At 69.9% G+C, this 57,302-nt stretch carries 53 protein-coding genes and 2 pseudogenes (1 of these 55 running past the window's edge); 31 read left to right on the top strand and 24 right to left on the bottom strand.

The genetic code is table 11. From position 1 onward, the window contains the following. Positions 1–868, bottom strand: partial view of a glycosyltransferase family 2 protein gene (locus tag EFK10_RS28170; protein WP_127358476.1) — the 5' portion only. The gene continues 458 nt to the left of window position 1, outside the view; 868 of the gene's 1,326 nt are visible here — the first part of the coding sequence; its start codon is at positions 866–868; its stop codon lies off the left edge, out of view. Between the two features lie 337 nt (positions 869–1,205). Between EFK10_RS28170 and EFK10_RS52290 the strand changes: the two genes are divergently transcribed. Together EFK10_RS52290 and EFK10_RS28160 are read left to right on the top strand one after the other, a co-directional pair. Next, entirely contained in the window at positions 1,206–2,717 is a 1,512-nt protein-coding gene (locus EFK10_RS52290; RefSeq protein ID WP_265737565.1) for an ArnT family glycosyltransferase, read from the top strand. Position 2,718: 1 nt separating this feature from the next. Next, positions 2,719–5,142 (top strand): galactose oxidase early set domain-containing protein, encoded by a 2,424-nt coding sequence (locus tag EFK10_RS28160; RefSeq protein WP_127358474.1) that lies wholly within the window; start codon positions 2,719–2,721, stop codon positions 5,140–5,142. Here EFK10_RS28160 and EFK10_RS28155 read toward each other — a convergent pair. Next, positions 5,139–5,411, bottom strand: a complete 273-nt coding sequence (locus EFK10_RS28155) for an acyl-CoA-like ligand-binding transcription factor (protein ID WP_127358473.1) — start codon at positions 5,409–5,411, stop codon at positions 5,139–5,141. The two genes, EFK10_RS28160 and EFK10_RS28155, sit on opposite strands and share 4 nt — an antisense overlap. Before the next feature lie 68 nt (positions 5,412–5,479). Then, positions 5,480–6,178 carry a PAQR family membrane homeostasis protein TrhA gene (gene trhA / locus EFK10_RS28150; protein WP_127358472.1) on the bottom strand — a complete coding sequence of 233 codons (699 nt, stop codon included), beginning with the start codon at positions 6,176–6,178 and terminating at the stop codon, positions 5,480–5,482. A gap of 253 nt (positions 6,179–6,431) precedes the next feature. Here trhA and EFK10_RS28145 point away from each other — a divergent pair, with 253 nt between their 5' ends. Then, complete coding sequence (locus tag EFK10_RS28145; protein WP_127358471.1) at positions 6,432–8,243, top strand: phosphoenolpyruvate carboxykinase (GTP); 1,812 nt, start codon at positions 6,432–6,434, stop codon at positions 8,241–8,243. A 197-nt stretch (positions 8,244–8,440) separates the two neighbouring features. Here EFK10_RS28145 and EFK10_RS28140 read toward each other — a convergent pair whose 3' ends face one another. The 4 genes from EFK10_RS28140 to EFK10_RS28125 all read right to left on the bottom strand — a co-directional run bounded on the left by EFK10_RS28140 (position 8,441) and on the right by EFK10_RS28125 (position 13,147). After that, positions 8,441–8,857, bottom strand: coding sequence for an SCO4983 family protein (locus tag EFK10_RS28140; RefSeq protein WP_127358470.1), 417 nt, complete (start codon positions 8,855–8,857; stop codon positions 8,441–8,443). Positions 8,858–8,925: 68 nt separating this feature from the next. After that, complete coding sequence (locus EFK10_RS28135) at positions 8,926–10,137, bottom strand: pyridoxal phosphate-dependent aminotransferase (RefSeq protein ID WP_127358469.1); 1,212 nt, start codon at positions 10,135–10,137, stop codon at positions 8,926–8,928. 10 nt (positions 10,138–10,147) lie between these two features. Beyond that, positions 10,148–11,737, bottom strand: a complete 1,590-nt coding sequence (locus tag EFK10_RS28130) for an N-acyl-D-amino-acid deacylase family protein (protein ID WP_127358468.1) — start codon at positions 11,735–11,737, stop codon at positions 10,148–10,150. A 171-nt stretch (positions 11,738–11,908) separates the two neighbouring features. After that, positions 11,909–13,147 (bottom strand): amino acid deaminase, encoded by a 1,239-nt coding sequence (locus tag EFK10_RS28125; protein ID WP_240677510.1) that lies wholly within the window; start codon positions 13,145–13,147, stop codon positions 11,909–11,911. A 107-nt stretch (positions 13,148–13,254) separates the two neighbouring features. Between EFK10_RS28125 and EFK10_RS28120 the strand changes: the two genes are divergently transcribed. Then, complete coding sequence (locus EFK10_RS28120; RefSeq protein ID WP_127358466.1) at positions 13,255–14,010, top strand: IclR family transcriptional regulator; 756 nt, start codon at positions 13,255–13,257, stop codon at positions 14,008–14,010. Beyond that, the gene (locus tag EFK10_RS28115; protein ID WP_127358465.1) at positions 14,007–14,420 is read left to right on the top strand and encodes a RidA family protein; all 414 of its coding nucleotides are present in this window, start codon (positions 14,007–14,009) and stop codon (positions 14,418–14,420) included. The genes EFK10_RS28120 and EFK10_RS28115 overlap by 4 nt, the downstream gene beginning before the upstream one ends. 189 nt (positions 14,421–14,609) lie before the next feature. On the opposite strand, the gene EFK10_RS52285 is transcribed toward EFK10_RS28115, so the two are convergent. After that, entirely contained in the window at positions 14,610–14,732 is a 123-nt protein-coding gene (locus tag EFK10_RS52285) for a hypothetical protein (RefSeq protein WP_265737563.1), read from the bottom strand. A gap of 78 nt (positions 14,733–14,810) precedes the next feature. Further along, positions 14,811–16,346 (bottom strand): chitinase, encoded by a 1,536-nt coding sequence (locus EFK10_RS28110; protein ID WP_407647163.1) that lies wholly within the window; start codon positions 16,344–16,346, stop codon positions 14,811–14,813. 132 nt (positions 16,347–16,478) lie between these two features. Between EFK10_RS28110 and EFK10_RS28105 the strand changes: the two genes are divergently transcribed. The 11 genes from EFK10_RS28105 (at position 16,479) to EFK10_RS28060 (ending at position 25,847) form a co-directional block, all read left to right on the top strand. After that, positions 16,479–17,312 (top strand): hypothetical protein, encoded by an 834-nt coding sequence (locus EFK10_RS28105; protein ID WP_240677509.1) that lies wholly within the window; start codon positions 16,479–16,481, stop codon positions 17,310–17,312. A gap of 12 nt (positions 17,313–17,324) precedes the next feature. Then, positions 17,325–18,038, top strand: coding sequence for a Flp pilus assembly protein CpaB (gene cpaB, locus EFK10_RS28100; protein WP_127358463.1), 714 nt, complete (start codon positions 17,325–17,327; stop codon positions 18,036–18,038). Between the two features lie 43 nt (positions 18,039–18,081). After that, positions 18,082–19,659 (top strand): AAA family ATPase, encoded by a 1,578-nt coding sequence (locus EFK10_RS28095; RefSeq protein WP_127358462.1) that lies wholly within the window; start codon positions 18,082–18,084, stop codon positions 19,657–19,659. Positions 19,660–19,871: 212 nt separating this feature from the next. Further along, the gene (locus EFK10_RS28090; protein ID WP_240677508.1) at positions 19,872–20,351 is read left to right on the top strand and encodes a TadE/TadG family type IV pilus assembly protein; all 480 of its coding nucleotides are present in this window, start codon (positions 19,872–19,874) and stop codon (positions 20,349–20,351) included. Continuing rightward, positions 20,348–21,688, top strand: coding sequence for a CpaF family protein (locus EFK10_RS28085; RefSeq protein ID WP_127358460.1), 1,341 nt, complete (start codon positions 20,348–20,350; stop codon positions 21,686–21,688). The genes EFK10_RS28090 and EFK10_RS28085 overlap by 4 nt, the downstream gene beginning before the upstream one ends. Before the next feature lie 2 nt (positions 21,689–21,690). After that, positions 21,691–22,629, top strand: coding sequence for a type II secretion system F family protein (locus EFK10_RS28080; protein WP_127358459.1), 939 nt, complete (start codon positions 21,691–21,693; stop codon positions 22,627–22,629). After that, complete coding sequence (locus EFK10_RS28075; RefSeq protein WP_407647161.1) at positions 22,629–23,534, top strand: DUF5936 domain-containing protein; 906 nt, start codon at positions 22,629–22,631, stop codon at positions 23,532–23,534. Before EFK10_RS28080 ends, EFK10_RS28075 begins: the two co-directional genes overlap by 1 nt. 234 nt (positions 23,535–23,768) lie before the next feature. Beyond that, the gene (locus EFK10_RS47825; protein WP_240677507.1) at positions 23,769–24,005 is read left to right on the top strand and encodes a hypothetical protein; all 237 of its coding nucleotides are present in this window, start codon (positions 23,769–23,771) and stop codon (positions 24,003–24,005) included. After that, positions 24,002–24,580: a pilus assembly protein TadG-related protein gene (locus EFK10_RS28070; protein WP_265737566.1), complete on the top strand. Its 579-nt coding sequence runs from the start codon at positions 24,002–24,004 to the stop codon at positions 24,578–24,580. The genes EFK10_RS47825 and EFK10_RS28070 overlap by 4 nt, the downstream gene beginning before the upstream one ends. 13 nt (positions 24,581–24,593) lie before the next feature. Beyond that, complete coding sequence (locus EFK10_RS28065; RefSeq protein ID WP_127358457.1) at positions 24,594–25,190, top strand: hypothetical protein; 597 nt, start codon at positions 24,594–24,596, stop codon at positions 25,188–25,190. A 3-nt stretch (positions 25,191–25,193) separates the two neighbouring features. Next, positions 25,194–25,847, top strand: a complete 654-nt coding sequence (locus tag EFK10_RS28060) for an OmpA family protein (RefSeq protein WP_127358456.1) — start codon at positions 25,194–25,196, stop codon at positions 25,845–25,847. Positions 25,848–26,321: 474 nt separating this feature from the next. Here EFK10_RS28060 and EFK10_RS28055 read toward each other — a convergent pair whose 3' ends face one another. Continuing rightward, entirely contained in the window at positions 26,322–26,627 is a 306-nt protein-coding gene (locus tag EFK10_RS28055; protein WP_206305615.1) for a DUF192 domain-containing protein, read from the bottom strand. A gap of 80 nt (positions 26,628–26,707) precedes the next feature. Here EFK10_RS28055 and EFK10_RS28050 point away from each other — a divergent pair, with 80 nt between their 5' ends. The 8 genes from EFK10_RS28050 (at position 26,708) to EFK10_RS28015 (ending at position 35,992) form a co-directional block, all read left to right on the top strand. After that, positions 26,708–27,379 (top strand): prepilin peptidase, encoded by a 672-nt coding sequence (locus EFK10_RS28050; RefSeq protein ID WP_127358454.1) that lies wholly within the window; start codon positions 26,708–26,710, stop codon positions 27,377–27,379. A 56-nt stretch (positions 27,380–27,435) separates the two neighbouring features. Beyond that, positions 27,436–28,209: an isoprenyl transferase gene (locus tag EFK10_RS28045; protein WP_127358453.1), complete on the top strand. Its 774-nt coding sequence runs from the start codon at positions 27,436–27,438 to the stop codon at positions 28,207–28,209. A gap of 293 nt (positions 28,210–28,502) precedes the next feature. Further along, entirely contained in the window at positions 28,503–29,822 is a 1,320-nt protein-coding gene (locus EFK10_RS28040) for a PhoH family protein (RefSeq protein WP_127358452.1), read from the top strand. 478 nt (positions 29,823–30,300) lie between these two features. Beyond that, positions 30,301–30,975, top strand: coding sequence for an aggregation-promoting factor C-terminal-like domain-containing protein (locus tag EFK10_RS28035; RefSeq protein WP_240677506.1), 675 nt, complete (start codon positions 30,301–30,303; stop codon positions 30,973–30,975). A 160-nt stretch (positions 30,976–31,135) separates the two neighbouring features. Further along, entirely contained in the window at positions 31,136–32,470 is a 1,335-nt protein-coding gene (locus EFK10_RS28030) for an AI-2E family transporter (protein ID WP_127358450.1), read from the top strand. A 140-nt stretch (positions 32,471–32,610) separates the two neighbouring features. Continuing rightward, positions 32,611–34,173, top strand: coding sequence for a circularly permuted type 2 ATP-grasp protein (locus EFK10_RS28025; protein ID WP_127358449.1), 1,563 nt, complete (start codon positions 32,611–32,613; stop codon positions 34,171–34,173). 35 nt (positions 34,174–34,208) lie between these two features. Beyond that, entirely contained in the window at positions 34,209–35,144 is a 936-nt protein-coding gene (locus EFK10_RS28020) for an alpha-E domain-containing protein (RefSeq protein ID WP_127358448.1), read from the top strand. A gap of 5 nt (positions 35,145–35,149) precedes the next feature. Next, positions 35,150–35,992 (top strand): transglutaminase family protein, encoded by an 843-nt coding sequence (locus EFK10_RS28015; RefSeq protein ID WP_127358479.1) that lies wholly within the window; start codon positions 35,150–35,152, stop codon positions 35,990–35,992. 264 nt (positions 35,993–36,256) lie between these two features. Here EFK10_RS28015 and EFK10_RS28010 read toward each other — a convergent pair whose 3' ends face one another. From EFK10_RS28010 to EFK10_RS27975, 8 genes are all read right to left on the bottom strand, one after another. After that, entirely contained in the window at positions 36,257–37,705 is a 1,449-nt protein-coding gene (locus tag EFK10_RS28010; RefSeq protein ID WP_127358447.1) for a catalase, read from the bottom strand. A gap of 184 nt (positions 37,706–37,889) precedes the next feature. Further along, positions 37,890–38,633 carry an HNH endonuclease family protein gene (locus EFK10_RS28005; protein ID WP_206305614.1) on the bottom strand — a complete coding sequence of 248 codons (744 nt, stop codon included), beginning with the start codon at positions 38,631–38,633 and terminating at the stop codon, positions 37,890–37,892. Continuing rightward, the gene (locus EFK10_RS28000; RefSeq protein WP_127358446.1) at positions 38,630–39,985 is read right to left on the bottom strand and encodes an AAA family ATPase; all 1,356 of its coding nucleotides are present in this window, start codon (positions 39,983–39,985) and stop codon (positions 38,630–38,632) included. The genes EFK10_RS28005 and EFK10_RS28000 overlap by 4 nt, the downstream gene beginning before the upstream one ends. Positions 39,986–40,055: 70 nt before the next feature. Then, entirely contained in the window at positions 40,056–42,218 is a 2,163-nt protein-coding gene (locus tag EFK10_RS27995; protein ID WP_240677505.1) for an ATP-binding SpoIIE family protein phosphatase, read from the bottom strand. 58 nt (positions 42,219–42,276) lie between these two features. Next, positions 42,277–42,948, bottom strand: a complete 672-nt coding sequence (locus tag EFK10_RS27990; RefSeq protein ID WP_127358445.1) for a class I SAM-dependent DNA methyltransferase — start codon at positions 42,946–42,948, stop codon at positions 42,277–42,279. Positions 42,949–43,096: 148 nt separating this feature from the next. After that, positions 43,097–43,777 carry a cytidylyl-2-hydroxypropylphosphonate hydrolase gene (gene fomD / locus EFK10_RS27985; protein WP_127358444.1) on the bottom strand — a complete coding sequence of 227 codons (681 nt, stop codon included), beginning with the start codon at positions 43,775–43,777 and terminating at the stop codon, positions 43,097–43,099. A 67-nt stretch (positions 43,778–43,844) separates the two neighbouring features. Beyond that, the gene (locus EFK10_RS27980) at positions 43,845–45,242 is read right to left on the bottom strand and encodes a class II fumarate hydratase (RefSeq protein ID WP_127358443.1); all 1,398 of its coding nucleotides are present in this window, start codon (positions 45,240–45,242) and stop codon (positions 43,845–43,847) included. 510 nt (positions 45,243–45,752) lie between these two features. Then, entirely contained in the window at positions 45,753–47,414 is a 1,662-nt protein-coding gene (locus EFK10_RS27975) for a fumarate hydratase (RefSeq protein WP_127358442.1), read from the bottom strand. 184 nt (positions 47,415–47,598) lie between these two features. On the opposite strand from EFK10_RS27975, the gene EFK10_RS27970 reads away from it, so the two are divergent. Both EFK10_RS27970 and EFK10_RS27965 read left to right on the top strand, forming a co-directional pair. Continuing rightward, complete coding sequence (locus EFK10_RS27970; protein WP_127358441.1) at positions 47,599–48,276, top strand: DUF1707 SHOCT-like domain-containing protein; 678 nt, start codon at positions 47,599–47,601, stop codon at positions 48,274–48,276. Between the two features lie 210 nt (positions 48,277–48,486). Then, positions 48,487–48,846, top strand: a complete 360-nt coding sequence (locus EFK10_RS27965; protein WP_127358477.1) for a WhiB family transcriptional regulator — start codon at positions 48,487–48,489, stop codon at positions 48,844–48,846. A gap of 49 nt (positions 48,847–48,895) precedes the next feature. Here the strand turns inward: EFK10_RS27965 and glpX are convergent, their stop codons facing one another. Further along, positions 48,896–49,936: a class II fructose-bisphosphatase gene (glpX, locus tag EFK10_RS27960; protein WP_127358440.1), complete on the bottom strand. Its 1,041-nt coding sequence runs from the start codon at positions 49,934–49,936 to the stop codon at positions 48,896–48,898. A 139-nt stretch (positions 49,937–50,075) separates the two neighbouring features. Here glpX and EFK10_RS27955 point away from each other — a divergent pair, with 139 nt between their 5' ends. Then, positions 50,076–50,621 carry a DUF4245 domain-containing protein gene (locus EFK10_RS27955; RefSeq protein WP_127358439.1) on the top strand — a complete coding sequence of 182 codons (546 nt, stop codon included), beginning with the start codon at positions 50,076–50,078 and terminating at the stop codon, positions 50,619–50,621. A gap of 20 nt (positions 50,622–50,641) precedes the next feature. On the opposite strand, the pseudogene EFK10_RS27950 reads toward EFK10_RS27955, so the two are convergent. From EFK10_RS27950 to xseA, 3 genes and pseudogenes are all read right to left on the bottom strand, one after another. Next, a pseudogene (locus tag EFK10_RS27950) lies at positions 50,642–50,752 on the bottom strand (malonic semialdehyde reductase); the annotation flags it as partial. Positions 50,753–50,787: 35 nt separating this feature from the next. Further along, positions 50,788–51,033 carry an exodeoxyribonuclease VII small subunit gene (locus EFK10_RS27945; RefSeq protein ID WP_127358438.1) on the bottom strand — a complete coding sequence of 82 codons (246 nt, stop codon included), beginning with the start codon at positions 51,031–51,033 and terminating at the stop codon, positions 50,788–50,790. A 35-nt stretch (positions 51,034–51,068) separates the two neighbouring features. Further along, positions 51,069–52,277 (bottom strand): exodeoxyribonuclease VII large subunit, encoded by a 1,209-nt coding sequence (gene xseA, locus EFK10_RS27940; RefSeq protein WP_127358437.1) that lies wholly within the window; start codon positions 52,275–52,277, stop codon positions 51,069–51,071. A gap of 86 nt (positions 52,278–52,363) precedes the next feature. On the opposite strand from xseA, the gene EFK10_RS47820 reads away from it, so the two are divergent. The 3 genes from EFK10_RS47820 (at position 52,364) to ppgK (ending at position 54,406) form a co-directional block, all read left to right on the top strand. Beyond that, positions 52,364–52,519 (top strand): hypothetical protein, encoded by a 156-nt coding sequence (locus EFK10_RS47820; RefSeq protein ID WP_164836169.1) that lies wholly within the window; start codon positions 52,364–52,366, stop codon positions 52,517–52,519. Positions 52,520–52,639: 120 nt separating this feature from the next. Beyond that, positions 52,640–53,644, top strand: a complete 1,005-nt coding sequence (locus tag EFK10_RS27935; RefSeq protein WP_206305613.1) for a 4-hydroxy-3-methylbut-2-enyl diphosphate reductase — start codon at positions 52,640–52,642, stop codon at positions 53,642–53,644. Between the two features lie 12 nt (positions 53,645–53,656). Continuing rightward, positions 53,657–54,406, top strand: coding sequence for a polyphosphate--glucose phosphotransferase (ppgK, locus tag EFK10_RS27930; protein ID WP_127358435.1), 750 nt, complete (start codon positions 53,657–53,659; stop codon positions 54,404–54,406). Here ppgK and EFK10_RS27925 read toward each other — a convergent pair. Next, a complete protein-coding gene (locus EFK10_RS27925) occupies positions 54,403–54,945 on the bottom strand; it encodes a DUF6542 domain-containing protein (RefSeq protein WP_127358434.1) in 543 nt (180 codons plus the stop codon). The two genes, ppgK and EFK10_RS27925, sit on opposite strands and share 4 nt — an antisense overlap. Before the next feature lie 150 nt (positions 54,946–55,095). Between EFK10_RS27925 and ychF the strand changes: the two genes are divergently transcribed. Further along, complete coding sequence (ychF, locus tag EFK10_RS27920; protein ID WP_127358433.1) at positions 55,096–56,184, top strand: redox-regulated ATPase YchF; 1,089 nt, start codon at positions 55,096–55,098, stop codon at positions 56,182–56,184. 479 nt (positions 56,185–56,663) lie between these two features. On the opposite strand, the pseudogene EFK10_RS27915 reads toward ychF, so the two are convergent. Continuing rightward, positions 56,664–56,929: pseudogene (locus EFK10_RS27915) on the bottom strand (helix-turn-helix domain-containing protein); the annotation flags it as partial. Positions 56,930–57,302: the final 373 nt, after the last annotated feature.

The following is a 57,302-nucleotide window of genomic DNA, read 5'->3' as shown; positions in this document are numbered from 1 at the left end:
GCAGCCGTCGCCACTCGCCCTTGCGCAGCACCTGCAGGAAGCCCTGGTTCCAGCGGGTGCGCTGCTTGTAGAGGCCACGCAGGGAGTCCGGGGTCTCCTCGCGGGTGACCAGTGCCGCGTGGTAGGCGACCACGACCTTGGCGCCGCGGCTGGACAGGCGTACGCCGAGGTCGCAGTCCTCGGCGAGGCAGTCGCCGTCCCAGCCGCCGGTGACGCGCAGCAACTCGGCGCGTACGAAGACGGTGTTGCCGCCGAGCGGGATGAAGCCCTTGCGGGCGTGCAGGTGGAGCCGGCTGCGGAACCAGAAGAAGTACTCCAGGCAGTTGCGCAGGCTGTACCAGTTGCTGTCGTAGTTGACGAGCTGGACGCCGCCCTGGACGACGTCGGCGGAGGCGCCGCGGAAGGCGTGGTCGACGTGGGTGAGCAGCTCGCGGTGGACGATGTCCTCCGCGTCGAAGACCCCGATGATCTCGCCCCGGCAGTGCGGTAGTGCTGTGTTGAGGGCCCGGGGTTTGTTCTTGGCCTCGTGGTGGTCGGTGACGACCTTGACCCGGTCCGGGTGGTGCTCGGCGAGGCCGTGGGCGATGGCGGCGGTGCCCGGGTCGTCATGGCCGACGACGACCACCACTTCGAAGTCCGGATGGTCGATGAGCAGCATCCGCTCGATGGTGTGCGCCAGGACCTGCTCCTCGTGGCGGGCCGGGACCAGTAACGAGAAGGACAGCCGGTGTGCTCCGTCAGGTTCGGCGAAGGCGGTGGCGTCCAGGGTCTCCGGGGTGCGCCAGGCGTGCATCATCCACCAGAGCGTGACGCCGGCCGCCGCCATGAGCAGCAGCGAATCCAGTAAAAGGGCAGCGGAAATCCACATCGTTCCCCCCAGTTCATATTCCGATATTTCCCCGGGCCGGAAGCTAGCAGTCGGTTTTCCTTGGCGTCAACATGCCCCTTGGCTATGTCGCCGCCTTCAAGATCGCGGATTTTGAAGATTCACGAAAGCGGAATAAATCGTTTACGTGGAGGCAATGTGGAGACTGTGAACTTCCCGTGGACGCTCGTTCAGTTTTTCCGTCCTCTGGGGGTATGGGGGCGGGTTGGGGTGGGTTTTTAGGGGGGTATGTCCCATGGGCAGCTCGGTAATCTCCACGGAACTTCTGGTTAAGCCTTCGCTAACTCCGGATAGTGGGAAGCAGCCTGGTGGCACTGGAGTGGCTGATTCCAGAAAATTCCGATGGCCGAATTTCGCGTTTCCGGCGCTAGCACTGTCGCTGATCGTTTCCTTACGGGCCTGGAATATCGGCCGCAGTCCCTTCCCGAATGACGACGAGGGAACATATCTCGCGCAGGCGTGGGCGGTCGGGCACGGGGTGGGGCTGGCCCACTACACGTACTGGTACGACCACCCGCCGTTCGGCTGGATCCAGCTCAGCTGGCTGGCCTGGCTCCCGGCCTGGCTGGCCCCGGACCTGCCCACCTTCGTCCAGGGCCGGATCGCGATGCTGCCGGTCGCCGCGGCCGGCGCGCTGCTCGTCCACCTCGTCGCCCGGCGCGTCGGTCTCGGCCGGCCCGCCGCCCTCGGCGCGATGCTGCTCTACGGGCTGTCGCCGCTGGCGGTCACCCTGAACCGCCAGATCTACCTCGACAACTTCGCCGTGGTGTGGGCGCTGGCCGCCTTCGCGCTGGCGCTGTCACCGCGCCGGCATCTGTGGCACCACGTGGCGTCCGGGGCCTGCCTGGCGGCGGCGGTGCTGTCCAAGGAGACCATCGTGGTCGTCCTGCCGGCCCTGCTGTACGCGCTCTGGCACGGCAGCCACCCGCGCACCCGCACCTTCTCCTTCGCCGGCTTCGCCTCGGGGCTCGCCCTGACGGGCATGTTCTATCCGCTCTACGCCGTCCTCAAGGGCGAGTTGTTCCCCGGCGCCGGCCACGTCTCGCTGATCGGCTCGCTGGGCTTCCAGCTCGGCAGCCGGGCCGGCACCGGCTCGATGTTCCAGCCCGGCACCGAGGCCCACGCCCTGCTCAACGAGTGGCTGGCCGCCGACCCCGTGCTCATCCTCGGCGGCAGCGCCGCCGTGCTGGCGGCCCTGACCGTGCGCCGGCTGCGTCCCATCGCGTTCGCCGCCCTGATCCTGGTCGCCGTCGCCGCGCGGCCCGGCGGCTACCTGCCGAAGATGTACGTCATCCAGCTGCTGCCCTTCCTCGCCATCGCCCTCGCCGGGATCGCCCAGGCCGCCGTCCGCGCCCTGCCCGGCGGCCGCGTCCCGCGCATCGCGGCGGTGGTCACCGTCCTCGCCACCGCGGCCGCCCTGCTCGGCCCGGTCTGGTACCAGGGGGACCGCGACGCCGTACGCACCAACGACACCACCGTCTACTACGACGCGGCCCGCTGGCTGCGCGACGGCCACATAGCCGACCCCGCGCACACCCGCATCGTCACCGACGGCGTGCTGTGGCTGGACGCCGTCGACGCCGGCTTCACACCGGGGACCGGGGTCATCTGGCACTACAAGCTCGACCAGGACCCGGCCATCGAGAAGACCCTTCCGCACGGCTGGCGCGATATCGACTACGTCGTCTCCACCCCGGCCCTGCGCGGCGAGCGCAAGAACCTGCCGACCGTAGAGGCCCTGCTGGACCACTCCAAGCCCGTGGCCACCTTCGGCGAGGGCAACGGCCGGATCGACATCCTGCGGACCGACAACACCAAGGCGGTGCGCTGACATGACCCGCAGCCGTAGCGAAGGCCACAGACGACGCCTGCGCCTGGTCGTCGCCACCGTACTGTTCTCGCTGCTCACCGTCGGACTCGCGCTCAGCCCCGAGGCGCCGGTCGCGCACGCCGCCGTCAACCTCGTGACCAACCCCGGCCTGGAGACCGTCGACCCCGCCACCGGCTTCCCCAGCTGCTTCGAGAAGTCCGGCTACGGCGACAACGACTCCACCTTCACCGTGACCGGGGCCTCCGGCGCCCACGGTGGCGCCCACGCCGTCGAGATCGGCATCACCCGGCTCACCTCCGGCGACCGTAAGACGATGATGCTGGAGAACGGCTGCGCACCGGCAGTCGCCCCGGACCACCAGTACGACCTGTCGCTCTGGTACCGGACGACCTCCGCGAACAGCGTGATCACCTTGTTCCGGCACGACACCACCGACGGCTGGGTCTTCTGGACCGACCTCAACACCCTCGCGGTGACCAGCACTTACCAGCGCGCCGAGGTCCGCACCCCCGCCGTCCCGGCCGGCACCGACCGGATCACCTGGGGCGCCACCCTCTACGGCACCGGCACCCTCGCCACCGACGACTACTCGATGGTCGACGCCACCGTGCCCGACCCGGGGCCCGACCCCTGCACCACCGACCCCAACGGACCGGCCTGCGTCGGCAAGTGGCAGGTCGTCGAGATGCCCTCGCCGGTCCGCGCCATCCACTCCGTCCTGCTGCGCAACGGCAAGGTGCTGATGATCGCGGGATCGGGCAACGACCGCGACGCCTTCGCCGCCGGCACCTTCAAGACCACCGTCTTCGACCCGGTGAACTACACCTACACCGACGTGCCCACCCCCGCCGACTTCTTCTGCGCGGGACATGTGCAACTCCAGGACGGCAGAGTCCTGGTGCTGGGCGGCAACAAGGACTACGCCTCGGCCGACGGCACCGTCGGTTACAAGGGACTGAAGACCAGTTACGTCTTCGACCCGGAGACCATGACCTACACCCGCACCAACGACATGATCGCCGGTCACTGGTACCCCTCCGCCACCGAGATGGGCAACGGCGACGTGGTCGCCCTCGGCGGCCTCGACGAGAACGCCGCCGGCACCGTCATCAACGAGCGCTTCGACTACGCCTCCGGCACCTGGAAGGGCTGCTGCGACAAGCAGACCTGGAGCTTCTGGGGCCTGTACCCGGCCGCGATCCTGCTCCAGGACGGCCGCCTCTTCTACTCCGGCAGCCATGTCTTCGGTGTCGGCCTGTCCGGCACCGGCGCGTCGGTCTACAACTACGACACCGGCACCATCACCGACGTACCCGGCCTTCGCAAGAAGGACGAACGCGACCAGTCGATGTCCGTACTCCTGCCACCCGCCCAGTCCCAGAAGGTGCTGACCATCGGCGGCGGCAACCACACCGTCGCGCCCGACGCGCACCGCCTCACCGACCTGATCGACCTCACCGCCGCCTCGCCCTCGTACGTGGCCGGGCCCGATCTCCCGCAGGGCACCTACGCCGACGGCACCGCCCAGACCGGCGCCGAGGGCAAGGTCTACGTCTCCGCGGTGATCCTGCCCGACGGCAAGGTGCTGGAGACCGGCGGCGCCCTGCACACCTACCGCGAGGACCCGGTCTTCGAGGCCTCGACGTACGACCCTGTGAGCAATACCTTCCACGCCGGCCTGGCCACCGACCCGGTGCCGCGCACCTACCACTCCTCGGCGCTGCTGCTGCCCGACGGCCGGGTGCTCACCGTCGGCAACAATCCCGGCGACGGCTCCTTCGACCGCCGCATCTCCATCTACTCGCCGCCGTACCTCTTCCGTGGCGACCGGCCCCAGATCACCTCGGTGGCCTCGACCCAGTGGTCGTACGGCTCGACTCAGCGCATCACCGTGGACCGTACGGTCACCAAGGCCTCGCTGATCCGTCCGGCGGCCGTCACCCACTCCTCCGACCCCAACCAGCGCTACGTCGACCTGCCGATGACCGTCGACGGCAACACCGTCGACCTGGGCCTCACCAGCAATCCCAACATCGCCCCGCCGGGCTGGTACATGCTCCAGGTCGTCGACGCCGCCGGAGTCCCGTCGACCTCCACCTGGGTCCAGATCGGCGGAGCCCCGACCGCCGCCGCACACGTCCAGCCCTTCGCCGACGACCTCGCCACGGCGAAGCCCGCCAAGAAGAAACCGGCCAAGACCAAGGGCGTCAAGGTCCCCGCGGGCTACGACGGCTGTGACCACGTCTACGGCAAGATCAGCCAGTGCGTGCCCTGGACCTTCCCGGCCATGGCGAAGGCCGAGCGCTGCGACTGGCTCGCCGGGCACAAACTCGCCGCCCTGAAGGTCAATGGCCGCGACCGGCTCGGGCTCGACACCAACAAGGACGGCACGGCCTGCGGGCGTGGCGACGTGGGGGTGAACTAGCCGGCCGGCCGGTCGGAGAAGTTAGCGGAGAGCAGCCCCGGAGTGCGGTCCAGGAGGTCGGCGAGGTCCTGGTGGGGCTGCTCGGCGACCCAGGTGATGATGGCCTCGCTCCAGGCGGCGAGGAGGGCGGCCACGACGATCCGGATCTCGAGGTCGTCGGCCGCCCTTCCGTCCCGCTCGGCGAGTGCCTGGCTCATCACTCCGCAGGCCACGGCCACGTTCTCGCCCATCCGGGCGCGGATGGCCGGGACGTCACGGGCCAGCCGCATCCGCTGGATCATGCGAAAGCCCCGCCCCCGGACTTCCGGGAGCGGGGCTCAGCGTGGCGGCTCGGGACTTACGAGTGCGTGTACGCCACCAGTGAGATGCCCACGTAGTGCACTACGAAGGCCGCCAGTGTGAGGGAGTGGAACACCTCATGGAAGCCGAACCACTGCGGCGACGGGTTCGGCCGCTTGGTGCCGTAGATCACCGCACCCGCGCTGTAGAGCAGGCCGCCGACGACGATCAGGACCATGACGGCGATGCCGCCCGTGCGCATGAAGTCGGGCAGGAAGAAGACCGCCGCCCAGCCGAGCGCGATGTAGCAGGGGGTGTAGAGCCAGCGCGGTGCGCCGACCCAGAAGACCCGGAACGCAATCCCGGCCAGGGCTCCGATCCAGACCATCCACAGCAGTATGTCCTGCTGGCCGCCGTCGAGCAGAAGGATCGTGAGCGGTGTATACGTTCCGGCAATAATCAGGAAAATATTTGCGTGGTCCAGGCGGCGCAGCACCGCCTCGCCGCGTGGGCCCCAGTTCCCGCGGTGGTACAGGGCGCTGACCCCGAAAAGCGCGCATGCTGTGACAGTGAAGACCGCGCAGGCGATCCGGCCTCTGGTGCTCTCGGCGAAGGCTGTCAGCGTGACGCCGGCAATGAGGACCGCCGGGAACATTCCGGCATGCAGCCACCCTCTGAGCTTGGGCTTTATGGGGTGGGGCAAGGCGAGCTCTGCTACGTCAGGGGTCACAGCGGAAGTCTGGTCGACCTTCGTCATGGGGTCAATGCTAGCTACTCCACCGTAGGTTACGGCTCCGTAGGTTCCAGTGTTACGAGTGGCGATGCTCACGCATCGTGCCCTGGACAGATCTCGTTTCCTATCCTGATACTCATATGAGTGCGGACGGCACCGGATGAGCATCCCACGAAGCGGCATCCGGGTCGCAGCCCCCAAGGGGCCGACAACAGCAGCTCAACACCCTCAAACAACACACGCCAGGTGAGTGCACACCAGGCGGATCGGAGCGATCGTGGCGCGCGTCAAAGCGGCTCCCACCAATCACAAGAAGCTGGTCGCATGGGTCGGCGAGATAGCCGAGCTGACCCAGCCTGACGAGATCGTGTGGTGCGACGGCTCGGAGGACGAGTACCAGCGCCTCGCCGCTGAACTCGTTGAAAAGGGCACGTTCAAGAAGCTCGATCCGATCAAGCGTCCCAACTCGTACTACGCCGCCTCCGACCCGACGGACGTCGCTCGCGTCGAGGACCGTACGTTCATCTGCTCCGAGAAGGAGGAGGATGCGGGCCCGACCAACCACTGGAAGCACCCCGACGAGATGCGCGACGTCTTCGCCGGCGAGAAGGGCCTGTTCCACGGCTCCATGCGCGGGCGCACGATGTACGTCGTCCCCTTCTGCATGGGCCCGCTGGGCTCGGAGCTCTCCGCCATCGGTGTCGAGATCACCGACTCCGCGTACGTCGCCACCGCCATGCGCACCATGACCCGCATGGGCCAAGAGGTGCTGGACCAGCTCGGCGAGGACGGCTTCTTCGTCAGGGCCGTGCACAGCGTCGGCGCCCCGCTCGCCGAGGGCGAGGCCGACGTGCCGTGGCCCTGCAACTCCACCAAGTACATCTCGCACTTCCCCGAGGCCCGCGAGATCTGGTCGTACGGCTCCGGCTACGGCGGCAACGCCCTGCTCGGCAAGAAGTGCTACGCGCTGCGCATCGCCTCGGTGATGGCGCGCGACGAGGGCTGGCTCGCCGAGCACATGCTCATCCTCAAGCTCACTCCGCCGCGCGGCGACGCCAAGTACGTTGCCGCCGCCTTCCCGAGCGCGTGCGGCAAGACCAACCTCGCCATGCTGGAGCCCACCATCTCCGGCTGGACCGTGGAAACCATCGGCGACGACATCGCCTGGATGCGCTTCGGCGAGGACGGCCGCCTCTACGCGATCAACCCCGAGGCCGGCTTCTTCGGCGTCGCGCCGGGCACCGGCGAGGCCACCAACGCCAACGCCATCAAGACCCTCTGGGGCAACTCGGTCTTCACCAACGTCGCCCTCACCGACGACAACGACATCTGGTGGGAGGGCCTCACCGAGGAGCTCCCCGCCCACCTCACCGACTGGAAGGGCAACGACTGGACGCCGGAGTCCGGCACCCCGGCCGCCCACCCCAACGCCCGCTTCACCACCCCGGCGGGGCAGTGCCCGATCATCGCGCCCGAGTGGGAGGACCCCAAGGGCGTGCCGATCTCGGCGATTCTGTTCGGCGGCCGGCGCGCCTCCGCCGTACCGCTGGTGACCGAGTCCTTCGACTGGCAGCACGGCGTCTTCCTCGGCGCCAACGTCGCCAGCGAGAAGACGGCGGCCGCTGAGGGCAAGGTCGGCGAGCTGCGCCGCGACCCCTTCGCCATGCTGCCGTTCTGCGGCTACAACATGGGCGACTACTTCGGCCACTGGGTCAAGCTGGGCCAGGAGCACGACGCGGCCAAGCTGCCCAAGATCTACTACGTCAACTGGTTCCGCAAGGACGCCGAGGGCCGCTTCGTGTGGCCCGGTTTCGGCGAGAACAGCCGTGTCCTGAAGTGGATCGTCGACCGCCTCAACGGCCGGGCCGAGGGAGTCGAGACCCCCATCGGCATCCTCCCGGCCGAGGGCGCCCTCGACACCGACGGCCTGGACATCTCCCAGGAGGACCTGGACCTGCTGCTGTCGGTCGACCTGGACGTCTGGCGCGACGAGGCCTCGCTCATCCCCTCCCACCTGGAGACCTTCGGCGACCACACGCCCAAGGAGCTGTGGGACGAGTACCGCGCGCTGGTCGCGCGGCTCGGCTGACGCTGACCCGAATTCGGGCCGCCCAACCTTCACCTGCGCGTGCGGCGCGGGGCGGCGGCCCGATGGCGCGGCACAGCCAACCGGCAGGGAGACCCCGACCCTGACCCTCTGCCGGACAGGCTGAGCCAACCCTCAAGCGGAAGGCCCGAGGCGCATGCCTCGGGCCTTCCGGCCTTCCGCTGAGTGGGTTCAGGCGTTCAGGCCGCCGCGGCAAGCGCGGCGTCGTGGGCGTCGAGGCGCTGCGCGGCCAGCACCGCGCTGGCCGTGTCCTGGCGGGATGCCGCGACGACGAGGGCCCGCCCGGCCAGTGCCTGGGCACGCCGGTGCAGCGCGGCGATACGGTCCGGGGTGGCCGCGACCGCGGTCGCCGGCGGCAGCCGGGCCGGCGTGACGCCGTTGCGCAACCGCTCCACGCACTCGGCGAGCTGCTCGGCCGCGCTGCCGAGGTCGTCGCCCGGGGCGAGGGCGCGTAGCTCGTCCGTGACGGTGAGCAGCGCCGCGAGGTGACCGGCGAGCTGGAAGTCCAGCTCCTCGCCGCGGCTGCGTCGCGGGGTTGCCGGAGTCGACGTGGCCGCCACGCTGTGTACCGATTTGGTGCGTATCGGTTCGTACATGGATGCACTCCTCCTGCGTTCAGGAGCACATCCTAACTTAGACATCGTCTAAAAACGAGAGCTTCAAGCTACGGCTGGCTGTAACCGTCCAGGAAGTTTCCGATCTTGGTGACCGCCTCCGTCAGATCCTCCTTGCTCGGCAGCGTCACCAGCCGGAAGTGATCCGGCTCCGGCCAGTTGAAGCCCGTGCCCTGCACCACGAGGATCCGCTCCGACCGCAGCAGGTCCAGCACCATCTGCTGGTCGTCCTTGATCTTGAACACCTTCGGGTCCAGCCTCGGAAACGCGTACAGCGCGCCCTTCGGCTTCACACACGTCACACCCGGGATCTGCGTCAGCAGGTCGTACGCCACATCCCGCTGCTCCACCAGCCGCCCGCCCGGCAGCACCAGATCCTTGATCGACTGCCGCCCGCCGAGCGCCGTCGCCACCGCGTGCTGCGCCGGGACGTTCGCGCACAGCCGCATGTTGGCGAGGATCGTCAGCCCTTCGAGATAGCTCGACGCGTGGGCCTTCGGGCCGCAGACCGCCAGCCAGCCGCTGCGGTAGCCGGCGACCCGGTAGGCCTTGGAGAGGCCGTTGAAGGTGAGCGTCAGGAGGTCGGGGGCGATGACCGTGGTGGGGGTGTGGGTGGCGTCGTCGTACAGGATCTTGTCGTAGATCTCGTCGCTGCAGACGATCAGATTGTGGCGGCGGGCGATGTCCGTCAGCTCGCGCAACAGCTGGTCGTCGTAGACCGCGCCCGTCGGGTTGTTCGGGTTGATGACGACCAGAGCCTTGGTCCGGTCGGTGATCTTCCGCTCGATGTCCGCCAGGTCCGGATACCAGTCCGCCTGCTCGTCGCAGCGGTAGTGGACCGGCGTCCCGCCGGAAAGTGAGACCGCCGCCGTCCACAGCGGATAGTCCGGCGACGGGATCAGCACCTCGTCCCCGTCGTCCAGCAGCGCCTGCATCGACATCTGGATCAGCTCGGACACGCCGTTCCCGAGGAAGATGTCCTCGACGCCGAGGTCCACGCCCTTGGTCTGGTAGTGCTGCATCACCGCCCGCCGCGCCGGAAGGATGCCCTTCGAGTCGCCGTAGCCATGCGCCCCGCCCAGGCTGCGCAGCATGTCCTCGAGGATCTCCGGCGGGCACTCGAACCCGAACGCCGCCGGATTGCCCGTGTTCAGCTTCAGAATGCGATGGCCCGTCGCCTCGAGCCGCATCGCCTCCTCCAACACCGGACCCCGGATGTCGTAGCAGACGTTGGAGAGCTTCGTGGACTGGATCACCTGCATGTCTGGGAGCTTACGGCGACGAAACCGCCCGCGCATCGTGCTTTTGGCCACCTCGGCGCACCGTGCGTCCCGCGAGTACGTCGGTGCGGCGGCCGTCTTCGATGACGAAGTGGCCGTTGATGAGGACGTGGGGGATGCCGCGGGGGAGGGTGCGGGGGTGGTCGAAGGTGGAGCCGGCATCGACTGTCTGGGGGTCGAAGAGGACTAGGTCGGCGCGGTAGCCCGGGCGGATGAGGCCGCGGTCGGGGAGGCGGAGGCGGGCGGCGGGGCGGCCGGTGAGGTGGGCGATGCAGGCTTCGAGGGTGAGGATGCCGAGGTCGCGGGTGTAGTGGCCGAGGTAGCGGGGGAAGGTGCCGTAAGCGCGGGGGTGGGGCTTGTCGCCGGTGAGGAGGCCGTCGGAGCCGGCGGTGTGGGCGGGGTGGCGCATGATCGAGCGGACGTTTTCCTCGTGGCCGACGTGCTGGAGGATCGTGGGGCCGAGGTGGTCGTCGAGGAGGAGCCTGCGGGCGGTCGCGAAGTCCGGGATGCGGCGGCCGACGTACGAGGAGAAGGCCGAGTCGGTCACTCCGGAGATCTCGATGGTCGACCAGTCCATCGGCACGCCGTGGCAGCCGTCCGAACCCACGACCTCCATCGCGTGGCGGATGCGCGCCGCCGTCAGCTCGTCCCGCAGCCGGGCGAGGGTCGCCTCCGGGCCGCCCTCCGTCGCCCAGCTCGGCAGCATCGCCGCGAGCGTCGTGGAGCCGGGGAGGTAGGGATACGTGTCCAGGGTGACGTCCGCGCCCTCCGCCAGGGCGCGGTCGAGCAGCGCGATCAGCTCGGGGGCGCGGGCCTTGTTCTCGTCGAAGTTCATGGTGGCGTGAGCCAGGTGCAGGGCGCAGCCCGCGTTCTTGGTGACGGTGAGCATCTCTTCGTACGCCTGGAGGGCGCCGGCGCCGTAACTGCGGTGGTGGGGGCAGTAGTAGCCACCGTAGGCGGCCACCACGCGGCACAGCTCGGTCAGTTCGGCGTCGGAGGCGTACATACCGGGGGTGTAGGTGAGGCCGGAGGACATCCCGGCGGCGCCCTGGGCGAGGCCTTCGGCGACCAGTTCCTTCATGCGGGCGAGCTCGGACGCTGTCGCCGGGCGGTCCTCCCAGCCGACCGCGAGCATGCGGACGGTGCCCTGCGGGACGAGGTAGGCGGCGTTGACGGCGATGCCCTGCCGGTCGAGGCGGTCCAGGTATTCGCCGACGGTGCGCCAGTCGTAGTCCAGGCCGGGCGGGTCGCCGTTCCACCCGATGATCTGGCGTCGGACCTCGGCGAGGGTGCGGTCGTCGACGGGGGCGTACGACAGGCCGTCCTGGCCGATCACTTCGAGGGTGACGCCTTGTGCGGCCTTCGCCTCGTGGGCGGGGTCCGTGAGGAGGGCGAGGTCGCTGTGGGCGTGCATGTCGATGAAGCCGGGGGAGAGGGCGAGGCCTTGCCCGTCGATGACGCGTCGACCGGTCGTCACCCGGCCGATCTCGGCGATCCGGCCTTCGCTGATGCCGACGTCTGCGCGGTAGGACGGGCCGCCGGTGCCGTCGATGACGCGGGCGTCTCGGATGACCAGGTCCATGGCGTGCGCCTCGTGGGTCGGTGGTTGCGGGTGCGTGGGCGGCTGCGGGCCGTGGCCGGGTTGTGCCAGCCTGTTCCTCCCCCAGACTTCGTCCGGTGGGGGTCCCCCACCCAAACGAAGGTTTGGGGGAGAGCCCGGTTTCCGGAAGGGGCGGGGGGGAGAACGCCCAGGTCAGAAGAACGTGCGGATGTAGTCCGTGACCGTGCCGTCCGGGTCGACCTGGGGAATGAGCTGCCATTTGTCGAAGGCCGTGCAGGGATGGGAGAGCCCAAGGGCGACCCAGTCGCCGACCTGCACGTCAGTCCCCGGCGCGACAGCGACGAACGCATGCTGGTCGGCGAGTTTGGTGACCGTGAGGCCGTCCGCGGGAAGGAGCGTGCCGTCGGGGCGGCGGATGAGCTGCGGGACGGGGAGGTCGAGGTCGTAGGGGGCGTCGCGTTTGCCGGCGTTGAGGAGGGCGAGGGTGGGTTCGGGGCGGGAGAGAACCTGGGTCCAGAGGCGGAGGGCGGGTTCGAGGGAGCCCTTGTCGGGGATGCGGTCGTGGAAGGGGGTGAGGCCGCGGTAGTGGACGTCGTCGTGGCTGACGTAGGCACCGGAGCGCAGCAGCTTCAGCACCGGCTTTGACAGGCCGCCGCCGACCGGCTCGAACGCCTCCGCGACGAGGTCGAACCACTCGCTGCCGCCGGCGCTCAGCACGATCTCCTCCGCGTCCGCGAAGCGCCCCTCCGCATCGAACCGCTCCGCCAGGGCGACGAGTTCGCCCAGCCACCTGCGCACGTCCGGCGCCGTGGACTCGTAGCCCGCGACGCCGACCAGCCGCAGCTGCCGGGCCCCGGCGACCGCGTCGGCGACCAGGGCCGCGGTGTCGGCGTCACGCACGCCCGTACGGCCGCCGTCCACGCCGAGTTCCACGACGACATCGACGCGCCGGGTCAGCGCGGCGTCCATCAGCTCGACACCCCGCACGGAGTCGACGTAACAGACGAAGCGGAAGCCCGGGTCGGCGTCGAGCTCGGCGGAGAGCCAGCGCAGCGCGGCCGCGTCGACCAGTTCGTTGGCCAGGAAGATCCGCTGGATGCCGTACGCGCGGTAGACCCGCACCTGGTGCGGCACGGCGGCGGTGATACCCCACCCGCCGTGTGCGAGCTGCCGTTCGAAGAGCTGCGGGGCCATGGAGGTCTTGCCGTGAGGGGCGAAGGCGAGGCCGTACGCGCGGGCGTACGAGGCGAGTTGGGTGAGGTTGTGCTCCAGGGCGGGGGCGGAGAGCGTCAGCAGCGGGGTGGTGAAGCCGCCATCGAACAGGGAGCGGCGCTCGGCGGCGAGCTGGCGCACCGTCAGGCCCGCCGCGTCCGGCGGCAGCCCCTTGAAGCGGTGGTCGACGCGCTCGTCGTACAGCTCTTCGGCGGCCAAGAAAACCTCCCGTTGCAAGATGTGCAATGAGCGTTGCGTACCGTGTTCCACGTTGTCTAACATCCTGGCCAGCGCCGGGTCAACGGCGAGAACGGACGGGCGACGGCATGAGCCAGACAGTGGACCGCGCGCTGCGCATCCTGCCCCTGCTCGCCGAGGGCCCGGCCAGTCTGGCCGAGGTGGCGGCCCACCTGGACGTCCACAAGTCCACCGCGCTGCGCCTGCTGCACACCCTCCACGAGCACGGCATGGTCTACCGCCAGGACGACCAGCGCTACCGCCTCGGCGCCCGCCTCTTCGGCCTCGCGCAGCAGGCGATGGAGAGCCTCGACGTACGCGGCATCGCCCACCCGCACCTCGTGGCGCTCAACGAGAGGACCGGCCACACCGTCCACCTCGCCGTCCACGAGGAGGGCGAGGTGGTGGTCTACATTGACAAGGTCGAGAGCCGCTACCCGGTCCGCATGTACTCGCGGATCGGCAAGCCGGTCGCGATAACCGTCGCCGCCGTCGCCAAGCTGCTGCTGGCCGACGTGCCGGAAGCCGAGCGCCGCGCCTTCGCCGAGCGCCTGGACTACCCGCGCTACACCGCCAAGTCCACTCCGGACGCCGACGCCTACCTCGCCGAGCTGGCCCGGGTACGCGAGCAGGGCTGGGCCACCGACCTCGGGGGGCACGAGGAGTCCATCAACTGCCTGGCCGCACCCATCCACGGCGCCGACGGCCGGGTCGCGGCGGCCTGTTCCATCTCCGCGCCGAACGTCGTCGTAGGCGCCGACGAACTGCTGACACTGCGCCCGCTGGTGCTCCGTACAGCGGAGGCCATCAGCCGGGAGCTCTCCGGAAAGGAAGAAGACGTATGAGCGGTAAGAGCGACAAGACCGCGATCACCCCGTCCACCCACACCCCGCCCCCCGCGAAGTTCTCGCACGGCGTCCGCAAGGGCAACATCCTGCAGGTCGCCGGACAGGTGGGCTTCGGCCCGGCCGCAGAGGGGCAGGCCTCCACGCCGGTCGGCCCGGGCCTGCGTGAGCAGACGCTGCAGACCCTCGCCAACGTGCAGTCGGTCCTGGAGACGGGCGGCGCGACGTGGGAGGACGTCGTCATGATCCGCGTCTACCTCACTGACACCGCGCACTTCGCCGAACTCAACGAGATCTACAACGACTTCTTCGCGGACCTGAAGAGCGCCCCGGCCGCCCGCACCACCGTCTACGTCGGCCTGCCGGCAGGCCTGCTCATCGAGATCGACGCACTCGCCGTCCTCGACTGACCCCCAGCAGGCCCAGTTCGGCCGGCGCTCGCTTCGGCATCGGGCGTGGATCGAGCTGGTCGAGCGGCTCGGCTACGGCGGACGGTGGGGCGCGCACGGCGGCGACGTCGGGTCGCTCGAGGATGCCCGGTCCGGAGCCTGGGAGAAGGAGGAGCAGAACACCGTCCCGACCTGCGTCGCCGTCTTCTCTCACGACTTCCTGCCGGTCCGGACCTTCACGGAGCGGGCCAACAACATCGTCCACTGGTCGGAGTTCGAGGAGGGTGGCCACTTCTCAGCGATGGAGAAGCCGGAGCTGCTGACGCAGGACATCCGGGCTCCTCCGCGGCTTGCGCTGATGGCCGCCGGGCGGGCGGATCCGCTCACGCCCGTCCGGCGACCGGTCCGGAGCTACGGCAGCGCGTGAAGGTGCGCGCCGACCGTGTTGGAGAAGGAGTTCCCGTTGGACGCGTCCCAGTTGGTGGACCAGGTCATCGCGCCGCGCAGGGCGGGGTAGGTGGTGGACGGTTTGAAGGATCCGCAGTTCGTGCCCTGGGTGAGGCAGTCGAGGGCGGCGTTGACGACGCTGGGGGAGACGTAGCCGCTGCCGGCGGCGCTGGTGGAGGCGGGCAGGCCCAGGCCGACCTGGGAGGGGGCGAGGCCGCCCTGGAGCTGTATGCAGGCAAGGGCGGTGATGAAGTTGACGGTGCCCTGGGAGTAGACGTTGCCGTCGCAGCCGTTCATGGAACCGCTGTTGTAGAACTGGGTGTTGACGACGGTCAGGATGTCCTTGATGTTCAGCGCGGTGGCGAAGTAGCCGCTGGACTTGGACTGCATGTCGATGGTCTGCGGGGCCATGGTGATGATGAGCCCGGAGCCCGCCTTCGAGGACAGCGAGCGCAGCGCCTGCGACATGTAGGTGGAGTTGATGCCGTTCTCGAGGTCGATGTCGACGCCGTCGAACCCGTACGTCTGCATCAGCGAGTAGACGCTGTTGGCGAAGTTCGTCGCCGAGGTGGAGTCGGTGACGCTGATGGTGCCGTTCTGGCCGCCGACCGAGATGATGACCTTCTTGCCGGCTGCCTTCTTGGCCGCGATGTCGGCCTTGAACTGCGACGCGGAGTAGTTGAGCGCCGGGTCGAGGGTGAAGGAGACCGCGCCGGGAGTGGTCGTGGCGTCGGCGAAGGCCACCGCGATGATGTCGTACTGGTTCTGCACCTGGGCGATGGTCTGGACGGTCGCGCCGTTGTTGAAGTTCTGCCAGTAGCCGGTAAGGGCGTGCTTGGGCAGGGAACCACCGCCGGTGGCGGTCGGGGTGGGAGTCGGCGTGGGGGTCGGCGTGGGTGTGGGGGTCGGCGTCGGGGTGGGCGTCGGCGTCGCCGTGGGGGTCGGGGTCGCGGTGCCGGCCGGGCCGGTGAGGCTGACGTCGTCGGCGTAGTACGCGGGCTGGGCGTACCAGCCGTGCAGGTAGAGCGTGACCGAGGTGGTGCTCGCACCGGTGGTGAAGCTGGTGCTGAGCTGGCTGTACGAGGACGCGGACGGCGTCCAGGTAGAGACGTCGCTTGTGCCGGTGCCCGTGGCGCCGAGGTAGACGTAACTGCCCTGGACGTAGGCGCTCAGGGTGTAGCTGGAGCTGGGCTTCACGCTGACGGTCTGGGTGCACTGTGCGTTGTCGGACGAGGTCGGGGTGGCCTTGAGGGCCCCCGAACCGCCGTGGACGGGGCTGCTGACGGCGGCGCCGCTCGATGCCGTACAGGTCCAGCCGGAAAGCCCGCTCTCGAAGCCGGGGTTGGTGACGAGGTTGGCGTCCGCGGCTGTCGCGGTGCCGGACGTGGCGGCGGCGAGACCCGCTACCGAGAGGGCGGCCGCGGCGACGGCGGCCGCCGCTCTGAGCGCACGTTGCACAACTGCCTCCTGGGGGGTGGGAGTTGAGGCAGTCTGGTCCAGACCAATGAATTGGTCAAGACCTCTCGAGACTGATGGGTAGTGAGTTACCCAAGTGTTCGACAACTTTCCGCACTGGTCCCACTACCCTCCGATAAGCTCACCCCGCATAGGTCGCGGCGGGGAGGTGCAGGGTTGTCGAGCGTCATAGCGGTGACGGCGGACGATCTCGCGGTCCCGCTCGAGCAGCACCTCGTACGGACCGTCGCCACGCTGGAGGCGTACGGCCACGTCGTCGCCCTCGTACCGCCCGAGCCCGCCGATCCCGTACGCCGCCGCATGCACACCCTGCGGGCCGCGCTGGACTCCGAGCGGCTGGCGATCGTCCCCGTCGACCTGCCGCCGCTCGCCGGGGCGCTGCTCGCCGAGCAGCTGCGGCAGCTCGCCGGCACCGACCTGGGCCCCGGTGTGCTGGCCGGCGCGGCCCGGCTGCTGTCGCACTACCTCTACGCCGGGGCGCTGCTGGGCTCGGTGGCCAAGCTGGACCGCATCGATGTGCCGGTGGGCGCCCACCTGAAGTCCCTCGTCCCGGGACGGCACTTCGCCGCGATCGCCCACCCCGAGCCGTATCTCGCGCCGGCCGACGACTCCGCCGTTCCGGCCGGCCCCGCCTTCGTCACCCAGCTCGCCGTCGCCACCGGACAGGGCGTCGACCCCGGCTGGGTCAAGGGCCCGCTGGCCCGCGCCTGGCGCACCCAGTACACCCGCAACGTGCCGCTGCCGTCCGACTCCGCGCGCTGGTGGGGAACGGGGCGGCTGGTCGAATTCGTCGCGTACATCGCCGATGTGGGCGTTCTGTACCAGGTCGTGACCTCGGTCCGCCGGGACACCTGTGGCTGGTGCGGACTCGAGGTCATCGGAGATCAGTGCCTTTTCTGCTCTGCGAAGGTCGATGGGCGGGTAAGGACTCCGCAGTCAGTGACACCAACGTCAACCGGCAGCAGTAGCGCAAGAGCGATAGAGCGATAGGGCCCCACACCCATGAATTCACGTCAGCGGCGCGGCGTCGTCCTCCTCGTGGTCTCCGCGCTGTGCGCGGTCGCCGCCTTCGCCGGGGTGCTCTCTGTCATCGGCGACGCGCGCTCCCAGGTGGGCCCCAAGGTCACCGCCTACCGGCTGACCAAGGACGTACCGGCGTACCAGAGCGTGACCGCCGCCCAGGTCCAGAAGATCCAGATACCGAAGCGGTGGCTGCCCACCACCGCCGTGCGCGATCTCGCCGAGGTGAACGGGAAGATGGCCGCCACCGCGCTCAAGCGCGGCTCGCTGCTCCAGTCGGACATGGTCGCCGACCGGCCCGCCCTGCAGGCCGGACAGATGGAGATCGCCATCATGATCGACGCGGAGACCGGCGTGGCCGGCAAGATCACCCCGGGTGCCAAGGTCAACATCTTCGCGACCTTCGCGGGCCGCAAGGACACCGACCCTGACGTCTCGAAGATCATCGTCACTGGTGCCCAGGTCATCGACGTCGGCCAGATCAAGGCCTTCGACACCAGCACCGACTCCAACCGGGTCTCCAGCAAGGGCGTCCCCATCACCTTCGCCCTCAGCGCCCAGGACGCCCAGCGGGTCGCCTTCGCCGAATCCTTCGCCCGGCACGTACGGCTGGCACTGGTCGCCCCCGGGGACAACAGCACCCCGTCCACCGGCGACCGCACGTACACCCTGGCGGGCGACGGGGGTAAGCCGTGACCCCGCCGGCCGCCGTCGCCGCCACAGCTCCGGGAGGCCGCCCGTGACCGTACGGATCCTGTCAGGGACCCCGGACCCCGACACCGCCCGCGCCCTCACCGGCCTGCTCAACCAACTGCCCGGCACCGAACCCGCCCCCGCCCTCCCGGACTCCACCGCGCTCCTCGACGCCCTCGCCCGCGCCGCCGAGGCCGGTCTCGACGAACTCCCCGAGGTCGTCGTCGTCCACGACCTCATCACGCCGATGCCCGCCCTGGAGGTCGTCCGCGAGATCGCGCTGCGCTTCCCGGCCGTCGGTGTCGTGCTGCTCACCGCCGAGCCCAGCCCGGCCGTCATGTCCGGCGCCATGGATTCCGGCGCCCGCGGCCTCGTCGCTCTCCCGCTGTCGTACGACGAGTTGGGCGCCCGTATCCAGGCCGCCGCCGCCTGGGCCGCCGGCGTACGGCGCCACCTCTCGCCGGCCCGCGCCGCCGCCCTGCCCGCCGTCCCCGGCGGCTTCCTGGTCGCCGTCGCCGGAGCCAAGGGCGGGGTCGGGACCACGGTCAGCGCCGTCCAGCTCGCCCTGGCCGCGCACTCGGCGGGCAAGTCGACCGCGCTGGTCGACATGGACCTCCAGGGCGGTGACATCGCCTCCTACCTGGACGTGCAGTTCCGCCGCTCGATGGCCGACCTCGCCGACATCAACGACGTCACGTCGCGGGTCCTCCAGGACGCGATGTACGTCCACGAGGCCGGCCCCGCCCTGCTGCTGGCCCCCGGCGACGGCGAACGCGGCGAGGAAGTCACCGACCGGGCCGCCCGGCAGGTACTGCACGCCCTGCGGCAACGCTACGAAGTCGTGGTCGTGGACTGCGGCACCCAGATGACCAGCGCCAACGCCGTCGCCCTCGAGACGGCCGACGCCGCGGTGCTGGTCACGACGCCGGACGTGGTGGCCGTGCGAGCCGCCAAGCGCATGGTCCGGATGTGGGACCGGCTCCAGATCCGCAAGCCCCAGGACGTCACCGTCGCCGTCAACCGCTACACCCGCGGTACGGAGATCCAGCCCTCGCTCATCGGCCGCATCACCGGCACCCGGGTCGCGACCTCCGTCGTCCCGGCGGCGTACAAGGAGCTCCAGGCCGTCGTGGACGCCGGGCGCCTCCAGGACCTCGACAACCGCTCCACCGTCAAGCAGGGCCTGTGGGCGCTCGCGGCCGAACTCGGCCTCGTCGCGCCCGGGCACGCCCGCCCGTCCGCCCGGCGCGGCCGCAAGGACCGAGGCGGCCGAGGCGACCGAGGCCAGGTCACCCTGGAGACCCTGGGCATGACCCCGGTCATCCTCATCACCCTCATCCTCGTCTGGCAGGCCGTCCTCGCCGGCTACACCTTCACTCTGGCCGGCAACGCCGCGGACGAGGCCGCCCGGGCCGCCGCGGTCGGCCAGGATCCGGCTGCCGCCGCGCGCAGCGACCTCCCCGGCGCGTGGGTCAGCTCCTCTTCGGTCGGCACCCAGACCGCCAACGGACAGGTCACCGTCACCGTCGGCCTCCACGTCCCCGTCCTCTTCCCCGGCGCCATCGACTTCCCCCTCACCGTCACGGGCCACGCCTCCGCCGTCGACGAGGGGGTCACGAAGTGACCCTGCACCGGGGTTCTTTCCCGCCTGCCGTTTGCGCGCAGTCGCCGACGGCGAGCAACCCACCACGAGAGGCCCCGACCCCACGGCTCGGAGCAACGGGCGAGCGAAGCGAGATGGGGGTCCTCCCCCAGCCTGGCGGCTGGGTGGTGGTGGGGGGGGTGCCCCCAGCCAAGCGAGGGGGAGTGCCCCCACCGGCCGAAGGCTGGGGGAGGGTGGGAGCAGCCCGCCGCAGGCGCAACGGCGCCGCACCCGGCAACGGGCCGCACCCCAGCGGATGCGTCTCCGCCCGCCGCAGTCGCAACGGCGCCGCACCCGGCAACGCACAGAACCGCCGCGAACGCGGCAGCGCATCCCTTGAATTCCTGGGCGTACTCCCGATCCTGCTCCTCATCGCCCTGGCCGGAATCCAGCTCGGCCTCGTCGCCTACACCGCCAGCCAAGCCGGCACGGCCGCCCGCACCGCCGCCCGTATGGCGGCCAAGCACGACCCACCCGTCAGCGGGGAGGCCGCAGGCCTGGACGCGGTGAGCGACTGGCTGCGCCCGGGAACGCAGATTCAGATCACGACCGTCGGCGGCGATGCGGTCAAGGCGACCGCCACCATCAAGATCCCCTCCGTCATTCCGGGCGTGGACGTGTTCGATCCCGTCAGCCGGTCCGCCACGATGCCGAAGGAGGACACGACGCCATGAGCCTCCGCGATCGCCTCGGTGCGGCAGCCGACGAGAGCGCCCCGCAGACGCAACAGGGCCATCTGGTCGCCGTGTACCGGGCGAAGCTGTTGCAGGAGATCGACCTCGCCGAGATGTCGGCGCTGGCGGCCGCCGAGCGACGGCTGCGCCTGGAACGGGTGCTGGGCCACATCATCAGCCGTGAAGGCCCGGTGCTGTCGCCGAAGGAGCGCACCGGGATCATCCGCCGTGTCGTGGACGAGGCCCTGGGCCTCGGCATTCTCGAGCCGCTCCTCGAGGACGCCTCGATCACCGAGATCATGGTCAACGGCCCGGACAAGATCTACATCGAGCGCGGCGGCCGCATCGAGCAGGTCGACGCCCGCTTCAGCTCAGCCGAGCAACTGCTGCAGACCATCGAGCGCATCGTCTCGACCGTCAACCGCCGTGTGGACGAGTCGAATCCGATGGTCGACGCCCGCCTGCCCTCCGGCGAGCGGGTCAACGTCATCATCCCCCCGCTGTCGCTCTCCGGCCCGACGCTCACCATCCGCCGTTTCCCGCGCGCGTACACGCTCAGCGAGCTGATCGGCCTCGGAACCCTCGACGAGCACATGTTGATGCTGCTCGCCGCCCTCGTCCGGAGTCGCTTCAACATCATCGTCAGCGGCGGCACGGGCTCCGGGAAGACGACCCTCCTCAACTCCCTCTCCGGCCTGATCCCCGACATCGAGCGCATCATCACCGTCGAGGACGCCGCCGAGCTGCAGCTCCAGCAGGAGCACGTCATACGTCTCGAAACCCGCCCCCCGAACGTCGAGGGCGAGGGCCGCATCACCATCCGCGATCTCGTACGCAACTCCCTGCGCATGCGCCCCGACCGCATCATCGTCGGCGAGGTCCGCGGCGGCGAGACCCTCGACATGCTCCAAGCCATGTCCACCGGCCACGACGGATCACTCGCCACCGTCCACGCCAACTCCGCGGAGGACGCGGTGCTGCGCCTTCAGACCCTGGCGTCGATGTCCGAGGTGAAGATCCCCTTCGAGGCTCTCCGCGATCAGATCAACAGCGCCGTGGACGTCATCATCCAGCTGAGAAGGGACGTCGACGGCACCCGCCGCGTCTCCGAGATCGCCTTCCTGTCCTCCCGGGGCCGCGACAACTTCATCCTCACCACCGCCACCCGCTTCCGCGCCGAACCGCTGGCCGCCGACCGGATCGTACGCGGCTGGTACGAGCACCATCCCGTCCCCCGTGAGTTCGCCGAGCGGCTCTATCTGGCCGGCGAACATGTCCCGGCCGCGTACGGCATCGGTGAGACCGAGCTCGAACTCGCCAGCAGGGAGGCCAAGTAGCCATGACGTCCGGCCAACTGGCGTGGCTCGTCCTCGCCGTCACCGTCGTCGCCCTCGTCCTCGCGGTCTGGGGCCTGCACGCGTGGGCCGGCGGCCGCGCCGACCGCGCAGCTCTCGTCGACCGCCTCGCAGACGTCCCGGCCGTCCAGCGGCACTCCGCCCCCTTCTCCGGCCTCGACCGCCGCGTGCGCCGCACCGCATGGGGCCGCCGCCTCGCGGGGCGCCTCGCGGCCACCGGTACGAACCTGACCCCGGGGCAGTTCACCGCGGCGGCCATCGGCGTCACCGCCGGCGCCTGGATCCTCGCCCACGTCATCCTCGCGCCCTTCTTCGGCCCCATCGCGGCCCTCCTGGCCGTTTGGGCCGTCACCTCCTTCCTGAGGTGGCGCCAGCGCGTACGCAACGAGCGCTTCATCGCCCAACTGCCCGAGCTGTCCCGCGTCCTGGCCAACGCGACCCAGGCCGGACTCGCACTCCGTACGGCCGTCGGCATGGCCGCCGACGAGCTCGAGGCCCCGGCGGGGGAGGAGCTCAAGCAGGTGGCCGACGCCATGGCCCTCGGCCACTCCATCGAGGACGCCCTGGACGAGCTGCGGGAGCGGCTCCCCAGCCGCGAACTCGTCGTCCTCGTCTCCACGCTGGTGCTCAGCAGCCGCGCGGGCGGATCGGTTGTCGAGTCGCTGCGGAATCTCACCGTCACCCTGGAGGAGCGCAAGGAGACCCGGCGCGAAATCCGCACCCAGATGTCCCAGGTCACCGTCACGGCCTACGCCGTCCCCGTCATCGGCCTGGGCTCCCTGCTCCTCCTCAACCAGATCATGCCGGGCTCGCTCAGCGCCATGACCGGCTCCAGCGCCGGCCGCATCGCGGTCCTGGTCGCCCTCGCGCTGTACGTCGTCGGCTTCGCCCTCATCCGGCGCATGTCACGGATCGACGTGTGATGAACATGGCTCTGATCGGACTCGCGCTCGCGCTGCTGATGGCGGCCGGCGTCACCGGCGTCGTCTACGGCATCGGCCTCTACCGCTCCGAGGTCAAGCTTCCCTCCGACCTCCAACTGGCCCTGGAAGTCGGCCGCACCCGCACCACCAAGGTCGGTAACGCCGTGGACCGCCTTGGCATCCGCTGGGCCCCCCGCGTCCTCCGTCTCATGGGCCCCGCCCGCGTCAACAAGGTCCGCGCCCGCATCGACCACGCCGGCCACCCCTACGGCCTCACCGTCGACCGCTACGCCGCCCGCCGCGCCGTCTACGGCGTCCTCGGCGGAGTCGCCGCCCTCGTGCTGCTGCGGGCCGGTCACTGGCTGCTGGCGGCGCTCATGATCGCGTACGGCCTCGGCTGGACCGACCTCGGCATCTGGCTGGCCATCCGCAAACGCCGCGACCAGATCGAGCGCACCCTCCCGGACTTCCTCGACGTCCTCGCCGTCGTCGTCAGCTCAGGGCTCGGTTTCCGTCAGGCCCTCGAGCGAGTCTCCACGATCTACCAGGGGCCCTGGTCCGACGAAATCCGCGTCGCCCTCCGCCAGATGGACGTCGGCGTCAGCCGCCGCGACGCCTTCGACCAACTCCGCCGCCGCAACCGCAGCGACCAGGTCGGCCAGTTCGTCACCGCCCTCCAACAAGGCGAGGAACTCGGCGCCCCCATCGCCCGCACCCTCCTCCAGATCGCCCAGGACATGCGGCGCACCGAAGCCCAGAACGCCCGCCGCCGCGCCGCCCGGACCGTCCCCCGAGCAACTGGCGTGATTACGACCCTCCTCGTCCCCGCGACCATGATCCTTCTGATGACGGGCACCATCCTCGGCTCCCGCATCAACTTCGCAGACCTCTTCGGGAATGGCTGAGGAGGGTGGTGGGTAGTGACGACAGCCGTCATATTGGGTGCGCCGGTTGGCCCGGAATGGGCTGCGGTGGGCGGCGGTTGCGGTGTACATTTGCACTCGCAACCAAATTTGCACCTGCAATCAGCGCCAGCAGTGAGAGGCGGTGCGCCGTGGATGACCTTGCCGTCGACAGCGCTGCCCGTGGCGATTGCGACACCCGGCGCCGCGCAAGGGGCGCGGTAGCTGGCTTTCCTCATGCGACAGAAGCTGGGAGCTGCAGTCATGAGCAGGTGGGTTGCGAAACAGATGCTTGCGTTGCGAGCGTGGTCGAGAGCGACCGGCGACCAGGGCCAGACGTCGTTCGAGTACCTGGGGATCGCGGTGGTGATCGCGGTGATCATTGGCGTGCTGGCGGGCACGACGGACATCGGACGCGCCGTGTTGACCGGCATTCTGGACCAGATCACCGCCATCACGAGCTCCGGCGGCTGATTGGCGACGAGGGGCAGACCCTCGGCCTCTACATCGTGGCGGTGGGGGCACTGTTCTTCCTTGCCTTCGCGTTCTTCGCTGTTGGCCAAGCCTCCGTCACCCGTAACAAAGCCCAGACCGCCGCCGACGCGGCGGCCCTCGGCGCGGCACGTGCCACCCGCGACGGCATCGAAGGTGACTTCCTCAACTCCCTTAAGGCGGGCGACATTGGCGCGCTGAAGAATCTCCTCAACGGCGAAGGCATGGACGGGGCCGGGGCCTGCGACGCCGCTGCCACTTACGCGAATGACAACCAAGCCGACCGGACGAGCTGTGCCCGAGTGGACGGACCTCCTGGATACACCGTTGGCGTCCGCACCCAGGGGACCGTGGGCAACTCGGTGGTCAACGGCACCGAGACAATGCATGCGAAGGCCAAGGCGACAGCAGTCGTCCAGTCCCGCTGCACCGCTGACGGCGCCTCTGGAAATACCGTCACGTTCATCTGCGCCGGTCAGAAAGTGATCGTCGACCCGACCACCAACGACTTCAAACTCAACCTCGCGGAGTTCTTCTCCGTCCATCTCAGTGAGTGAAGAACGGGGGCCCATGGGCATCCAGCAGCGGGCTAGAGGCCGCTGGGCGACTGTCGTTGTGGCGATTACGGTCAGTGTCACCTTGGCGTTGGCGGGCTGCGGCGGAGGCGGCGGCAAGAAATCCAATGGCTCGTCGCAGACCAAGTCCAGCGCGAGCCGCGACGCCGGCGGGTCAAGCCAGGGGTCGTCCTCGCCGACACCCGATCCAACCGCGACGCTCGCCCAGATCAAGGGCGAGAAGAACATGGTCGTGACCGTCAACGAAGCGAGCCGCGACTCGGGCGGCTTCGTGACGGTGAAGGGCACCATCACTAATAACGGGACGTCGGTCTTCAACGCGGTCGACTGGCAGGGGAACGAACTGGCCGTTGCCAGTTCGGGCGCCTCTGTGGCGGGTGCGGTGCTGGTTGATCTCGCAGGTAAGAAGCGCTACTACGTGCTTCGCGACACGGACGGCAAATGCCTGTGCACGATGGGGCTGACCGGCATCCGGTCCAACGAGACCCGGCCCTTCTTCGCCCAGTTCCCCGCACCGCCCGCATCCACCACCCAGGTGCAGTTCCAGTTGCCGACGATGCCCCCGGCCAATATCGAGATCTCGGAGGGGTGAGCGATGCCCCGACCCGGTATCCGTCCCGGGACCGCAGCTGCGGCGCTCGCGTTCGCTCTTGTGCTGATCCCGGGGGCGGCGGTGACGGCGTACGGGGATGACAATCCGACGGCGCAGCCAACGCCGAGCGCGCCGATGAAGATTGATGCGTCGGACCCCGATCTGGAGTTGCCGGAGGGGGCGACGCTGGCGGCGCCGAAGGTGCTGGACATCGTGTCGGTGACGGATTCCTCGACGTCGAAGACCGCGACCGCCAGCGATGGCGAGGAGCGGCACCAGGAGTCCAATTCCACCGTGACGTATGCCCTTCAGGCAGATGTCCTCTTCGCCAAGAACAGTGCGACGCTGAGTCCCACCGCCGCGTCCCGTATCAAGGCCATCGCGTCCGACATCGCCGCCAAGAAGGTGACCACGCCGATCCGGGTGTTCGGCTTCACGGACAACCTCGGCTCGTACGAACACGGCAAGGTGCTGTCGAAGAAGCGAGCCGATGCCGTCTACAAGATCCTCTCGACGGCGCTGGGTTCGTCCTCCACCACCGGCTACTCGTTCCAGGTCCGGGGTTACAGCGAGGATTACCCCATCGCGGACAACTCGACCGAGGCGGGCCGCCGGCAGAACCGCCGGGTGGAGATCACGTTCACCCCCGCCTCGTAAAGACCTCGCCAAGGGGCGGATACGGGGAGTTACGTGTCGGGCACGTTGCGGGCGTGTGGAGAGCGGGAGTATCGACCTAATTAGGCCATTCAGGTCAAATGGGGCGCTGGATGAGACCATTTATAAAGGGAACTTTCACATCTCCCTCATGACCTTCGCGTGGAAGGCCAGCTCACACGCGGTACGGTGGAAACCCCCCCTCGGGCCGGTTCGCTCTCCCCCCCTGCGAACCGGCCCGTTTTTTGTTCGCGAGGCCAGGCATCTTCCTCAATCGGCTCACGCAGCAGTGGCGACGGCCGCCGCGCGCAGCGGGCGGTAGGCCAGCCCCAGGGCGCGGTAGAGCCGCCGGGCGGGCGCGTTGTCGTCGTCGACGATGAGGGCGGCGGTGCCGTGCCGGGCCCAGGGCCTGGGCGATGACGTAGGGGGTCGGCGGTGGTGAGGCGGGTGACCTCGTGGACGTCGGACATGGCCGGCTCAGCTGACGACGCGTACGGTCGCCCCCGGCCGCAGCCCCCAGGCGGCCATGGCACCGGCCTCCGCCTCCAGGACGTGTCGGGCCCGCAGCCGGGGCCGGCCGAGGCGGCCGGGGGGCATGGTGCGGACGGCGAGGACGCGGAAGTGGCGGTCGAGGTAGGCGACATCGATGGCGAAGCGCATCCGCACGGTATGAATGCTGGACGCGGGGGTCAGCAGCAGCACATCGCCGTCCAGGCCGTCGCGGCCCAACAGGCCCCGGGTGCGGGCACGGTAGGAGGCGGCGATCTCCAGCGGTACGTCCATGTCGTCGCCGAGCCGGAGCGTGGCCCTGCCGTCCCGCAAGCGCAAGCGTGCCAAAACCTCTCCCGTGTACGGTCGGCCCGGTGCATGTCTACCTCACAACCGCGGCGGCCGTCTGGGGATTGGTGACCGGCGGCTTCGCCCTCCCGCGCGCGGCCTACCGGCTCTCGGTGGAGCCCGACCTGCCCTGGCGGGACGCGCGGGGCTGGCTGGGCCGGGGGCCGGGCGGGGTGCCGCTGGCGGTCGTGTGCGCGGTGGCGTGTGCGGCGGTGGCTCTGAGGGTCGGCGCGAGGCCCGAGTTGGGGGTCTGGCTGCTGCTGGTGCCGGCCGGGGCGCTGATGGCGCGGGTCGACCTGGCGGTGCTGCGGTTGCCGGACGTACTGACCCTGCCGGCGGGCGCGGTGACGTCGGCCGGGCTCGGGGTGTGCGCGCTGCTGCCCGGGCACGGCGGTTCATGGCCGCGCGCCCTGCTCGGCGGGGCCGCGCTGTTCACCCTCTACTTCCTGCTGCACCTGATCAACCCGGCCGGGATGGGCTTCGGCGACGTCAAGCTCGCCCCGGCGCTGGGCATGGCGCTGGGCTGGTACGGATGGGGGGCGGTGCTTGCGGGTACTTTGGCCGGCTTCGCTCTCGGCGCGATGGCGGGACTCACCCTTCTGGCCCTGCGACGGGCCGACCGTAAGACGGCGATTCCGTTCGGGCCGTTCATGCTGCTGGGGGCGCTCGGCGGCGTACTCCTGGCGGCGGGGTGGTGAGCGTCACCCGGTAGGGTGGCAATCGGGTGACGACCGCAGCGCAGGAGGGCCCCCGCATGAATCTGCACGACCTGGTGCGCACCAGCGTGGTCGAGTTCTACGCCCGCCGGGTGGGACGGCGCCTCGACCTCACGCAGGGCCCCAAGCACATCGGCGTGATCCTCGACGGCAACCGGCGCTGGGCCAAGGCCGCGGGCGGCACGACGGAGCAGGGACACCGGGCCGGCGCGGACAAGATCTCCGAGATGCTGGGCTGGTGCGAGGAGACCGGTGTCAAGGTCGTCACGTTGTGGCTGCTGTCCACCGACAACCTCGACCGCCCGGCCGACGAGCTCGTACCGCTGCTGGGCATCATCGAGGACGCGGTCAGCGGCCTGGCCGAATCCGGCCGCTGGCGGGTGCACCACGTCGGGGCGATGGATCTGCTGCCGCCCGCCACGCAGAAGGTCCTCAAGGAGGCCGAGCAGGTCACCGACAGTGTCGACGGCATTCTGGTGAATGTCGCTGTCGGCTACGGCGGCCGGCAGGAGATCGCCGACGCGGTCCGTTCCCTCCTCCAAGAGCACGGCCGGCGGGGCACCTCCATCGAGGATCTCGCCGAGATCCTCGACATCGACCACATCGCCGAGCACCTCTACACCCGGGGCCAGCCCGACCCCGATCTGGTCATCCGCACCTCCGGTGAGCAGCGGCTTTCCGGTTTCATGCTCTGGCAGAGCGCGCACTCCGAGTACTACTTCTGCGAGGTCTTCTGGCCCGCGTTCCGGAAGGTCGACTTCCTGCGTGCGCTGCGTGACTATGCCGCACGTCACCGTCGCTATGGAGCGTAAATCCGTGGGTTCCGGTCTACCGTTGTCATATGCAGCCGCATAGGCCTGCACTTTCGAGGGAATACACCGGTCAGACCGGCATCCGGACCATGGGTGCCGGACAGTAGCGGGCGGCATGTGGCCGTCCGCCCGGGAGGCCCATTGCACACGGACGAGCTGTCTATCGCTCTTGACACAGACAGCGTCGACCGCGTCGACTCGGAGGGCCGAGACCGGCCCTCGCGGTCGGTCCCGGCCCAGTCCCGCGCGACGCAGTCGCACCCCGACCTCTCCCCGAGGGGGTTCGTCCACACGTGGTGACCAGCAAGAATCGCCGTGAGCACGACCGGCGCACTTACGTACTCGACACCAGCGTGCTGCTTGCCGACCCGAATGCCCTCACCCGCTTCGACGAGCACGAGGTTGTGCTCCCCGTGGTGGTGGTCACCGAGTTGGAGGCCAAGCGCAACCATCCCGAACTCGGCTACTTCGCCCGCCAGGCGTTGCGGCTGCTCGATGAGTACCGGATCCGGTACGGGCGCCTGGACGCGCCCATTCCGACCGGCGAGCTCGGCGGCACGCTCCGCGTCGAACTGAACCACTCGGACCCAGGGGTGCTTCCCGCCGGGTTCCGACTCGGGGACAACGACTCCCGCATCCTGGCCGTGGCCCGCAATCTGCAGGCCGAGGGCTATGACGTGACCGTCGTGTCCAAGGACCTGCCGCTGCGCGTCAAGGCTAGCTCGGTCGGCCTGCTGGCCGAGGAGTACCGGGCCGAACTGGCGATCACCTCCGGCTACACCGGGATGGAGGAACTGCAGATCTCGGCGGAGGACGTCGACTCACTCTTCCAGGAGGAGTCGGTCTTCGTGCCCGAAGTGTCCGAACTGCCCGTTCATACCGGACTTGTCCTGCAGTCCGACCGAGGCAAGGCACTCGGGCGCGTGACGGACGACGGCCGGGTCAGGCTCGTACGAGGAGACCGCGAGGCCTTCGGCATCCACGGCCGCAGCGCGGAGCAGCGCATCGCGCTGGACCTGCTGCTCGACCCGGACATCGGGATCGTGTCGATGGGCGGCCGGGCCGGCACCGGCAAGTCCGCGCTGGCCCTGTGCGCGGGCCTGGAGGCGGTGCTGGAGCGGCAGCAGCACAAGAAGGTGATGGTCTTCCGGCCGCTGTACGCGGTGGGCGGGCAGGAGTTGGGCTATCTGCCGGGCAGCGAGTCGGAGAAGATGAGCCCGTGGGCGCAGGCGGTCTTCGACACGCTGTCTGCGGTGACCTCGAAGGAGGTCATCGAGGAGGTCGTGGCGCGGGGCATGCTGGAGGTCCTGCCGCTCACGCACATCCGGGGCCGTTCGCTGCATGACGCGTTCGTCATCGTCGATGAGGCACAGTCCCTCGAACGGAACGTGCTTTTGACCGTATTGTCACGAATTGGGCAGGGGTCGCGCGTGGTGCTCACTCACGATGTCGCCCAGCGCGACAACTTGCGGGTGGGCCGGTACGACGGCGTGGTCGCCGTCGTCGAGAAGCTCAAGGGCCACCCGCTCTTCGCGCACATCACCCTCACCCGCTCCGAGCGCTCGCCGATCGCCGCGCTCGTGACGGAGATGCTGGAGGATGGCCACGCGTAGTAAGTAAGTGGCCGCGCGAATAGGTGGGGCGGATGCGACGCCGCCCCACCTATTCGCGCGGCCTCTAAATTGACGAACGCTAGGCTGCTGCGCCGCAAAGGCGTAGCAGCCTAGCGCTGTCATGAGGGACTACGCGGCGGTATCCGTAAAACGTGGGGCTCAAACGCCGTGTGAGGTTTGCCACGCAACTGGAGATTGCGCAATCGCGTCGGGCTGCGGCAGGCTGTCGGTTCTGTCAGGCCCCGCTTACGGCACTTCCACACCCCCAGCGGTGTGGCACCCCAGAACTGAACAGCGTCAGCCGTAAGCCGCCCGAGCAACACCGGGCCCTTCCGTAACAGGGAGGACCCACCGGGCCAGTGCTTCTTGTGACCCATCGGATCGACGGGACGTGATCCGGCGCAGGAGGGAAGCCAGCGTCAAGGGGCGCGATTGCGTCCGCGAGGTCACCACGCGGGCGATGCTGGAAGGAAACCGTGTGAGCCGGATCTCGGTCCGGGGATTCGCGGTGGCTTCGGCCACTGCGGTCACCACAGTGGGCGCCGTCGTTGGCGTCGCCGCGGGTAGCGAGCCGGCAACGGCCGCCGCACAGCCCGCCGCTGACGCGACGACCGTACTTGCGGACATACCCGCCGGTCAGCAGGTACAGCAAGCCTCGCTGACCCAGCAGGTGCAGGCGCAGTCGGACGCAGCCGACGCGACCGCCCGCAAGACCGCCGAGGAAGAAGCCCGCAAGGCAGCCGCCAAGACCGCCGCCGCCCGCAAGCAGGCAGCGGACGACGCCGCGGCCGCCAAGGCGAAGGCCGCAGCGGCGAAGAAGGCCGCTTCCGCCCTCGCCGCGACGGTCAAGAGCTCGTACACCGCCGCCGAGGTCCAGGCGATGGCGCAGTCGATCATCGGCGACTCGAGCCAGTACCAGTGCTTCTCCAACATCGTCACGCGCGAGAGCGGCTGGAACTACACCGCGACCAACGCCTCCTCCGGCGCGTACGGTCTCGTCCAGGCGCTGCCCGGCTCCAAGATGGCCACGGCCGGCGCGGACTGGCGGACGAACCCGGCCACGCAGATAAAGTGGGGCCTCAACTACATGAACAGCCGTTACAACAGCCCGTGCGGCGCATGGTCCTTCTGGCAGGCCAACCACTGGTACTAGCCCTACCGGGCCAGGTCTGTTCCGAGTGCCCCCGAGTGCCCCGCACTCGGGGGCACTCGTTGTTCCGTAACAAGGGCTCGGTGCGCGGAGTCAACCTCACCCCCACGTAAAGTCGTCCCCACACATGTGCCACACAGGGGGCACGGGAGCAGGGGAAGCGATGTCGGAGAAGCGCCAGTGGGGCGCCGGGTTCGCAGCGGAGCTGGCGAAGCTCGCCGGCCGGCTGGAAGAGGCACGCGCCGCCGCCCGGGCCGCGGCCGAGGCCGAGGCCAGGGCCGAGGAGAAGGCCGAGATCGCGCTCCGGGCCGCGGCCGCCGCGAGCACGCCTCAGCCCCGGCGCCCGGCCGGGTCGGGAGACCCGGTGGCCGCGGTGCCGTTCGGTATGCGGGTCGCGGGCGAGGTCGGCTGGCGGCTGCTGGTGCTGGCCGGCACCGTGTGGGTGCTGATGAAGGTCATCGGTACGATCCAGCTCGTCGTCCTCGCCTTCGTCGCCGCCCTTCTGATCACCGCGCTGCTGCACCCCTTCGTGGGCCGGCTGAAGCGGGCCGGGCTGTCGCGCGGACTGGCCACCGCCATCACCTTCATCGGCGGTTTCGTGGTGATGGGGCTGGTCGGCTGGTTCGTGGTCTGGCAGGTCATGGAGAACATCGACAACCTTTCCAGCAGCCTCCAGGACGGCATCACCGAGCTGAAGCGCTGGCTGCTCAACAGCCCGTTCCATGTCACCGAGGCCCAGATCAGCCAGATCGCGAAGAATCTGCAGGACGCGATCGGCTCCAACACCAATGCACTCACCGACGCCGGCCTGCAGGGCGTCACCGTCGTCGTCGAATTCCTCACCGGCATCCTGCTGGCGATGTTCAGCACGCTGTTCCTGCTCTACGACGGCGGCAACATCTGGAACTGGGTCCTGCGCCTCTTCCCCGCCGCCGCCCGCGACGGCCTGTCGGGCGCCGGGCCGCGCGCCTGGCGGACGCTGACCCTCTACGTACGGGGCACCGTGATCGTCGCCCTCATCGACGCCGTCTTCATCGGCATGGGCATCTTCTTCCTCGGAGTGCCGATGGCCGTGCCGCTGGCCGTGATCATCTTCCTGGCCGCCTTCGTGCCGCTGGTCGGCGCGGTGGCGTCCGGCGTGATCGCGGTCATCGTGGCGCTGGTGACCGAGGGGCCGGTCATCGCACTGCTGGTGCTCGCCGTGGTGCTGGCCGTGCAGCAGATCGAGGGCCACATCCTCCAGCCGTTCATCCTCGGCCGGGCGGTACGGGTGCACCCGCTCGGGGTGATCCTCTCGGTCGCCGCCGGCTCGCTGATCGGCGGGATCGGCGGCGCCGTCGTGGCGGTGCCGCTGGTCGCGGTGACCAACACGGTCGTCGGCTATCTGCGGGCCCACGCCCGGGAGGCTGAGCTGTCCGCCGAGCCCGGACCGTACGGCGGGACCGTCGTCGAGGCAGCTCTGGGCGATGAGGCGGGGCCTCAGGAGAGAGGCGCATGACCGGGGCTTCGACGGCTCAAACCGGCGCCGCTTTACGGGTGGGTAAACACCTGGTTCACCCGGCTCTGTGACCTTGGCGTGTCTTCTGCCGGAAATCACGCCGTGATCGTCGCGATACAGATGCCGCCTAACTTCGCTTCATGGCGGACATATTTGACGCGTATGCGTTGGCCGACGCATGGGACGAGATGTTTGAGCGGCCGGGTGTGGTCAGGACCGCCTATGAGCCGCTACTGGCTGCCCTGCAGCCCATGGACGCGGCCGAACTGCGGTTCCGGGCCGACCAGATGGCCAGGTCGTTCACCGACCGAGGGGTCACCTATGCCTTCGCGGGCGAGGAGCGGCCCTGGCCGCTCGACCTCGTGCCGCGCATCCTCGACGCCCTCGAATGGGACCTGATCCAACGCGGCGTCGCCCAGCGGGTGCGTGCCCTGGAGGCCTATCTCGCCGACGCCTACGGACAGGCCCGAGCCTTCGAGGACGGCGTCGTGCCCTGGCGGCTGCTGCTCAACTCGCCCCATTTCCACCGCGCCGCGCAAGGCATAGAGCCCCCGAACGGCGTCCGGGTGCACGTCGGCGGCATCGATCTCGTACGGGACGAGGAGGGCGAGTTCCGGGTCCTGGAGGACAACGTACGCGTCCCCTCAGGCGTCAGTTACGTCATCGAGAACCGCCGCGCGATGACCCGGATGTTCCCCTCGCTCTTCGCCGAACAACCGGTCCGCCCGGTCGACGCCTACGGCCAGCGGCTGCTCGCCGCGCTGCGCGCCGCCGCCCCGGCCGGGGTGACCGACCCGCAGGTCGTCGTCCTCACCCCCGGCCCGAGCAACGCGGCGTACTTCGAACACGCCCTGCTGGCCCGGCTGATGGGCGTACAGCTGGTCGAGGGACACGACCTGGTGTGCTCGGGGAACCGGGTCTGGATGCGTACGACACGCGGCGAGATGCCCGTCCATGTCGTATACCGGCGGCTCGACGACGACTTCCTCGATCCGCTGCACTTCCGGCCGGACTCGGTGATCGGCTGCCCCGGCATTCTGAGCGCCGCGCAGGCCGGCAACGTCACCCTCGCCAACGCCGTGGGCAACGGCATCGCCGACGACAAGCTGCTCTACACGTACGTCCCCGATCTGATCCGCTACTACCTCTCCGAGGAACCGATTCTGCCGAACGTCGAGTCCTACCGGCCGGATGAGCCAGGCCAGTTGGAGGCCGTCCTCGACCAGCTCGACAAGCTCGTCGTCAAACCGGTCGACGGCGCCGGCGGCCAGGGCATCGTCATCGGCCCGCACGCCGACCGACCCACCCTGGACCGGCTGCGCAAGGAGGTGGCCGCCGACCCGCGCGGCTGGATCGCCCAGCGCCCGGTCGCCCTGTCCACCTCACCGACGCTGGCCACCGGCGGGGTCTCCCCACGCCACATCGACCTGCGGCCCTTCGCCGTCAACGACGGCAACGATGTCTGGGTGCTCCCGGGCGGCCTGACCCGGGTCGCCCTCCAGGAGGGCAACCTCATCGTCAACTCCAGCCAGGGCGGCGGTTCCAAGGACACCTGGGTGCTCGCGCAGGCCCCCGAGATCACCGATCCCGAGCCCTCGGCGGCGACGTACGAATCCGGCACGCCCGAGGTCGCACCACGCCAGCTGGGCCCCAGCGGGCACCGCGCGGCCCTCAACGGCGAGCAAGAGGGACAGCAGCAGTGACCAATCCCGAGCTCCTCCGAGCAGGAGGCACCGCGATGAACGACATCATCCTCTCCCGGATCGCCGAGGCCCTGACATGGACCGGCCGTTACGTGGAGCGGGCCGACGCCACTGCCCGCATCCTCGACGCCTACCTGCACCGGCTGCTCGAGGACCCCTGGCGCGACGAGGACGCCGCCTGCCGCTCGCTCTACGCCATCCTCGGGCTCAACGCCCCCGGCGACCAGCACTGCGACATGCAGCAGGTACTCGACAGCCTCGCCTTCGACGCCCGCAGCACCGGATCCATCGAGGGCGCGCTCGGCGCCGCCCGCCTCAACGCACGCAGCGCCCGCGAGGCGGTCTCCTCCGAGATGTGGGAGTGCCTCAACTCCACCTGGCACGCGCTCGGCGAGCAGCGCACCGCCGCCCGCCGGACCGGCCCGTACGCGTATCTCGCCCTCGTACGCCGCCGGGCCGCGCTCTTCTTCGGCCTCACCGACTCCACCATGAGCCGCGACGACAGCTGGCGCTTCGTCGTCCTCGGTCGCAGCCTGGAGCGGGTCGACATGACGGTGCGGCTGCTCTCGGTACGCGTCCTGGACGCCGCCCACGCCCCCGACTGGCCGACCCTGCTCAGCGCGAGCGGCGCGGACGAGGCCTTCGCCCGGGTCTACGGCGGCTTCGGCGACACCTCCCGGGTAGCCGAATTCCTTCTCCTGGACCGCGACTTCCCACGCTCCGCCCTGCACGCACTGACCACGGCGGAGGAATGCCTCGCCGCGCTCGGCAACCCCCGGCACGACGCCGCACGCCAGCCGATCGGGCGGATGCGCACGCGCTTGGAATACCTGGAGTCGGGCACCCTGGAGGAGGCGCTGCCACGGTTGCTGGGTGATCTGCAGAAGGCCTGTATGGCCTCGGCGGAAGCTGTGGCGGAACGGTTCTTCCCGTATCAAGGCGCCATCGAGTGGGCGCAGGAAGGGGCGTGACGACTGTGGGACGCAGACTGCGCATCCGGCACGAGACACGCGTCGCTTACGCGGAAGCGGCGGTCTCCTCGCACAACGAAGTACGCATGACCCCGCTCACCCTGCCGCACCAGACCACCCTCGACGCGCGGGTCACCGTCAGCCCGGCCACCGCCACCTGGTCCTACTGGGACTACTGGGGTACCCAGGTCACCGGCTTCGACCTCATGGACCCGCACGCCGACCTCGCCATCACCGCCGTCTCCCTGGTCGAGACCGCGCCGCCCTCGCCGCTGGCCGAGCCGGCCGGCTGGACCGAGATCGCCGAACGCGCCGCCACGACCCGGCTGCTGGAGCACTCCTCGCCGACGGCCCGTACGACGGTCGGCCCCGACCTCGTCGACGCCGCCCACGAGACCGCGCTCGGGCTGGACCCGCACGAAGCGGCCGTCTCCGTCGCCGAGATGGTCGCCGACCGCGTCGCCTACGTCCCCGGCGCCACCGGCGTCCTCACCACCGCCCAGGAAGCCTGGGAGCAGAGCGCCGGCGTCTGCCAGGACATCGCCCACCTCACGGCCGGCCTGCTCCGGGGGATCGGCCTCCCGACGCGTTACGTCTCCGGCTACCTCCACCCCGACCGCGACGCCGACCTCCACCGCCCCGTCGCCGGCCAAAGCCACGCCTGGATCGAATACTGGGCCGGCGACTGGTTCGGCTACGACCCCACGAACCGCGTCCGCGCCGACGAGTCCCACGTCGTCGTCGGCCGAGGCCGTGACTACGGCGACGTCACCCCCCACAAGGGCATCTACCGGGGCGCGGCTTCCGGCCCCCCGGAGGTCACGGTGGAATTCACGCGCCTGGCGTAACGGCGGGTTGTTCCCCCACCCCGGACCCCGGCTGGTTCCCGATCGCCGTGCAGGCCACATCCGTGCCCGCTCCGCAGCCCGCCACCACCGCCAGCAGCGGCACGGCCGCCCCCACCCTTGCCCAGAGATGTCCGCCCATGCCCATGTGATGCGTACGGCGGCGAATCGGTTCCGTACGCGCATGAGTACGCGAACGCGTTGCAGCCCCGGGGCACGGGCAGGGCTCACGTGCCTCGGGGCTGCCGTCAAGAGGAGACCGACCGCTCAGCCGCCGTTGACGTTCGCGGCGATGCTGTCGCCGACCTCCTTGTCGATGTTGCGCCAGTACTGCAGGGCGCGTTCGAGGATGGGGGCGCTGACGCCGTTCTTGAGGTGCCCGGAGACATTGGAGACCAGCCGGGCGCGGGCGGCATCGTCGAGGACCTGGCGGACCTGGGTGCCGGCCTGGCCCCAGTCGTCGTCCTCGCGGTGCAGCTTGTAGGGCTCGCGGACCATGGCGCCGGCGGTCTCCCAGCCGGCCGGTTCGCCGAAGCGGGTCAGGTCGGCCTCCGGACCGCCGTACGAGTTCGGCGCGTACGGCGCACCCGTGCGGGCCGGCTCGAAGCGCATGGGCCCGTCCTTGGCGTAGGAGTGGACCGGGACGTGCGGCCGGTTGGGCGGCAGCTGCGTGTAGTTGGGTCCGATCCGATAGCGGTGGGTGTCGGCGTACGAGAAGAGCCGGCCGAGCAGCATCTTGTCGGGCGAGGGGCCGATGCCCGGGATCATGTTGCTGGGCTCGAAGGCAGCCTGCTCGATGTGGACGAAGTAGTCCTCGGGGTTCTCGTTGAGGGTCATCCGGCCGACGTCGATGAGCGGGTAGTCCCCGTGCGGCCACACCTTGGTGAGGTCGAAGGGGTTGAACCGGTAGTCCGCCGCGTCATCGAAGGGCATGACCTGCACCTTCAGGGACCAGGACGGGTGCTCGCCGCGTTTGATCGAGGTGAACAGGTCGCGGCGGTGGCAATCGGTGTCGGCGCCCGCGAGGTGGTCGGCCTCCTCCTGGGTGAGGAAGTCGATGCCCTGGTCGGTCTTGAAGTGGTACTTGACCCAGAACTTCTCGCCGGCACCGTTGATCCACATGTAGGTGTGCGAGCCGTAGCCGTTCATGTGGCGGTACGTCTTCGGGATGCCCCGGTCGCCCATCAGCCACGTCACCATGTGCGCGGATTCCGGGGACAGCGTCCAGAAGTCCCACTGCATGTCGTTGTCGCGCAGCCCGTTGTCGGGGCGGCGCTTCTGCGAGCGGATGAAGTCCTGGAACTTGATCGGGTCGCGTACGAAGAAGATCGGTGTGTTGTTGCCGACCAGGTCGAAGTTGCCCAGCTCGGTGTAGAACTTCAGTGCGAAGCCGCGGGGGTCCCGCCAGGTGTCGGGGCTGCCCATCTCGCCCGCCACCGTCGAGAAACGGGCCAGCATCCGGGTCCGCTTGCCGGGCTGGAAGAGGTCCGCCTTGGTGAACTGGCTGACGTCGTTCGTCACTTCGAAGACGCCGTACGCGCCCGCGCCCTTGGCGTGTACTACTCGCTCGGGGACCCGTTCGCGATTGAACTGGGCCATCTTCTCGATGAGGTAGTGGTCCTGGAGCAGGATCGGGCCGTCCGAGCCCACCGTGAGCGAATGTGCGTCGCTCTCCACCGGGATTCCGGCGTTGTTGGTGGTGTAGGGGGTGCTCATGTGAGTCTGTCCTCCCGTCGATTCTTTGAAGAGTCCGTCGGGGGCTCCGGGGTCGTGGTGCCGGACTGTCCGACCACCACGACCTACACAAACACTGAATCACTGGCACGGCATGCCGGGCAATGGGTGACACGACTTAGTTTGGACAAGGTCCAAGAAAAGATTCTGTACGAACACAGTGTGTTCAGCGGTGCGTACTGCCCGGAATGACCCGGTGTGTCCTGCGCCATTCCGTGAGCGCGGCGGCGGTTTTCGCCCCGAAGACGGCCACCTCCGCGGAGGGCGCCAGGGGCGACCGTTCCAGGGAACGCAGCACGTCCGCGAAGGGCGTGAGCCGCAGAGCCCGTGCGATCTCCGCCGCGCTCACCGTGTCACCGCTCAGCAGGAGCGCGTGCCAGTCGTGCAGCGCCGAGCGGCACACGACGAATGCCGTCTGCCGCCCGATCACCAGATCCTTCCGGTTGAGGCCGAAGACCCGGATGGTCTGCACGCCCTTGGGCGTCAGGGCCTCGTACTCGCCGGACGCGGGCAGCAGGAGCAGGTGATCGGCCGGATCCTCGGTGCTCGGGTCGACCAGCAGGCAGTTACCCGCCTCGTCGCAGGGGTACTCGTCCCGCTTGTGGTTGCTGTTGCAACTGGAGCAGGCCAGCAGATGGTTCGGCCAGTCGAAGGCGCGCAGCGGTGCGACCGCGATCGGCTGGAAATGGTCGATGTCCGTGCCGAGGTTGTCCAGGCAGTACATGCACCGCTCGGCTCCGTGGGCCATGCCGCGCAGCAGGTCGCGTATGTGCCGCTTGGGTGTGGCGGCCTTGCGCCACTCCTCGCGGGCCGCCCGGGTGGTCGCGCCCGCGCTCCTGACGGCATCCGTACGCCGGCCCAGGAGCGTCTGCGTGTTCTGCGGCGCCGCCGCCCGTTGCACCGGGATCAACGGCCGCCGTCACCACCGCTCAGCCGCGCCGCCACCTCGGTCACCCGGGTCTCCAGCGAACTGGTCAGCCGTTCGGCCAGCTCCTGGTACTCCTGGGTCTCCGCCTCGTCGGCCCGCCCCGCCAACGCCTTGCGCTCCAGTTCCACCAGGCGTCGCCGCTGCCGTTCGGCCCGGGTCGAGTACGGGGTCTCCAGGCCGAACAGCTCCGACAGCGCGGCGTCGTCCCCGCTGCCGTACACGACGCGGTGGTACAGGTCCTCGTCCACGACCTCCGGGGCGCGGTCCTCGTCGGGGCCGGGCATCCGGATCAGGCCGCCGGGGTCGGCGGCTTGGCAGATGTACGGGCTGTGGCTGGTGACGATGAACTGGATCTTCGGGAAGTGCTGCCGCAGCCAGTCACCGATGCGCCGCTGCCAGGTGACGTGCAGGTGCGCGTCGATCTCGTCGATCAGCACCACCCCGGGCGCCGTGATCTCCACTCGGCCCTCCGCGGTGATCGCGGGCAACTCGCCGTATGCCGCCTGGATCTGCCGTACGACATCGAGCACCAGGGCGGCCACCGTGCGGTAGCCGTCGCTCATCTCGCGCAGCGGGAAGGACCGCATGCGGGGCCCGCGACGCACCCACAGCCCGTTCGAATCCACCTTGGCCACGCGGTAGCCGTCCGGCAGCAGCCCGTCGGACAGGAGTGCGGTGACCGTCCGCAGCGTGGTCGCCGCCCCGGCGCGCCGTTCCAGCCGGCGCAGATGCAGGTCGACCAGCCAGGACACGCCCTCCGCGAGGGAGGCGTCCTCGTGGAAGAGGGTCGCCATCCGCCCCACCGGGCCGGGGGCGAGCATCAGCCGCTGTGCCTCACCGGAGCCGCCGACCAGCCGTCGGAAAGGCCCGTACCCGGCGCAGAACCAGCCCTGTGGATTCCCGGCCCAGGGCCCGCGCTCGGGGCTCTGGTAGCCGTACTGCGCGTCGTACGGCTCCATGGACGGCCGCAGCGGTTCCGCCCGCTCCGCCTTGGAACGCACGGGCAGGGTCCACTCCAGGCCCAGCACGACGCTGCCCTTGGGTGCCCGGCCGCGCCCGAAGAGGGTGTCGTAGGAGGGGTCGCGGGTGACCTCGGCGTGCGCCCATCCGGTGCGGGTGCCGGCGGTGATCCACCCACTGAAGTCCGGCACCAGGTTCCGCGCCACGGAGGGCCCGCTCAGCGCCAATGCCAGGGCCTGGAGCAGCGTCGTCTTGCCCGAGCCGTTGCGGCCGGCGAGCACGGTCCAGCCGCCCCCCGTGGGGAGCGGGAGGTCCACCGTGCGCACGCCCGCGAAGCCCTTGATGCCCGACAGGCCGACCCTTGCGACGTACACCTGCGCTACACCCCGTGCCTCTCCCGTTGCCGATGCCGCGCTCAGCCTCTCACGGGCCGCTCGGCCGACCTCAGCGGTCGGGACCGCCGGGTATGCCCATCTCGAACCAGACCACCTTGCCCGCGCTCAGCCGTGTCGCCCCCCACCGTTGGGCCATTCGGCTGACCAGGTACAGCCCGCGGCCGCCTTCGTCCTGGGGCTGGGCGTGCCGCATCCGGGGGAGGGTGGGGGCGTCGTCGCCGACCTCGCAACGCAGCACGTCGGTACGCAGCAGGCGCAGGGTGATCGGGCGCTCCGCGTACCGCAGGGCGTTCGTGACGATCTCGCTGACCAGCAGCTCGGTCGCCTCGGTCAGCGGCTCCAGGTCCCAGCGGCGCAGCGCCTGCCGGATCAGCCGGCGGGCCCGCCCGGCGGTCTGGGGGCGGGGCTCCAGGAACCAGTACGCGACGTCGCGCGGCGCGATGCCGTCGAAGCGGGCGGCGAGCAGCGCTATGTCGTCGTCGCGGTCGCCGGGGCCCAGTATCTCCAGGACCTCGTCGCAGAGCGGTTCCAGCGGGGGCGGGGACACGATCTGCGAGGCGGCGTGGAGCCGTTCGCGGAGCATCTCGATGCCGCCCCAGACGTCGCGGGTCCGCGACTCGACCAGGCCGTCGGTGTAGAGCAGCAGCGTCGCCCCGGCGGGGGCGGGCAGTTCGACGGCCTCGAAGGGCACGCCGCCGACGCCGATGGGGGCGCCGGGCGGGACGCGCAGCACCTCGGCGAGGCCGTTGGCGTGCAGCAGCACCGGCGGCGGGTGGCCGGCGTTGGCGATGGTGACGCGGTGCGCGATGGGGTCGTAGACCGCGTAGATGCAGGTGGCCATCCGGTCCTGGCCGAGCCGCTGGGCCTGCTCGTCCAGGTGGTAGAGCACTTCCTGCGGGGCCAGGTCGAGGCCGGCGAGGGTCTGGACGGTGGTGCGGAGCTGGCCCATGATCGCGGCCGAGGTCATGGAGTGGCCCATGACGTCGCCGACCACGAGCGCGACCCGGCTGCCGGGCAGCGGGATGGCGTCGTACCAGTCGCCGCCGACCCGGGCCGACTCGGCGGCGGGCAGGTAGCGGCTGGCGAGGCGTACGCCGGTGGGCTGGGGGAGCGAGTCGGGCAGCATCTCGCGCTGCAGGGAGTCGGCGATGTACGCCTCGCGGTCGTACAGCACCGCCTTGTCGACGCCGAGCGCGGTGTGCGTGGCCAACTGGGCGACGACCAGCAGGTCGTCCGGCTCGAATGCGGGCCGGTTGGGGCGGCGCAGCAGCACGGCCGCGCCGATCACCCGGCGGCGGCCGCGCAGGGGCGCCAGGATCGCGCGCCGGCCGGTCGGCAGGAGTAAACCGCCGGGTACGGGCCCGACGGAGGTGGCGTCAGGGCAGCCGCCGACCAGTTCGTTGAGGGCGGCGGTGGCCTGCGGCGACTCCGAGAACACCGGGCGTACCCCGCGCAGCACTTCGGCCAGCGGCCCGTCCGTGGGGACGTCGATGTAGTCGGCGGCAGAACCGTACGCTCCCTCGGTGGACGGCACCACGGGCAGCAGCGCGCCGGTCTCGGGGGACTGTTCGACGCTCTCGTCCGGGGCCCGGTCGGTGCGGCGCAGCCGCAGCACCAGCGGTCCGGAGGGGCGTTCGTCGCCCACCGGCAGCGGGTCGCGCAGATAGACCAGGATCGCGTCGGCGAAGGCCGGCACCACCGAGCGGCACAGGCCGAGCAGGATCTCGTCGAGGTCGATGCCCCGGGCGATACGGCGGGTCGCCGCGCCGACGTAGCGCAGCCGTTCGGCCTCAGCGCCGGGCTGCGCGGCCGGATGAGGGCCGGCCGGCCCCCGCCCGGGGGCACCGCCCTGGGTGCCGAGTGCCTTGAGCGCCTGGACGCCGCTGGACTCGTCGTCCGCCGGGTGTCCGGCGGCGACCTGTGCGGCCGACAGGTCGCGGGCCACCCCCCGGGTGCCGTGCGGCGGCGTGTTGGGCAGCGAGGGGTCCGCCGTGGCGGCGGCCACCCGTGCCGCCTGCTTGCGGTCCCGGGCGCCCTTGCGCTTCGTACGGGCGGTCGGGACGGCGGCAGCGGCGAAGCCGCTACGGGGATCCGGGGCGGTCCCGGCGCCGTTGCCGTCCGCCACGGGAGCCGGCGGGGTGGCGGCAGGGCGTGCGGCACTCGCCGCTGTCGCTGCGGCAGCGGCCTGCTGGGTCGTGCGCTCCGTGCTCACGCTGGTCGTTCCATCCGGTCGGGTGCGTCACATGCGGGGGCGTGACGGGGCAGCCGCGTCAGGCGCGTCGTCGGCAGTGCAGAAAGAGCTGCTCCTCTGGCGGCGCGTCGAGCGCCGCCGGCGAGTACGGAAACGAGTCCTCCTTCAGCACGTCAAATCCCGCGTCCTCCACCACCTGACGCAAATCATCCCGTAGATAACCCGATACCCGGACAGTGTTACCAAGGAACGGCATCTCGAAGTCATCCAAGTCTGCTTCGACCATCCCCAAGGTGAACCATCCGCCGGGGACGAGCAGATCGTGCACGATCGCCAGCGCCTGGGGGATCTCGGCCCGGGGCAGCATCAGCAGCGAGAAGAAGGCGGAGACGCCCTCGAAGCGCCGGAGCCGGTCGGAACGGTCGAGTCGGCCTACGTCGATGATGTCGGCACGGTGGAACGTGGCCTCCGGCACGGACTCGCGGGCGAGCGCGAGCATCCCGGCCGACACGTCGATGCCGGTCACCTCCAGCCCCGCGTCCACGAGTTGGCGGCAGGTCGGCAGCCCCGTACCGCAGCCGATGTCGAGCACCCGCGCCCCGATGGGCAGCGATTCCGCGAGCCATCCGGCCGCCGCGATCTGGCCCTCCTTGTCGGGGAACGCCTCGTCGTAGCGGCTGCCTATCGCGTCGAACGCCTCGGCCTGGCCGGCACGGTGGAGCTGTATGTCGCCATAAACTCCGACTCCCACAGCCTGGGCCTCCTGTGACCTGACATAGACCTTACCTCGATGCTCGATGACGTAGCGTCAAACCCTAGTGTGAACCGGGAAATTGCGCAGTCTTGCGGAAGACGATCCTACGTTTGATGTACGGGGGCGCATCAAGGGGCTCACGCGGTCACATTGCCGGACGGTCCCAGTCCACCGGAAGGGCCGGTACCGGCCACGCCGGATTAGGACGCCAGTTCTCCCATCCGTCGCGAAACGGCCGCTCCCAGGCCCTGATCACCCCGACCGCCCGCTGCCCGGCCTCCCGGACCCGTTCCGCCGTCGCCACGGGCATCACTCCCACCGCCTGGGCCTGCGCAAACTCGTCCTCGTCCAGCCAGCGCCAACTGCGGTCGGGAGCAACCGAGATGTCCAGAAAATGGTCCTCCGAATCGATCCCGCCCGACCACCGCCGCCGCGGTTCCTCAAGATTCACGTACCAGTTCTTGAACCGCCAGCCCTGTTCCCAGAACAGCCACACCGACCACGGCTCCCCGGGCCGCGCCAGCTTCAGCACCCCGGCGCCCCGCCACTGCTCGACGCGCGTAGTGCGCGGTTTCACATAGCGGGTCACCAGCGGCTCGCTGTCGATCGACGAGCCGTCGGCCAGCACCGGTTTCACGCAGGGCGTACCCGGGGCCATCCACACGGCCAGTATCTCGGGATCGTCGCGTACGACGGTCACCGGCCGGCAGATGTGGAACCGGTCGGTCGCGTTGCCGCGATAGCGCCACAGCACCTGCTCGCCCGGCGACCAGTGGCCGTGGGTGTCACCGGGACCGTTCCCGTGGAGGAGAGTTTCGGCTGTCATGGACAGAGCTTACGCACCGTCTGTTACGGACGGATCACTCGCGCGGAATCCGGGCGTGCCCCACCGGTCACGGCCGGGTCATCCGCAGCACGTCAAGCGCGTCGTCCAGTTGCTGCTCGGTCAGCGCTCCACGCTCGATGTAGCCGGACTCCAGCACCACCTGGCGGATCGTCTTGCGCTCCGCGAGGGCCCGCTTGGCGACCTTCGCGGCCTCCTCGTATCCGATGTACTTGTTCAGCGGGGTCACGACGGAGGGTGACGACTCGGCGTACTCGCGGGCGCGTTCCACATTGGCCGTGATGTCGTCGACCGTACGGTCCGCGAGCAGCCGGGAGACATTGGCCAGCAGGCGGATCGATTCCAGGACATTCTTGGCGATGACCGGCAGCATCACGTTCAACTCGAAGTTGCCGGCCGCGCCCGCCGCGGCGATCGTCGCGTCGTTTCCGGTGACCTGTGCCGCCACCATGACGACCGCCTCCGGGATCACCGGATTCACCTTGCCCGGCATGATGGACGAACCCGGCTGCAGGTCGGGCAGGTTGATCTCGGACAGGCCGGTGCGGGGGCCGGAGGCCATCCACCGCAGGTCGTTGGAGATCTTCGTCAGCCCGACCGCGATCGTCCGCAGCTGCCCGGAGGTCTCGACGATCCCGTCCCGCGCCCCCTGCGCCTCGAAGTGGTTCCGCGCCTCCGTCAGCGGCAGCCCGGTCGCCTGCGCCACCTCGGCGATCACCGCCGCCGCGAAGCCCGGCGGGGTGTTGATGCCGGTGCCCACCGCCGTACCGCCCAGCGGCAGCTCCGCGAGCCGGGGGAGGGAGGCGCTGAGCCGCTCGATGCCGTAGCGGACCTGGGCGGCGTATCCGCCGAACTCCTGGCCCAGGGTGACCGGCGTGGCGTCCATCAGGTGCGTACGCCCCGACTTGACGACCTCCGCGAACTCCTCGGCCTTGCGCTCCAGGGCAGCGGCCAGGTGCTCCAGCGCCGGGACCAGGTCGCGGGTGACGGCGGCCGTCGCGGCGATGTGGATGGAGGACGGGAAGACGTCGTTGGACGACTGGCTGGCGTTGACGTGGTCGTTGGGGTGGACGTCGCGGCCCAGTCGGTCCGAGGCGAGGGTCGCGATGACCTCGTTCGTGTTCATGTTCGACGAGGTGCCCGAGCCGGTCTGGAAGACGTCGATCGGGAAGTGCTCGTCCCACTTCCCCGCCACGACCTCCGCGGCCGCCTCCTGGACGGCCTCGGCCACATCCTTGTCCAGGACCCCCAGCTCCGCGTTGACCTTCGCCGCCGCCGCCTTGATCCGGGCCAGCGCCTCGATGTGCGCCCGCTCCAGGCGCTGCCCGCTGATGGGGAAGTTCTCCACCGCGCGCTGCGTCTGCGCCCGCCACTTCGCGTACGCGGGGACGCGCACCTCGCCCATCGAGTCGTGCTCGGTCCGGTATTCGCCGTTGTCGTCGCTCATACCTATGACAGTGCCCGGGAATGGCCGTGTGTTCCCGGGCACTGCCAACCGTCGCCCGTCAGGAGGACCCCACCGGGATGCGGGTGAAGGTCGGCGTGGCGGGCGCGGGTCCTAAGAGGCCGCGCGAATAGGTGGGGCGGCGTCGCGTGCCTATGGGCGGCGCCTGGCGGCGTTGTCGTCGGTCGACGACGTCCCCCAGCCTGGCGGCTGGGTGGGGGTCCCCCCGGCCGAAGGCTGGTGGGGGTCCCCCCGGACGGAGTCTGGGGGAGAGTGCCCCCTCCGCCTTGCCAGACTTGCCCCCCTCGCCCCGCTCCTTCACCCACCCCACCTATTCGCGCGGCCTCTAAAAGAAAAGTTTCCAGAAGAGGAAATCGGTGCAACGCCCGTAGGGGGCGCAATACGAGGCGTTGTGCCGCCCTGGGCAGTCCGAGGGACCCGGTGGCTCCGGCAACGACGTGAGCCCCCGGCGGTTGCCAGGGGCTCACGGTCGACTGAAGGTCGGCCTCGGGGTCAGTCAGCCTGGCGTACGGGGATGCTGGTGAAGGTCGGCTGAGAGAGTTGCTGCGGGCTGAAGAAGTCGTTGCCCTTGTCGTCGACCACGATGAAGGCGGGGAAGTCCTCGACCTCGATCCGCCAGACGGCCTCCATGCCGAGCTCCTCGTACTCCAGGACCTCGACCTTCTTGATGCAGTCCTGGGCGAGGCGGGCGGCCGGGCCGCCGATCGAGCCGAGGTAGAAGCCGCCGTGGGCGGCGCAGGCGTCGGTGACCTGCTTGGAGCGGTTGCCCTTGGCGAGCATGACGAAGGAGCCGCCCGCGGCCTGGAACTGGTCGACGTAGGCGTCCATGCGGCCGGCCGTGGTCGGGCCGAAGGAGCCGGAGGCGAAGCCCTCGGGCGTCTTGGCCGGGCCCGCGTAGTAGACCGGGTGGTCGCGCAGGTACTGCGGCATCTCGCCGCCCGCGTCGAGCAGCTCCTTGATCTTGGCGTGCGCGATGTCGCGGGCCACGACCAGCGTGCCGGTCAGCGAGAGCCGGGTCTTGACGGGGTGCTTGGACAGCTCGGCGCGGATCTCGTCCATCGGCCGGTCGAGGTCGATCCGTACGACGTCGGCGTCGTCCAGGTGCTCGTCCGTGGTCTCCGGGAGGAAGCGGGCCGGGTCGGTCTCCAACTGCTCCAGGAAGACGCCCTCGGCGGTGATCTTCGCGACGGCCTGGCGGTCGGCCGAGCAGGACACGGCGATCGCGACGGGCAGCGACGCGCCGTGCCGGGGGAGCCGGACCACGCGCACGTCGTGGCAGAAGTACTTGCCGCCGAACTGCGCGCCGATGCCGATCTTCTGCGTCAGCTCGAAGACCTTCTCCTCCAGCTCCTTGTCGCGGAAGCCGTGACCGGTCGGGGAGCCCTCGGCCGGCAGCCCGTCGAGGTAGTGCGCGGAGGCGTACTTCGCGGTCTTCAGCGCGAACTCGGCCGACGTGCCGCCGACCACGATCGCCAGGTGGTACGGCGGGCAGGCAGCGGTGCCCAGCGAACGGATCTTCTCCTCCAGGAACTTCATCATGGAGGCCTCGTTCAGGACCGCCTTGGTCTCCTGGTAGAGGAACGACTTGTTGGCGGAGCCGCCGCCCTTGGCCATGAAGAGGAACTTGTAGGCGCCGCCATCCGTCGCGTACAGCTCGATCTGGGCCGGGAGGTTGGAGCCGGTGTTCTTCTCCTCCCACATGGTCAGCGGGGCCATCTGCGAGTAGCGCAGATTCAGCTTGGTGTACGCGTCGTACACGCCCCGCGACAGTGCCTGCTCGTCATCGCCCTCGGTCAGTACGTTCTGACCGCGCTTGCCCATCACGATGGCGGTGCCGGTGTCCTGGCACATGGGGAGGACGCCGGCGGCGGCGATGTTGGCGTTCTTGAGCAGGTCCAGCGCCACGAAGCGGTCGTTGGGGGACGCCTCGGGGTCGTCGAGGATCCGGCGCAGCTGGGCGAGGTGGGCCGGGCGCAGGTAGTGCGAGATGTCGTGCATGGCCTCGGCGGCGAGCTTGCGCAGCGCCTCCGGCTCGACCTTGAGGAAGGTGCGGCCGTCGGCCTGGAAGGTGCTCACGCCCTCGGAGGTGATCAGGCGGTAGGGCGTGGTGTCCTCGCCGAGGGGAAGCAGATCCGAATAGGCAAACTCGGGCATTGGGGGACATCCTCACTGGGCTGCGTCGACGAAGCCCGACAAGCGTAGAACGTGGCGGGGCCAACGACTGTGTGAGGTGACCCTCACTCCTCCCAGGGCCTGTCCGGCGGATCATGGCCGGGTCCGCCTGATCCGCCGGGCAGGCCCTAGTCGCGATCTATCGCGTTTGTGTACGGTAGGCGTCGTGGACGAGTCGTCGCTTCAGAAGCGAGAAACCCAGCCCGTGAAGCCGCCCGTGACACCCGTGGCCGAGGCCGAACTCCGCGCGTCGGACGCCGACCGCGACCGCATCACCGACATCCTGCGCGACGCCCTCGCCGAGGGCCGCCTCAACACGGACGAGTTCTCGGAGCGGCTCGACGGGGTCTACGCCGCCAAGACCGTCGGCGAGCTCGAGCCGTTCGTACGCGACCTGCCCGCGGGCCGCCCGGCCGCCCCGGCCCCCGCGCCGAGCAGGTGGGCGTCCGACGGCAGCGGCGAGAACCCGAACCTCGTCGGCATCCTCGGCGCCGCGGAGCGCAAGGGCCGCTGGCGGGTCGGCCACCAGATCAACGCCGTCGCGATCATGGGCGGAATCGAGATCGACCTCACCGAGGCGACCTTCACCTCGCCCGAGCTGGTCATCAACTGCACGGCGATCATGGGCGGCATCTCGATCAAGGTTCCGGAGAACGTCACGGTCCTGGGCAGCGGCGGAGTCGGCATCATGGGCGGCTTCGACGTGAAGTCCTTCGAGTCCCCGGAGCCGGGCGCGCCCGTGATCAAGGTCCAGGGCTTCGCCTTCTGGGGCGGCGTGGAGGCCTCGCCGAAGCGCGGCAAGCGCCTCAAGCCGCACCGCGCGAAGCCCGAGCTCGACGCCTGACCGGGCGGCTGACCCGGCACCTGATTCGACGGCTGCGGCGCACTCCGCCCGGCGCACCTCCGGCGCACACCCGGGAGCGACACCGTGCGCATGAACACGCGCACAGCGGGTAAGGCTTGGGGACACGTCGCTCACCGCCGCCGCGCGGTGCGACAGGCAAGGGTGAGACAACGCCGAGCCGTCGTTTAGGAGTATCCCGTGCTTCAACCGATCGAGCCCCCGGCAGTATCCGCAGCATCCGGGGGCGCGTCCGTCAATGGGAGCGAGCCACGGGATCTCGGCGGCCCATGGCATTCGGAAGCGGCCTGCCGCAGCGATGAGGCGGGCCTGTTCTTCGCACCCTCCAAGGAGCCGACCGCGGCGCGGCTCTCCCGCGAGGAAGCCGCCAAGCGCGTCTGCGCGCGCTGCCCGGTCATGCTGGAGTGCCGGGAGCACGCGCTGCTCCAGCCCGAGCCGTACGGCGTCTGGGGCGGCCTGACCGCCGCCGAGCGCCGTGTGGTGCTGGCCCGGCGCCGCCGCCGCGAGGCCGAGCTGCAACGAACGACGACGCGGATGCCCGCAGCGGGCTGACGCTCAGGATCCGGGGCCCCGCCGATTCGGCGGGGCCCCGGATCGTTCCTTATCGGGCCCGGTCGAAGTCGATCGAGCTGTACGCACGCAGCTTCGAGAGCCGGTGAGTGGAGTCGATCTGCCGGATCGTGCCGGACTTCGAGCGCACCACCAGCGACTCGGTGGTGGCCGTCTCCGCGCGGTACCGCACCCCGCGCAGCAGCTCGCCGTCCGTGATCCCGGTGGCCACGAAGAACACGTTCTCACCGCTGACCAGGTCGTTGGTCGACAGCACCCGGTCCAGGTCGTGGCCCGCGTCCAGCGCGCGCTGCCGCTCGGCGTCGTCCTTCGGCCACAGCCTGCCCTGGATGGTGCCGCCCAGACACTTGATCGCGCAGGCCGCGATGATGCCCTCCGGGGTGCCGCCGATGCCCATGAGCAGGTCGACGCCGGTGCCTTCCCGTACGGCCATGACCGCGCCGGCGACGTCGCCGTCGGAGATGAACTTGATCCGCGCCCCCGCCTCCCGGATCTCCTTGACGATGCCGTCGTGACGCGGACGGTCCAGGACCACCACGGTGACGTCCTCGGGGGAGCCGCCCTTGGCCTTGGCGACCCGGCGGATGTTGACCGCCGGCGGCGCGGTGATGTCGATGTAGTCCGCGGCCTCGGGGCCGGTGACCAGCTTGTCCATGTAGAACACGGCCGACGGGTCGTACATCGTGCCGCGGTCGGCGACCGCCAGCACGGACACGGCGTTGCTCATGCCCTTGGCGGTGAGCGTCGTGCCGTCGACCGGGTCCACGGCGACATCGCACTCCGCGCCGGTGCCGTCGCCGATCCGCTCGCCGTTGTAGAGCATCGGCGCTTCGTCCTTCTCGCCCTCGCCGATGACGACGACGCCGTTCATCGACACGGTCGAGACGAGGGTACGCATGGCCTTCACGGCGGCCCCGTCCGCGCCGTTCTTGTCACCGCGACCGACCCAGCGGCCGGCGGCCATCGCCGCGGCCTCGGTCACCCGCACGAGTTCGAGGGCCAGGTTGCGATCCGGGGCTTCGGGGCTCACTTCGAGTTGCGGGGGCAGATGGGCTTCATGCTGCTCGGTCATCACAGCGCACCTTTCTGTACGAGGACGGCCGGAAAAGAGGGTGCTACGACCTTATCCGGCCCCCGTGAGAATGAGCAGGGGGCCTGTCACATGAGCGGCGCGCGTGTAGCCTGCCCCACCTGCCGAAGGAGCTCCGGGGATGGGAGACCATAGGGGCGTGGCGAATACGCGTGGCAATCAGACAGTGCGGGACCTGGTGCTCTCGATGGCGGTGATCGGCGTTGTCGTCGCCGTCATATACATCTTCATCCCGCACAGCGAGGGTGACCCGGTCAAGTCCGTCAGCTACACGGTCGAGCTCGGCCAGGCCCGCCGCGACGCGCCCTTCGCCGTCGCCGCCCCTGTCGGCCTCGACAAGCAGTGGCGCGCCACCTCGGTGATGTACGACGCCTCCGACACCAAGGCCGTCGCCTGGCACCTCGGCTTCGTCGACCCGGAGAACGAGTACGCGGCCGTCGAGCAGAGCAACGCGAATGCCGTGGCCTTCATCAAGGAGAAGACCTACAGCGCCGTCCGGTCAGGCAGCCGTACAGTCGACGGCTTCACCTGGGCGCGTTACAAGGGAGACAAGTACGACGCGCTGGTCCGTGAGGAGGGCGGCGTGACGACGATGGTCACCGGTACGGCTTCGTTCGATCAGCTCGCGAAGCTGGCCGCCGCGCTGCAGGAGCGCGGCGGCCAGTGAGGCTGTGCTTCTGATCCTGCTCAGACGGTCGTGACGACCTCGTCGTAGGCCAGCCGCGGGCTGCGCGGGTACCAGGCGTTCTCGCCCGGCTTGCCGATGTTGACGACGGCCAGGACGGTGTGGTTGCCGTCGCCGCCCGGGTGTCCGTGACCGCCCTCACAGACCCCTACTCGTCGGGCTCGTCCTCACCCGCCCCGTCGCCCTCCTCCGCGAGCGCCGCGTCGAGGCGGGCTCTGGCCCCCTCCAGCCAGCGGCGGCAGACGCGGGCCAGCTCCTCACCGCGCTCCCAGAGGGCCAGCGACTCCTCGAGGGTGGAGCCGCCCGCCTCGAGCCGCCGTACGACATCGACGAGCTCGTCCCGCGCCTGCTCGTATCCCAGCGTGTCCTGATCTGCACCTGCTCCTGCTGCCATGCCTTCAGCCTAGAGGCGGCCTCCGACACCGGTGGTCAGCGCGTGACGCGGACCGTGAACTCGCCCTCCGCGACCCGTGCGCGCAGCTTCTCCTCGTCGGCGACCTCGTCCGCCACCCGCACGACGGTGCCGTCCTCCCGCTGGATCACCGCGTACCCCCGCTGGAGCGTCGCCGCGGGCGACAGCGCGACGACCCGGGCCCGGGTGTGGGCCAGCTCGTCCTCGGACCGGTCCAGCCGGTGGCGCAGGCAGCGCCGGGAGCGATCGAGGAGGGCCCCGATCTGCTCCTCGCGCTCCTCCACCATCCGGTGCGGCCGCGCCATCGACGGCCGGCTCAGCGCGGCGGTGAGCCCGTGTTCCTCGCGGTCCAGCAGCCCGCGCACAACGCGCAGCGCGCGGTGCCGCATCTGCTCGACCCGGGCCAACTCCTCCCCGACATCGGGGACGACCCGCTTCGCGGCGTCCGTCGGTGTGGACGCCCGCAGGTCGGCCACCAGGTCCAGCAGCGGGGAGTCCGGCTCGTGCCCGATCGCCGACACCACCGGCGTACGGCACTCGGCCACCGCCCGCACCAGCTGCTCGTCCGAGAAGGGCAGCAGGTCCTCCACGCTGCCGCCGCCCCGGGTGACGATGATGACGTCCACCTCGGGATGCGCGTCGAGTGCGCGCACCGCGTCGATCACCTGAGGCACCGCGTACGCCCCCTGCACCGGCACATTGCGCACCTCGAAGCGGACCGCGGGCCAGCGCAGCCGCGCGTTCTCCAGCACGTCGTGCTCGGCGGCGGACGCCCGCCCGCAGACCAGCCCGATGAGCTGCGGCAGGAAGGGCAGCGGCTTCTTCCGCTCGGCCGCGAAGAGCCCTTCGGCCGCCAGCCGCTTCTTCAACTGCTCGAGCCGTGCCAGCAGATCCCCGATGCCGACCGGCCGTATCTCCGTGGCCCGTAGCGACAGCTGCCCGCGCGGCGCGTACCACTCCGGCTTGGCGTGCACGACGACGCGCGCGCCCTCGCCGACCAGGTCGGAGATCTCGTCGAAGACCGCACGTCGGCATGTCACGGTGAGCGAGAGGTCGTACGAGGGGTCGCGCAGCGTCAGGAAGACCACCCCCGCGCCGGGGCGGCGGGAGAGCTGGGTGATCTGCCCCTCGACCCAGATCGCGCCCAGCCGGTCGATCCATCCCCCGATCAGCCGCGACACCTCGCCGACCGGGATCGGCGCCTCCGCCGATGTGTTCACAGCCATACGCCGAGACTAGCCGCCACCGCCGACACCGACCCGGATGCCGCACCCCGCTGTCCTTACCCGGGCGTGCCCCGCACCCTGGGACCATGCGCATCCGCCCCGACCGCGACCGCCAGCCCCGCATCGGCGGCGGCTTCCGCATCGGCCGCCGCGGCCCCGGCTGCGGCTGCTTCAGCTGCCTCCCGCTCGCCGCGGCGCTCTGCGCGGGCGTGGCGACGGCCTTCGCCCGCCGACGGAGGTGACCCATCCATCACGGAAGCCGAGGCTGCGGCGGAGCCGGCCGCCGCCCTATTCCTGGTCGGTGGCAGTGGTCGTCATGGACAGCAGCTTGGCTCACTGCCCCGGTTCCCGCGCCCCGTACGATGGAGGGCATGACTGCTACGACAGCCCGCCGAGTCCTCCTCGCCGCTCCTCGTGGCTACTGCGCGGGCGTTGACCGTGCCGTGATCGCCGTGGAGCAGGCGCTCGAGCAGTATGGCGCGCCGGTCTACGTACGCAAGGAAATCGTCCACAACAAATACGTCGTGCGGACCCTGGAGAAGAAGGGCGCGATCTTCGTCGACGAGACGGAGGAGGTGCCCGAGGGCAACATCGTGATCTTCTCCGCCCACGGCGTGGCTCCCGAGGTCCACGACGAGGCCGCGAGCCGCAAGTTGGCCTCCATCGACGCGACCTGCCCCCTGGTGACCAAGGTCCACAAGGAGGCGCAGCGCTTCGCGTCCGAGGACTACGACATCCTTCTCATCGGCCACGAGGGCCATGAGGAGGTCATCGGCACCATGGGCGAGGCGCCGGACCGCATCCACCTGGTCGACGGCCCGGAGGACGTGGCCGGTCTGGAGGTCCGCGACGAGAACCGGCTCGTCTGGCTGTCCCAGACCACGCTGTCCGTCGACGAGACGATGGAGACCGTCGGCAAGCTGCAGGAGCGCTTTCCCGCGCTGGTCAGCCCGCCGAGCGACGACATCTGCTACGCGACGCAGAACCGCCAGGTCGCGGTCAAGCAGATCGGCGCCGACGCCGACCTGGTGATCGTCGTCGGCTCCAAGAACTCCTCGAACTCGGTACGCCTGGTCGAGGTCGCCCTGCAGGCCGGCGCGCGAGCCTCGTACCTGGTGGACTTCGCCGATGAGATCGACGAGGCCTGGCTGGACGGCGTCACGACGGTCGGCGTCACCTCGGGCGCGTCCGTGCCGGAGATCCTGGTCGAGGGCGTGCTGGACTGGCTTGCCGAGCGCGGCTACGGCGACGTCGAGATCGTGAAGTCGGCGGAGGAGCGGATCCAGTTCTCGCTGCCCAAGGAGCTGCGCCGGGACCTGCGCGCCGAGGCGGCCGCACTGGGTGCAGCGGAGGCCGACCCCGCGTAATAGCGTTGTCCCATGAAGGTTTTCGGTGTGGACATCGGCGGGTCGGGCATCAAGGGTGCTCCGGTGGACCTTGAGGTCGGCGACCTCACGGACGAGCGTTACAAGGTGCTGACCCCGCACCCGGCTACCCCGGAGGCCGTCGTGGACTGCGTCGGTCAGGTCGTGGAGCACTTCGGCTGGTCGGGCCCGATCGGCGCGACCTTCCCCGGTGTCGTGACCGCGGGTACGACCCGCACGGCGGCCAACGTCGACCAGCGCTGGATCGGCCTGGAGGCCCAGAGGCTGCTCAGCGACCGGGTCGGCGCCCCCGTCACGCTGCTCAACGACGCGGACGCCGCCGGCATAGCCGAGATGGCCTTCGGCGCCGGCCGCGACCGCAAGGGGACCGTCGTCATGCTCACTCTCGGCACCGGGATCGGCAGCGCCGTCTTCGTCGACGGCCGCCTCCTCCCCAACACCGAGCTCGGCCACCTGGAGCTCCACGGCCACGACGCCGAGAAGAAGGCCTCCACCAAGGCCAAGGAGGACGAGGACCTCACCTGGGAGCACTGGGCGCACCGGGTGCAGAAGTACCTCACCCACGTGGAGATGCTCTTCTCGCCCGAGCTGTTCGTCATCGGCGGCGGCGTGAGCCGTAAGGCGTCCAAGTTCCTGCCCCTGATCGAGGGCGTCCGCGCCGAGATCGTCCCCGCCGCGCTGCAGAACAACGCCGGCATCGTCGGCGCCGCCATGGCCGCCGCCGTGGCCCAGGCCCAGGCCTAGGTCTGGCTTGCCCGGTCCGGACGGCGCCGCGCCTTCCGTACGTCGGCCACCTTCCGTACGCCCACGATGGCCGCCGCCAGCAGAGTCCCCGTGTACAGCCAGCCCGTCAGCAGTGCCAGCGCCGTCACCGCGCCCATCGCGTGCCCGGCGACGCCGCCGGTGCCGCTGTCGGCGGTGAGGGCGACGGCCACCGTGAAGGCGATGGGCGCGCTGATCGGGGCCGCCGACAGATCGTAGGGGCGTACGAGGAGCGCCGCCGCGACGCACGCGAACACGAACACCACCCCGAAGAACACCCCCGGCTCCCCGAACATCAGCGTGTCCAGCGCCCCGCCGCCCAGGGCGACCGCCGTCAGACTGAGCCCGGTCCCCAGTGCGGTGAGCCGGGGCTCCAGCCTGCGCGGGCCGCGCGGACCGCGCAGCCGGGTCAGCCGCTCCGCCGGGCGGCGCGGCGTGCGGCGTGCGGTGGCTGTGGCGGCTGCGGTGTCGCGGGGATGCGGCAGCCGGCCGGCGTTCGTGTGCGTGCTGTGATGCTCCACGTACCAAAAGTAGGCATGGCAACCAGGGAAAATGGGGGCAGGACACGCCTTTTCACCTCCCCTGGGTGAGTGTTCGAAGCTGATAGGAGGCCAGGTGCCGAGGCCCGTAGACTGGGTTTCTCCACCTTCATTGCTACGGGAAGTCGTCACGTGTCGCTCACGATCGGAATCGTCGGCCTGCCGAATGTCGGCAAGTCGACCCTGTTCAACGCCCTGACCAAGAACGACGTGCTGGCGGCCAACTACCCGTTCGCCACGATCGAGCCCAACGTCGGCGTCGTCGGTGTCCCCGACCCCCGCCTCGACAAGCTGGCCGAAATCTTCGGTTCGCAGCGCAAGCTCCCCGCCACGGTCGACTTCGTCGACATCGCCGGCATCGTGCGCGGCGCGAGCGAGGGCGAGGGCCTGGGCAACAAGTTCCTGGCGCACATCCGCGAGTCCGACGCGATCTGCCAGGTCATCCGCGCCTTCAAGGATGAGAACGTCGTCCACGTCGACGGCAAGGTCTCGCCCAAGGACGACATCGAGACCATCAACACCGAGCTGATCCTCGCCGACATGCAGTCCATCGAGAAGGCCGTCCCGCGCCTGACGAAGGAATCCCGCCTCCAGAAGGAGAAGGCGGCCGTCCTCGCCGCCGTCCTGGACGCCCAGAAGATCCTCGAGGAGGGCCGCACCCTCTTCTCCGCCGGCATCACCGCCGGCACCGAGCAGGGCAAGCTCCTCCACGAGCTGCACCTGCTCACCGTCAAGCCCTTCCTCTACGTCTTCAACGTCGACGAGGACGAGCTGACCGACGAGGACTTCAAGAACGAGCAGCGCGCCCTCGTCGCCCCCGCCGAGGCCATCTTCCTCAACGCCAAGATCGAGTCCGAGCTCATCGAGCTCGACGACGACGAGGCCCTCGAGCTCCTGCAGTCCATGGGCCAGGAAGAGCCCGGCATGGCCACCCTCGGCCGCGTCGGCTTCGACACCCTCGGCCTCCAGACCTACCTCACCGCCGGTCCCAAGGAAGCCCGCGCCTGGACCATCAAAAAGGGCGCCACCGCCCCCGAGGCCGCCGGTGTCATCCACACCGACTTCCAGAAGGGCTTCATCAAGGCCGAGATCGTCTCCTTCGACGACCTCGTCGAATGCGGCTCCGTCCCCGAGGCCCGCGCCAAGGGCAAGGCCCGTATGGAGGGCAAGGACTACGTCATGCAGGACGGCGACGTGGTGGAGTTCCGCTTCAACGTGTAGCGGGTGACATACCACCACGTCGCTGATCTGGCAAACATGCAGGTTAGAGGGGGTCCGACTCTTCGGGGTTGGGCCCCTAGTTTTTTCCCGTGCTGGGATGGTGCTGGGAAATCTGACCTCTCGTCACCTCTCATCACCCCTGCTCACCCCTCCCGTGCTGGGATCGTGCTGGGAGGCCGGTGGGCGACACCGTCCTCGGCCACGTCGAACCGTCGTACGGCGGCACCTCCCGCTCCGGCCGCAACGGCTGGCATGGCATCGTCACCGGGACCTACGTCCGCGGCCGGCGCCACCCCACCCGCAGGCTGCCACCGTCGACCTGGCCGGGAGCCTGGGTCAGTCTCGTCACCGCACCGACTCGGCGCACCATCACCGGCGCCAGACGCGCGGCGACGGCCCCGACGCCGCGGACGTCGACCTTAGAGCAGGGACATCTCAGTTCCATACATCAGGCCCCTCCGCTCCCATGTAGGGCCCCAGTCCTTCTTGCGCAGGGTCTTTAGCAGGCCCGGGACGCGGGAGGCGAGCAGGCCGGGACGTAGGCGTGGGCGGTGCCGACGGATATGCCGAAGCCTGCCGCGATGCGGGCGAGGGTGTCGTGGGTGCGCAGGTACACCAGGGCGACGAGCGCACGCTGGTGCGGCGGGAGTTTGCACCGCCGGTCACTCTCACGGGTGACGATGAGCATCGTGACCCGCTTGACCAGGGCGTGCGGCAGGTCGAGTGCGGCAGGATAGGTAACCAACGAGACTCCTGTGCCGGTGGGTTGAGACTTCAAACACCTCCCTCGACGGCACGGGAGCCTCGTGCGTTGCGGCTCCCCACGCCGACTCACCGGCGTCACCCGATCGGTGTCCAGGCTGAAAGGGCTCGTTGAGTGGCTGATGGGCTTACCGTCTGGCTACGTCACAGGCTTGGAGCTACCCCGCAGCGGTGAACTGCGCGCACTCGGCAACGGGGTTGTGCCTCAGCAAGCGGAAGCAGCGTTGCGCTTGCTCCTCAGTTCAACCGACGCTCGATCGTAAACATTCAGCTGGTGTGCGCTGGGTGATGGATTTGGGCGTGTGGTGACCGCCGGTGACCGTGTTGGTCGTCGGCTGGCGGGGTGTCAGGCGTGG

The organism is Streptomyces soli, assembly GCF_003999195.1.
Classification (GTDB): Bacteria; Actinomycetota; Actinomycetes; order Streptomycetales; family Streptomycetaceae; genus Actinacidiphila; species Actinacidiphila soli.
Note: the sequence above shows the minus strand (reverse complement) of the source record. Positions and strands in the feature narration are given on the sequence as shown.

Coding starts and splice junctions, on each gene's coding strand:
- EFK10_RS28160 (WP_127358474.1), top strand. CDS start 2,719: ATGACCCGCAGCCGTAGCGAAGGCCACAGACGACGCCTGCGCCTGGTC.
- EFK10_RS28155 (WP_127358473.1), bottom strand. CDS start 5,411: ATGCGGCTGGCCCGTGACGTCCCGGCCATCCGCGCCCGGATGGGCGAG.
- trhA (WP_127358472.1), bottom strand. CDS start 6,178: ATGACGAAGGTCGACCAGACTTCCGCTGTGACCCCTGACGTAGCAGAG.
- EFK10_RS28140 (WP_127358470.1), bottom strand. CDS start 8,857: ATGTACGAACCGATACGCACCAAATCGGTACACAGCGTGGCGGCCACG.
- EFK10_RS28135 (WP_127358469.1), bottom strand. CDS start 10,137: ATGCAGGTGATCCAGTCCACGAAGCTCTCCAACGTCTGCTACGACATC.
- EFK10_RS28130 (WP_127358468.1), bottom strand. CDS start 11,737: ATGGACCTGGTCATCCGAGACGCCCGCGTCATCGACGGCACCGGCGGC.
- EFK10_RS28120 (WP_127358466.1), top strand. CDS start 13,255: ATGAGCCAGACAGTGGACCGCGCGCTGCGCATCCTGCCCCTGCTCGCC.
- EFK10_RS28115 (WP_127358465.1), top strand. CDS start 14,007: ATGAGCGGTAAGAGCGACAAGACCGCGATCACCCCGTCCACCCACACC.
- EFK10_RS52285 (WP_265737563.1), bottom strand. CDS start 14,732: ATGTCCTGCGTCAGCAGCTCCGGCTTCTCCATCGCTGAGAAGTGGCCA.
- cpaB (WP_127358463.1), top strand. CDS start 17,325: ATGAATTCACGTCAGCGGCGCGGCGTCGTCCTCCTCGTGGTCTCCGCG.
- EFK10_RS28085 (WP_127358460.1), top strand. CDS start 20,348: ATGAGCCTCCGCGATCGCCTCGGTGCGGCAGCCGACGAGAGCGCCCCG.
- EFK10_RS28080 (WP_127358459.1), top strand. CDS start 21,691: ATGACGTCCGGCCAACTGGCGTGGCTCGTCCTCGCCGTCACCGTCGTC.
- EFK10_RS28075 (WP_407647161.1), top strand. CDS start 22,629: ATGAACATGGCTCTGATCGGACTCGCGCTCGCGCTGCTGATGGCGGCC.
- EFK10_RS47825 (WP_240677507.1), top strand. CDS start 23,769: ATGCGACAGAAGCTGGGAGCTGCAGTCATGAGCAGGTGGGTTGCGAAA.
- EFK10_RS28065 (WP_127358457.1), top strand. CDS start 24,594: ATGGGCATCCAGCAGCGGGCTAGAGGCCGCTGGGCGACTGTCGTTGTG.
- EFK10_RS28060 (WP_127358456.1), top strand. CDS start 25,194: ATGCCCCGACCCGGTATCCGTCCCGGGACCGCAGCTGCGGCGCTCGCG.
- EFK10_RS28055 (WP_206305615.1), bottom strand. CDS start 26,627: ATGGACGTACCGCTGGAGATCGCCGCCTCCTACCGTGCCCGCACCCGG.
- EFK10_RS28045 (WP_127358453.1), top strand. CDS start 27,436: ATGAATCTGCACGACCTGGTGCGCACCAGCGTGGTCGAGTTCTACGCC.
- EFK10_RS28030 (WP_127358450.1), top strand. CDS start 31,136: ATGTCGGAGAAGCGCCAGTGGGGCGCCGGGTTCGCAGCGGAGCTGGCG.
- EFK10_RS28025 (WP_127358449.1), top strand. CDS start 32,611: ATGGCGGACATATTTGACGCGTATGCGTTGGCCGACGCATGGGACGAG.
- EFK10_RS28020 (WP_127358448.1), top strand. CDS start 34,209: ATGAACGACATCATCCTCTCCCGGATCGCCGAGGCCCTGACATGGACC.
- EFK10_RS28010 (WP_127358447.1), bottom strand. CDS start 37,705: ATGAGCACCCCCTACACCACCAACAACGCCGGAATCCCGGTGGAGAGC.
- fomD (WP_127358444.1), bottom strand. CDS start 43,777: ATGACAGCCGAAACTCTCCTCCACGGGAACGGTCCCGGTGACACCCAC.
- EFK10_RS27980 (WP_127358443.1), bottom strand. CDS start 45,242: ATGAGCGACGACAACGGCGAATACCGGACCGAGCACGACTCGATGGGC.
- EFK10_RS27975 (WP_127358442.1), bottom strand. CDS start 47,414: ATGCCCGAGTTTGCCTATTCGGATCTGCTTCCCCTCGGCGAGGACACC.
- glpX (WP_127358440.1), bottom strand. CDS start 49,936: ATGACCGAGCAGCATGAAGCCCATCTGCCCCCGCAACTCGAAGTGAGC.
- EFK10_RS27955 (WP_127358439.1), top strand. CDS start 50,076: ATGGGAGACCATAGGGGCGTGGCGAATACGCGTGGCAATCAGACAGTG.
- EFK10_RS27945 (WP_127358438.1), bottom strand. CDS start 51,033: ATGGCAGCAGGAGCAGGTGCAGATCAGGACACGCTGGGATACGAGCAG.
- xseA (WP_127358437.1), bottom strand. CDS start 52,277: ATGGCTGTGAACACATCGGCGGAGGCGCCGATCCCGGTCGGCGAGGTG.
- EFK10_RS47820 (WP_164836169.1), top strand. CDS start 52,364: ATGCGCATCCGCCCCGACCGCGACCGCCAGCCCCGCATCGGCGGCGGC.
- EFK10_RS27935 (WP_206305613.1), top strand. CDS start 52,640: ATGGAGGGCATGACTGCTACGACAGCCCGCCGAGTCCTCCTCGCCGCT.
- ppgK (WP_127358435.1), top strand. CDS start 53,657: ATGAAGGTTTTCGGTGTGGACATCGGCGGGTCGGGCATCAAGGGTGCT.